Raw genomic sequence first — 53,461 nt, 5'->3', positions numbered from 1 at the left:
CATCTTCTCCTGCTGCAGCTCCTGCACCTCGCGTCCGGCGTCGCGGATCGCGGCCAGGACCAGGTCGGCGATGGTCTCCGCCGTGTCCGCCGGATCGTCGACGTCGACGGCCTTCGGGTCGATCGACAGCCCTGTGACCTCGCCCTGCCCGTTGACGGTCGCGGAGACGAGCCCGCCGCCCGCGGTCCCCGTCACCTCGGCCTCCGCGAGCTCGCGCTGCGCGCTGAAGAGCTGCTCCTGCATGGCCTGCGCCTGCTGGAGCAGTTCCTGCATGTTCAAACCACCGGGTTCCACGGTGCACCTCCTTCTTCCGGCCCAAGTGAGGACCATCTCCCTGGCGCTCCGCCAGCCACCGGACGTCCGTCCCCCGAGACTACGGGTTCGCACCAGGATGCGGTAAGAGCGCCCACCGGTGTGCCGACTCCCCCCAATCCCCCCGCACCCCCCAACCCCGCACCCGGCACAAACACATCTGGGTCGTCCTCGATCCGACAAATTCCACCTCTGGACCACGACCCAGCCCCGGGTGCCAATACTGATCGCGTGGAGCTTTCCCTAGTGCTGCCCATGCCCGCTGACCTCAGCGAGCCCATCGAGCGTTTCCGCGCACGGTATGCGGATTGGGCGAGCCGCCCCATGCGCTCATCGCCCCACCTGTCGATCAAGGGAGGCGCGGGCCTGTCCGTAGACCCCGCCTGCCTGGACCTGTTGAGGAAGATCACGGCAGGGACGCCGCCCTTCACGGCGCAGCTGGGAGACCTCGCCGTGTTCCCCGGCGAAGGCCGGGTTCTGCACCTGCAGGTGGACTCCCCAGGCTGGACGCGGTTGCACCGCACCCTCGTCGACACGATCTCCCAGCGGACGGGCGCTCAGATGCACCCGCTGGAGATCGCGGGCTGGATCCCGCACGTGACCGTCCTACGCCTAACCCCTGAAGCTCTCGAACAACGCGAGCAGATCGACGCGGCAGCCCGCCAGACGGGCCTCCCGCTGAACACGTCGTTCACGGTCAAATCCCTGCGCATGGAACGCCTGGACACCGTCGCAGACCGGTGGACCCCCATCCACACCTTCGCCCTGACCGCCCCACCCTGACCAACCTCAAACCGCTGTTAGGGCCTGACCGGCCGGGCGGAGGTGCTCCATTGGCGGTACTGGTGGGCGCGGCGGCCGGAGCGGTCGGCGTGTCATCAATCCACTGGGATGACATACGCAAGCTCGTACCGGTCGACGGGCACGACGATGTCCGCGGTTTCGAGCGGTCGGTCACCGGAATAGGTCCGCTGGATCACCATGATGATTGACCCCATCGGCTCGCCGAGGGTGTCGGCTTCATCAGCGAGGATGGTCCGCGCCGTGACGACCTCCGACGCCAGCGTCACCGTCTGCTCGATCGCGCGCATCCTCGCGACCACCCCGGCTCCCGCGTACGGACCTTCTTCCGGGAGCATGACCGGCGTCCCACGGGTCAGTTCCAGCGGCTCCCACGAGGTCGACAGCATCACCGGCTGCTCGTCGGCGAGGAAGATGTACCGCGTCCGCATGACAGGGTCGCCCATGGTCAGGTGGAGGCGGTCCGCGATGGCCGGCGGTGCCGTGGTCGTCTCCGAGGACGATCGCCATGTCCCGGTGCGGCCCTGTGCCTCCATGTCCGCGCGAAAGGGCGAGGATGCCCGGCCACGCGCCTGCCGGTACCAGGACCGGGTGAGGCGCTTCACCTGCGGGCGCTGGCGCACGTAGGTGCCGGAGCCGGAGCGGGCTTCGACATAGCCCTCGGAGACGAGGAGCCGGACGGCCTCGACGGCCACGCGGTCGGAGACGCCGTGCTCGCGGGCGAGCTGGTGGCGGGACGGGACCCGGTCGCCGGGTGCGAGGCGGCCGTCGACGATCTGCTGGCGCAGATTGTCGGCGATGCGCAGGTATGCGGGCTGGGCCACGTGCGACTCCGGGTGCGCGTAGGTGTGATTCCTGCCCCCAGCTTGACAAGCTGGGTGCTCAGCTCGCAAGCTGAGTACTCAGCTTGCGAGTCGCTCAGCGTCAAGGCTCAGTCGCTTGGAGGTGCCCCCTGTCATGGAATGGTCCCAGACCTACCCTGGTCTACCGTCCTTGGTGCCTGCCATAAGAGCGTTCGTACGAGGCTTCCTGATCGACACACCTCGCGCGTACGAGGCGGAATCCATCGCCGCCGAGTTGGCGGCCAACAGCTTGCAGCACACACCAAGCGGCGAGCCCGGCGGCGTCATCACCGTCGCTGTCTCCATACACCCCGGCTGGGCACGCATCGCCGTCTCCGATACCGGCGCCGGTGGCTGGTCCCGCCCCGCCGCCACCGAGGCACTCGGCGACTACGGGCGCGGCCTGATCCTCGTGGACGCCCTCGCGGACAAGGTCGGCCACGACGTCACCGAGGTCGGGCAGACCCTGTGGGCGGAGTTGACCTGGAGCGTCGAGCCGTGAAGCCGCCGGAAGGAGCCGGACGTATGGACGATGTTAGGGCCGATCCGCTGGAGGAGTTGGCGGAGCAGATCAAGCGGCGGGGGTATTGCGCGGCGGTGTGTGAGGGGAGGGTGGTCGCGTCGTTGGGTGTTGGTGGTGAGCGGGTGATTGTGTGTGATGGGCGGTGGTTCCGGCTGGGTGGCGTGCGCGGGCATGTGCTGGGGAAGGTCGGTGCTGAGGCGGCGTCGGCGGAGCGGGCGATTGTGGTGTTGCGGCAGATCGGGTGGCGGTCGTGATGGCCTGCGGCGGGGTGCGCGTGAACGCTGTGGCCGCGCGGCGGCTGGAGGTGATGTTCCGGGCGGCGCGGATGGTTCCGGGGCTGGTCCGGACGCTGGTGGAGGTGCGGCTGGTCGAGTGGGGGCTGTCCGGGCTCGTCGATGATGTGTCGTTGATCGTCAGTGAGCTGGTGACGAATGCGGTGCGGTATGCGTCTGGGCGGGAGGTTCGGGTGCGGTTCGCGCGCGAGCCGCATGGTGTGGTGGTGAAGGTGTGGGATGCCTCGGACGCGTTGCCGGTGCGTGGACGGGTTCTGGACACGGCGGCCGAGGTGGCGGTTCCGGATGCTGCGGTGTTGGAGGCTGGGCATCTGGAGGGGTTGGGTGGGCGGGGGTTGTCGATCGTCGAGGCGTTGGCGTACCGGTGTGGTGTGTCGCCGACTGAGCCGTGTGGGAAGTGGGTGTGGGCACGTGTGCTGGCGTGAGTGGGCTGGGGCGGGGCGGCGCGCGCGTCGGGCGGCCGGTCGTTGGCGGGTCGTGCTGGAGTGGCGGACGTTCGCGGGCCATGAGGTGGCGGTGCGGGAGCTGGAGCTGCTCAGGGTCGCGTTGTTGCCGTTGGGGTGGCGCTGCGTGGGTCTGTACGGCAAGCAGGAGTTCCGGTTTCCGGCGCCGTTGCTGTGGGTGTATGCGAGTGGTGCTGTCGACGACGTCGGGGCGGTGGTGACGGTGCGGGCGCTGCCGGGCGGGGCGTGGGGCTATTTCGAGGCGGGGGACGGGCGTGGCGGGTTCGTGGCCGCGTGCGGGGACGTGGAGGCGGCGGCTGAGGCGCTCGACCTGCTCCTGAAGCACCGGATGTTCCCCAGCAGGAGGTGGGCCTGACCATGACCGGTCGCATGACGGAACGAGGCGCTGAGAGGGCGCTGTCCCCGGTCGGACATGGTGAAGGTGCTGCTCGTGCGCGAGACCGATGGCAGCCAGCAGCCTCGTCCAAGATGCAGCCGCCCGGTTATGAGTTGTCGATCTCTCGGATGATCTGGCCGCCGAGTTCGCGCTGGAGGAGGGCCATTCCGTTCATCTCGGCTTCGGCGCCGTCGGCGTCCGCGTCGCCTTCCGGGTCGACCTCGTCGCTCTCGTCCACCGGGGGCGGCTCGGGTGGCGGCGGGGGCTCGTCCGGCGGTGGGGGCGGCGGTTCCGGGGCCTGCTCGGACCTCGGGGCGGGCGGTTGGGCGGCGGCGGACGGCTGGACGGGCGGCCGTGGTTGGGGTGCCGGGTTCGGTGTCGCCGCCGCACCGAACCCGCCGTTAGGGCCTGATCGGCCGGGCGGCGGTGCCGCGGGCGCCCCGCCGACGACGGTCTCGATTCGCCAGTCGACGCCCATCCGCTCCTTGAAGACCTCGCGGAGGACGGTGTCGCGACCGCCGTTGACGAAGCCCAGGCGGCGTCCCTCCGCGTCGAACCCGAGTGTGAGGACCTTGCCGTCGAGCGACACCGGCTGGACCCCCGCCATGATGACCATCCAGGTGGCGCGGCTCTTCTGCTTGACGGCTTCGACGACGTCCGGCCAGAGACGCTGGACGGAAGCGAAGTCTATTCCGCCTGCCGCCGAAGGCGCGTTGTGCCCGGCTGGAGCGCCAGTGGCGGGGCGAGTGGACGGGGTGCTTGCTGGAGCGGTCGGCGTGTCTGCGGGGGGAGGGGTGGGGGCGCTTTCGGAAGAACCGCCGCGGGGCTCGGAGCGGCGGTTATCCACAGATTCGTGTTCGGCCGGTGCTGTGGTGGGGCGGGGGTTGACACTAGAAGTGGGGTCGCCCCCCTGGGCGGGCGGGGGCTGCCGTCCAGACGTCTTGGGGCTTTCCACGCCTTGGGCAGGTGTGCCCGGCGCGGGGGGCTCTTGAACGGAGGGCGGAGGGGTGGCGGGTGAGGGGGCGGCGGGTGTGAACGCCTGCGTTACGTTGCCGCCTGCGAAACCGCCCTGGCCGCCTTGGCCGCTCTGGCCAGCCTGGGCGGCCTGGCGTTCCAGTCGGTCTAGGCGGGCGAACGTCGAGGCCTCGTCCTCGTAGGCTCCGGGCAGCAGGACGCGGGCGCAGATCAGTTCCAGCAGCAACCGCGGGGACGTGGCGCCGCGCATCTCGGTCAGGCCGGTGTGCAGGAGGTCGGCCGCGCGGGTCAGTTCCCCAGGCCCGAGGGAGGACGCCTGGCGCCGCATGTCCTCCAGCTCGTCCGGAGGGACGTTAAGCAGCCCCGAACCCCCCGCCTCCGGGACGTTCGACAGGATGACCAGATCGCGGAAGCGCTCCAGGAGATCGGCGGCGAAGCGGCGCGGATCCTGGCCGCTCTCGATCACGCGGTCGATCGCGGCGAAGACGGCGGCCCCGTCACGGGCCGCGAAGGCGCCGATGACCTCGTCCAGGAGCGCCGAGTCGGTGTATCCGAGCAGCGAGACGGCCCGGGCGTAGGTGATGCCCTTCTCGTCCGACCCGGCGAGGAGCTGGTCGAGGATCGAGAGAGTGTCACGGGCCGAGCCCGCGCCCGCCCGGACGGCCAGCGGCAGCGCGGACGCCTCGTACGGGACGTCCTCAGCCCGCAGAATCTCCTCGACCAGTTCCTGCAGGACACCCGGCGGGATCAGCCGGAACGGATAGTGGTGCGTCCGCGACCTGATCGTGCCGATGACCTTCTCGGGTTCGGTCGTCGCGAACACGAACTTCAGATGCGGCGGCGGCTCCTCGACGAGCTTCAGCAGCGCGTTGAAGCCCTCCCGCGTGACCATGTGCGCCTCGTCGATGATGTACACCTTGAAGCGCGCCGAAACCGGGGCGAAGAACGCCCTTTCCCGCAGGTCGCGGGCATCGTCGACACCACCGTGGGACGCGGCGTCGATCTCGATCACGTCGATGTGGCCCGTCCCCGCCGGACCGAGCGCCACGCACGAGTCGCACTCGCCGCACGGGTCGGGTGTCGGCCCCTGCTCGCAGTTCAGCGACCGGGCGAGGATCCGGGCGCTGGACGTCTTGCCGCAGCCGCGGGGGCCGCTGAACAGGTACGCGTGGTTGATCCGGCCGTTGCGCAGCGCCTGCTGCAGCGGCTCGGCGACGTGCTCCTGCCCTTTCAGCTCGGCGAACGTCGCTGGCCGGTACTTGCGGTACAGAGCCAGACTCATCGGGGGTCCGCCCTCCCTCGAGAAGCAGAGCGTCGGAAGTGCAGTGTCGCCGTCAAACCGGTCAAGCCGGTCAAACCAAGGGACCCCCCGCACACCCGCCAGAGCCTGCTTATCCTTGCTGCCTTCCGGCCCTGGGGAGGTTCACAGGGTGACGCCGTGCGAGGGGTCTGCCTCAGTCTATGGCATCCCGCGCACAGGATCGCCACGCTTCACGCGTAGTCTGCGCCGCATGCCCGTCCCGACCCACGACACGCTCCTGCACATCGCCGAACGGACCCACTGGGAGGCCGCCCGCGACACGGGAGTGTCGTACACCATGTCGACGCTTGGCAGAACGCTCGACGACGAGGGATTCATCCACTGCTCGTCCGACCTGGGGCAGGTGGACGGCGTCCTGGGCCGGTTCTACACCGCCGTTCCCCGAGCAGACCTGGTCCTCCTGGTCATCGACGTGACGCGCCTGGACGCCCCCGTCCGCTACGAGCGCGTCGGCGACGAACTCTTCCCGCACGTCTACGGCCCGATCCCGGTACCCGCCGTAATTGATGTCAGGTCACTGCCCGGGAACCGGTAGGCTTTCCCGCGGAGGATTCGCCTAGTGGCCTAGGGCGCACGCTTGGAAAGCGTGTTGCGTGCAAGCGCTCGCGAGTTCGAATCTCGCATCCTCCGCCACACCGAGGCCGGTACCTAGCACGGGTACCGGCCTTCGCATTCGCCCGTGCGCGGCCCCGCCACCCACCTTCGGTGGACGCGGGCATGCACCCGGCTCGCAATGCGCACATGACAGGCGGGGCCTGCAGCCGTCGGCACAAGCGCGGCCTGTGTCGGCACAGGCGATGCCTGTATCGGCACAAGCGGGGCCGGTAGACGTCGACGCGGTCGTCCATCGGTCGTCCATCGGTCGTCCCTGGGGAGGACGATCAGGCCGCCGAGTCCCATTCCGGACGGACCTCCATCGGTCATGCGACACCCGTAGGTAAATGGGACGTCCGCCGGACGGAACTTACTCACGAAGGCCTTGAACTGCGAGGTAACCGTTTACCGGAAGTGGCAAGAGGAGTGACTCATGTTGTTGAGTCGCCTTCTCCGGGTCATGCCAACGCCGTAGACTCGGAGGGTGATCTTCAAGGCGGTGGGCGATGGACGGCCCTATCCGGAGCACGGTTTCTCGTCCAGGGACTGGGCCAAGATCCCGCCTCGCCAGGTCCGCCTCGACCAGCTCGTGAGCACGAAGCGCGAGATGGACCTCCAGTCGCTCCTCTCAAAGGACTCCACCTTCTACGGCGACCTGTTCCCGCACGTGGTCCAATGGCACGGCGAGCTCTACCTGGAGGACGGCCTGCACCGGGCACTTCGGGCCGCGCTGCACCAGCGGCTCGTCCTGCACGCCCGCGTCCTGGACCTGGACGCCGTCGACCTGAGCTGATCAGCGGGCACGAGCAGGCTCCGGTGCGCCTCGCTCGTCCAACGCGTCCAACTCGCCCAGCGCGTCCACCCGGGCCGGACGGGCCTGACGCACCGCGGTACTCCGCCGCCCGACCGGCCCGACCGGACGGACGAACCCCGGACGCGCGGCCAGCAACCCGAACAGCACCTCGGGCACCACGAGGACGAGCAGCAGCACGAGCGGCACGTTCCAGCCACCCGTCGCCCCGTGCAGGACACCGACCGCGAGCGGCCCGAATCCGGCCAGGAGGTATCCGCCGGTCTGCGCCATCCCGGACAGGCCCGCCGCGATCGACGGGCTCGGCGCGCGCAGGTTGAGCAGCGTGTAGGCCAGCGGGAACGCGCTGCCGGTGCCGAGGCCGAGCACCAGCACCCACGCCCACCCGGCGGACGGGGCCAGCATCAGGCCGCAAAGGCCCCCGACCATGGCGACCGCGACGGCCACGACGAGGGGCCGCTGATCGCGGAGGCGGGCGGCGAACACCGGGACGAGGAAGCCCAGCGGAATGCCGACGATCATCATGGCGGACACCATCATCCCGGCGGCCGCGGGCGCGAATCCCGCGTCCCGCATGATCTCCGGCAGCCACGACATCAGGACATAGAACATCAGCGACGCGAGGCCCATGAAGACCGCGACGTACCAGGCCACCGGCGAGCGCAGCAACGAACCGTCCGCCGCCGGAGTCAGGGTCGACCCCTGCGGGGCAGCCGAGCCGTCCGGCTGAGCGACCGAGGCCTCCGAGGAGGCCGCCGGGTCGGCATGGACGGCCTGAGCGGCCGAGGCGCCGCCGCGTCTTGCCGAGGTGCGGCGGCTTCGGGTGGCGAGCGGTCCCCACACGAGCAGCGCGATCACGGACGGGACGGCCCAGACGGCGAGGGCGAGCCGCCAGCCTCCCGCCGCGTCCAGCGGCACCGCGAGCCCGGCGGCGACCGCTCCGCTCGCCGCCATGAGCATCATCGCGAGACCGGTGAGCGAACCGACCCGGGCCGGGAACGCGCGCTTGATGACGGCCGGCATGAGGACGTTGCCCATCGCGATCCCCGCACCCGCCAGGATCGTTCCAACGAACAGCGACACCGGCGACTGGACCACGCGCAGCAGAATCCCCAGCGTGATCATGACGAGGGACCCTGCGATGGCGACCTCCGCGCCGAGCCACCGTCCGACCAGCGGCGCGACGGAGGCGAACACGCCCAGGCACAGCACCGGAAGCGTGGTGAGGACGCCGACCTCGGCACCGGACAGCCCGAACACCTCGCGCAGATCCCCGAGCACCGGCGCGATCCCGGTGATGGCGGCGCGCAGGTTGATCGTCAGCAGCACCAGGCCGACGAGCGACCAGACGGCCGTGGCGCGGGAAAGGTGGGTTCTCATCTCGTCCTTCGTCATGCGCCGGCAGGCACGCGCGTCCGGAACGGCACGCGCGATCTGCCGGATACGTACGGTTTCGTTTCGAAGCAGCCCAGAGGGCTGATCGACTCCCTCTCAGAGCCCGTCGCCGACCCGCGCCTGCCGCCAGGACGCCTACCGGCAAGGACACCTACCGGCCAGGACGCCCACCGGCCAGGACGCCCACCGGCCAGGACGCCCACCGGCCAGGACGCCCACCGGCAAGGACGGTCACGGCCGGGAGGGCGACCGGTCAGTTCCGGCTAATGCGCCCCGAGCCCGCAGGGGGCCCGGCGGTTCCCCGGGGGCCGCCCGACTCAGAGGGTTCGCTGGACGGCAGGTTCCGGAGCGCGGGCGGGTGGTCGGTTCCGCTACCCGATGGGTTCGGGACGGCCGGTCGAGGCGAGGATCTGGTCCAGACACGCATGCGTCGCCCGTGTCGCCGCGTCGGCGTCGCGGGCCTCGATCGCGGCGGCGATGGGCCCGTGCGGCACGTCCGAGTGTTCGAGGAGCGTGCCGGCCGCGCCGATGCTGGCTCTGAGCGCGGCGCTGAAGTCGCGGTACAGGTCCGTCAGCACGCGATTGTGGGTGGCGTCAACCACGGCGGTGTGGAACGTGAGGTCCGCCTCGACGAACGCGGAGTGATCGCCCGCGGCCCACGCCGCGTCCCGGCGCGCCAGCGCGACCGCGATGGCGGCGACGTCGGCGTCCGTGCGGCGCGCAGCGGCCAGCCGGGCCGCCTCCACCTCAAGGCCGCGCCTCACTTCAAGGATCTCGACGAGCTCCGCCGTCTCCAACCGCCGCCGGACGGCACCGGACAGCTCGCTCGTGGCCCGCACATAAGTGCCGTCGCCCTGACGGCTCTCAAGCAGCCCCGCGTGGGTGAGCGCACGCACGGCTTCGCGGACGGTGTTACGTCCCACGCCAAGGCTCTCCGACAGCACCGGCTCCGGCGGGATCTTCGCCCCGACGGGCCACCCGCCACCGGCGATCTCGTCCCTGAGCTGGTAGATCACCTGATCGACCAGCGAAGACCGCCGCGCCGTCCGCAGAGCCACCCTTACCTCCGATGAGCCAATCATCCTATGTCTTGATGATAAGACACTCCTGGGCCCGACTTTATTCCGGCCCACCCCAGGCCAGATCTCCAACCACCGGCCGCCTGCGCCGCGCGAGGACGCGATCGCCGCCACACCCAACCCCAGACCCACGAACATCGCAACGAACGCACACCCGACGCGCGACGCGCGACGCGCCAGAATGGACGCGCGCCAACGCGGATCAGCCGGGTTACGGCTTAGCCGGGTGAGGGGCCAGACGGGTCACAGGTCAGACGGCCAGACGGATTACCGGTCAAACGGGTGACGGGTCAGACGGGTGACGGCTTAGCGGGTTACGGGTTAGACGCGGGCTCTGGCGTTGGACGTAGCGGGCGACGCGGACAGTCCGGCAGCCTCCAGAGCCTGACGGTAAGCGACCGCGGCGGCCTCGGCGTCCTGGACGAGTTCGTACAGTTCGCCCAGTTCACGGAACAGGTGAGCGGCTGGACGACCGGCAGACAGCGTCGCCAATTGTTCGGACGCGGCACCCAGGACGACCCGAGCAGCCGTCGGGTCTCCCTGCGCGACGCGTGCACGGGCCAGGACGAGCCGGGCGAGGACAGACTTCTGCGTACGAGCGGCGACATCCGTGCCGGGCGGCGGGACCAGCGCGGTGCGGCTTGGAGCAGCCAGTGCCAGGCCGGTGTCGAGGAACTGTTCCAGGGCGGCGATGGCGTCGTCCAGGTCGCCCACCAGCACGAGCGCGCGCGCTCTGGCGATGGTGCTCTCCGTCGACTCGTCTCCGTCGAGCTCGGTTGTCCCTTCCAAGAGCTCCAGCGCCTCCTGCGCGGCCTCTGGGGAACCTTCGGGACGCGGACGTTCAAACCCGTATTCACCGGCGGCGGCCGGCACCGGGTTGGACGTCGAGGGGGACGAGAACGGCATGACGCCTCTGAGCAGCGCCTTGGCGGCCGCAAGGGATAGGCGTGCGCGAGACTGCGCCGGACCGGTATCGCCACGCGCGGCCAGGGCCTGATCGGCGAAGTACAGCGAATCGCCGATCGTTCCTTCGTCCAGCGCGCGCATGCTGGCCCGCTGGTAGTGGACGCTGGTCGGCTCGTCGGCGGCGCCCTTCGGGTTCAGGAGCCGCCGTCCCAGCTCATGCGCTCGTGCCGGATCGGAGCGATCCACATAGGCCAGGAGCAGAATCCGTCCGACTTCGGTGTACTCCTCGCCGACGCCGAGCCCGAGCTGGTTCAGCCGTTCGACGGCTCGCTCGCCGAGCGCGACGGCCTGCCCCAGGTCGCCGACCGCGTGGTAGCAGCGTGCCAGCGCGATCACCGGTGGCAGCCAGCTCGCCCGTCCCGGGTCCCGCTCGGCTTGTTCGCGCAGTTCCTCGAAGTGCGCGATCGCGTCGTCGGTGCGGCCCAGCTCCTCCAGGGCACGGGCACGGCCCCAGCGCGCGCGGGACGTGAGGTCTGGATCGTCACTGCGTGCGATCACCTCGTCGAAGCCCGCCTCGGCGGTGACTGGGTCACCGCGCAGCAGCGCCAGATGAGCGTGGCGCTCCCGTACCTCAAGGTGGGCGCGCTGCTCCGGCTCCACGCCCTCGGCGAGGTACTCGGGGGTGCAGCCGAGACGCTCGGCCAGCATGCGCAGGACGGTCGGCGTCGGAGTGCGCTTACCCGATTCGATCAATGAGATGTAGCTGTCGGAAAGGTCGTGACCGGCGAGCTGTGCTTGCGACAACCGTCTGGTCAGCCGCAGGTTGCGGACACGTTCGCCGACGTTGCCTGGACCCGGCATGTGGACTCACTTAGCGGAAGTAAACAGGCGGCTGGGGTGCCGACATGATTGCACATTGCGGGTTATCGCACATCGAGAGTAATGAAGCGGCAAGAGAAGAGACCCCCTGGTCGGGCCCGTCGGGCCTCCGTTTGGACGCTGCCGCACCGCCGTGGAGCGCCGGTTCTGGCCGGTGGATGCTCCGGCGATGACGACGCCTGTCACCCTCGGACGGTATCTGACCATCCAGAAAAGATCGCCAAAACCGCCGATATTGTCCAGTCGGCCACGCTCCCCGGCTAGCACCCACCGACGAACCCGACGCCCGGCAGCCCCTGCCGACAGGCGTCCGACAGCAAGACGCCCGGCCGATAGCCGCACAACCGGCGGACACCCGACCGGCAGACGCACAACCGGCACAACCGGCACGCGCATACCGCACAGGCGTTCACTGGGCGAACGCCCGACACGCGAACACCCGACCGGCAGGCGTTCGGTGTGCGGACGTCCGACACGCGACCACCCGACCGGAGGATGCACGACGGCCATCTGCACGACTCGCAGTCGCGCGGTAGGCGGACGCCCGGCTCGCAGACGTACAACCGGCAGAGGCACGACCAATGGACGTTCGCCAGGCAGGCGCCCGATGCGCGAGCACACAGCTAGAAGGGGTAACCCGGACAGACGCGGCGCAGTCAGACGTTCGCTGGGCAGACGCTCGATGCACAGGCGCCCAACGACCAGACGCCCGACCGCCGCGCACGCGGCCAGCAAATGCCCGGCCAGTCGCTGCACAACCAACGAGCGCACAACCAGTGGATGCACAGCCATCGGGTGCACAGGCAGCGGGTGCACAGGCAGCGGGTGCACAGGCAGCGGGCGCACAAGCAGCGGGTGCACAGGCAGCGGGTGCACAGCCATCGGGTGCACAGGCAGCGGGCGCACAAGCAGTGGGTGCCCAGCCATCGGGTGCACAGGCAGCGGGTGCACAGGCAGCGGGTGCACAGGCAGCGGGCGCACAAGCAGTGGGTGCACAGCCATCGGGTGCACAAGCAGCGGGTGCACAAGCAGCGGGCGCACAGGCAGCGGGCGCGCGAGCAGTGGGTGCACAACTAGCGAGCGCGCAGCAAGCGAGTGCGCGAGCGGGGGGTGCGCGGCCGGTGGACGTACGACCGGTAGATGCGTGGCTGGCGAGTGCGCGGATAGCGGGGCCGTGGATGGGGGGTGCGTGGATGGGGGACGGGTGGCGGTTGATCGGCCGGTCGGTGGACGTTCGAATGCGGGCGCGTGGTGGCGGCGTGGGCCGCTTGAGCTCTGGGTTCGGGCCACGCCGGCGCTATGCCTGCTCGTCCGGGCCCGAGGCGGTGGGGACGTCGTCGGGCTCGATCGGCTCCCGGGGTCTGCGCGGAGGCGGGGGCGGGGGCAGCGCTCCCTCCGGCTCCGGATTCTTGTTCGGGAAGATCATTTCGCAGACTTCGAGGTAGAGCTGCTCGGGGTAGGGCAGGTAGTCCACGTTGGTGAGGGCCTGGTCCTGTCCGGCGGACTCCAGGATGAACTCTCCGTAGCCGAGCATCCGGCCCGCGATCGTCCGCTTGAAGCTCATGTCGGTGACCTTGGCCAGCGGCATCATCGCGACCTTGCGGGTGATCAGGCCCGTGGTCAGCAGCATCCGCTGGTTGGTGATCACGAAGTAGTCGACGGACCATTCCGCGACACGCCAGACGAACCAGGCCAGCAGGATCAGCCAGCCCCACCACACCCACGTGATGGCGGCGGTGACGGTGTTGCTCAGCACGCCCGCGATGATCAGGCCGCCGAGGACGAGCGCGACCGGGACCATCAGCACGGCCGGATGCCGCCGCACCGTGATCACTTGGTTCTCGTGCGGGAGCAGGTACTTGTTGACCGATGCGGGCGCGGAGTCGCCGGGGGTGACGAGCCTCATGGCGGCGGCCTCAGGCGAGCGCGTTGACGAAGGTGGCGAGGGAACCTGCGGCGGAGGCGAGACCGTTCGCCGCGTTCTCCACCGACTGCGCCGCGCCGTCCGGCTGCTTGATCACGTAGAACGCCACGAAGGCCACGGCGACCCACGTCATGTACTTCTTGGCGGGCACCGCTGCCTCCCGGAGCTCGTCCCACAGACCCCGGTTCAGTTTCGCACAGCCCGCGCGACCGGCAAAGCAAGCGCCATGGCTATGGCGCGTTGTCGAGAGACGAGCGGCGCGTCCTGCGGCGCTTCTCGGCCGCGACGGTGGCGAGCACCTCCAGGTGCCTGCGCGCGATCCGTTCCACGAGATCGGGCGGCGCCGCACCCGTGACCTCCTCGGCGCCGTGACGTGCGGCGGAAACGCACCGGTCCACCGTGTCGGCGGGGTGCACCCCTTCGAACTCCTCGACGAGCCGCTCGCCGATCGCGGCGTAGCGCGGCAGGTCGCCGTCCCCTTGGTGAGCCATCACGTGTCCTCGAGCTCGCTCGCACCGCCCGGTCCGTAACGGTCCCCTGTGCCGGGACGGCGGAGGGGAACGCGCACTGGCGTTCCGTAGCGGATTCGTACCCTCTGCCGCCGGGAACGAACATCGCGGGCCACGACCGCGCCCAGATCGTGATCAAGCTTCCCGCCACCGCCAACAGGCCGACTGACCTGCCCGGACGACCGCCACCCCACCCCCGCTCGACGGCGTTAACAGGCGATTCCGGACACCGCCGACCAGCCGCTCAAACGGCCGCCATACATCCAGTCGGATGGACGTGGTGCAGCCGGTCGGACGGCCGCCATACATCCGGTCGAGCGCACGTGGTGCAGCGGGTCGGGCGGACGTGGTGCAGGCGGTCGGGTGGGTGCGGCGCAGCAGGTCGGGCGGACGTGGGGCGCAGCCGGGTCGGGCGGACGTGGCGCAGCCGGTCGGGCGCACGTGGTGCAGCGGGTCGGATGGACGTGGTGCAGGCGGTCGGGGGATGTGGTGTGGGTGGACGTGGTGTAAGTGGTCAGACGACGCCGTACAGGCGGTCTCCGGCGTCGCCGAGGCCGGGCACTATGAAGCCCTGCTCGTTGAGGTGGGAGTCGATCGCGGCGGTCACCACCCGGATGGGCGCCGAAAGGTCGGCGAACGCCTGTTCCAGGTACTTCAGGCCCTCGGGCGCGGCGAGCAGGCAGATCGCGGTGACGTCGTCGGCGCCCCGGTCGAACAGCAGGCGGATGGCGGCGGCGAGCGTCCCGCCGGTCGCGAGCATCGGGTCGAGGACGTAGCACTGCCGCCCGGACAGGTCGTCCGGCAGCCGCGTGGCGTACGTCTGGGCCTGCAGGGTGCCCTCGTCCCGGATCATCCCGAGGAAGCCGACCTCGGCGGTGGGCAGCAGCCGCGTCATGCCGTCCAGCATCCCGAGCCCGGCGCGCAGGATCGGCACGACGAGGGGCTTCGGGCTCGCCAGCTGGACGCCCTCCGCCGGGACGAGCGGGGTCTGCACGGTCGCCGCCGCGACCCGGACGACGCGGGTGGCCTCGTAGGCTAGGAGGGCGACCAGCTCGTCCGTCAGACGGCGAAAAGTGGGGGAATCTGTGCGGACGTCCCGCAGCGTGGTGAGCTTGTGCGCGACGAGCGGATGGTCGACGGCGAGGGTCTGCATGGCGCTCACGGTAGCCCACCTCGCCCGATCGGCCGGAGGTCGCCGACCCTGGATAGGACGCGCTGAGCTGGGCAGTATGGCGGTATGAACAACGAAAGCGATCAGCGGCCGGGAGGGCAGGGGCGGGCTCGCGAGTCCGCGCCCGACCCGCCTGCGCAGGCGGCGCCTTCATCCGAGGTCACAGCGCCTCCACCCGAGACCGCGGCGCCGCCGTCCGACTCCTCGGCACTGCCACCCGAGCCCGCGGCGCCTACTCCCGGAGCCGCGGTTCCGCCTCCCGAACCCGTGGTGCCGCCCGCCGAGCCCGCCGTGGCGGCTCCCGTTCCCTCCGCTCCTGACTCCGCCTCCGACCCCACCGCCAGTGACCCCGCCGCTACCGACACCGCCGCCAGTGAGCCTGTTGGCACCGACGCCACCGTTAGTGAGCCTGCTGTCGCTGCCGCCGGTGGGACCGCTCCTGCTCCCGTGTCCGCTGCCGTCGCTGAGAGCGTGCCGGGGGCCGCGGAGTCCTCGGTGGCGGGGACCGATGTCGCAGGGGAGCAGGACGTCCGGCCGCGTCCGGGCCCGCAGGGCGACATCTCCCCCGAGCAGGTGCGCGAGCATCTGCGCCGGCGGGCGATCTTCCTGCGGGAACTGGCCGAGGCCCGGGAGCTGCGCCGTCGGGTGACGCCGCACCGGTCGCGCCGCGCGCGGATCCATGCGGCGCTCCGCCGCCGCACCTTCCGGATCAACTGACGGCGCGCCGATCGACCGGACGCCGGGGCGCCGGATTCGTGCGGCCGGGCACCGGTCCGCGGCGGCGCTGACTCCGGGTCTCACGCGCGGGCGCGCCGCCAGTTTGGCGGTCGGGCGCACGAGCGCGCGCCGCATCTGCGACCATGCCCTGGCAGGAGACGGGCCGGTGGGGTGGAAATGACGGATGTGGACGCGACGGACTTCGTCGTCGTGGTGTACCGGGAAGACGAGGGCTGGGAGGCCGAGATCCTCCCGGTGGCGTTGACCGAGGACCTCGCGGGGCTGATCCACGCCCTGCGCCAGCAGCCGAGCCTCGGCGGCACGGTCGGGCTGGTCTCGGTCGGCGACGACTTCTTCGTCGCGATCCGCCTGCTCGGCGACGACGTCATGGTCTTCCTGTCGGACGTCACCGCGTCCGTCGACTGGCCGCTCGCCGGTCAGGTCCTCGACTACCTGGACATTCCGATCCCCGAGGACGAGGAACTCGACCAGGTCCTCCCCGTCGGCGACATGTCGATCTTCGCCGACCTCGGGCTGGACGAGATGGAACTCGGCGCCATCTCCGGCGACCTGGAGCTCTACCCGGACGAGATGCTGCTCAGCATCGCCAGCCGCATCGGCTTCGCGCCCGCCTTCGAACGCGCCGTGGACGCCATCGCCTGACACCCCCGACCGCCCGCCCCCGTCAGCGATATGCGTGATCCCGCTGAGGTAAGGGGTGTGACCGGGGCAACCCCGTGGGTCACAATGACAGCGTGTCCTATTTCGCCGCCGTGTTCGCGCAGACCCCGCAGGGCTGGGTCGGCGCGGAGGCCCTGCTCGCCGAGGCCGAACACGTGGACGACATCGCCGACCTGATGCGGGAGGCGGCCGTCGAGTCGTACGGCGACCCGGTGGTGCTGCTCATCGAGCAGGACGACGACTGGTTCGCGGTCGTCCGGCTGGACGGCGAGGGCGAGCCGCGCGCCTACGTCTCCACCGTCCGCGAGGACGGGCTCGGCTCGCTGTTCCAGCAGCTGGTCGGCGAGGTCCCGGACGGCGACCCCGCCGGCGACCCGGCCCTCCTCGAAGACCTGGGGCTCGACGCCAAGCAGCTCAGCGACCTCGGCGAGCGCGCCCTGCCGGGCGACGCCCTCCTCACGGTCGCCGAGCAGGCCGGTTTCGGCGAGGAGTTCGACCGCCTCCGTGACTGACCCGGACACCCCATCCCGTCCCGCCGCGGCAGCGGCGTCCGATGACGTCGTCGACCGGTTTCTGCCGGCGATGCGGCTGGCGCTGCGGGCGGCGCGCACGGCGTTCGACGACGGGGAGATCCCGGTCGGGGCCGTCGTCCTGGACGAGTCGGGCGAGGTCGTCGGGACGGGACACAACGACCGCGAACGCAGCGCCGACCCGACCGGGCACGCGGAGATCATCGCGATGCGGGCGGCGGCGTCGTCCCTCGGGGGGTGGCGGCTGTCCGGGTGCACGCTGGTCGTCACGCTGGAACCGTGCACGATGTGCGCTGGAGCGTCCGTCCAGGCGCGGCTGGACCGGGTCGTGTACGGCGCCGTCGACCCGAAGGCGGGCGCGGTCGGATCGCTGTGGGACGTGGTCCGCGACCGCCGTCTCAACCACCGTCCGGAGGTGGTCGCCGGGGTCATGGCGGACGAGTGCGGCGCGCTGCTCACCGAGTTCTTCGCCCACCGCAGAGTCGGGTAGGCTCTCCCGCGGTGGTGTCGCCTAGTGGACGAGGGCGCACGCCTCGAAAGCGTGTGAAGTGCAAGCTTCCGTGGGTTCGAATCCCACCACCACCGCCTTCGCAAAGGCCGCCGGCCCAGGCCCCGATCCTGGACGGCGGCCTTCCTCGTTCGGCGTCAGGCGACGACGGTCGCGGTGCGCGGCACCCGGCGCCTGGTGACCATGGTCGTCCTACTTACGGAACCGCGGAGCCGGTTCAGCGGTGGGATTGCGTGTCGTTGTCGGGCAGGTCCCTTGCCCGGCTTGCCAGGTGGGCTAGGAGGGCGTCTACCGCGTCCAGCGCGGCTTCGTGGTGCTGGTCGAGGTCGGTGTCGTCACGCCGGGAGCGAGCGGCGTCCGGGTGAGCCGCGTCCGGGCGAGCGGCGGCGGCGTGGCCGGCGAGGCGGTAGATGAGCATGCCGACCTGCTGGGTCTCGATCAGGGTCGCGATCCCGTCCAGCAGCCGGTCGTCGAGGTCGAGGCCGAACTCGGCCGCCGCGTCCTCGGTGCCCTGGCGGATCAGGCGCCGCCACGGGTCGAGGACCTCGGCCAGGGCCTGGCCCGCCGCCGGGTCGCGGATGCCGATGAGCAGCGACTCCACCAGCCGCAGCGCCCATCCCGAGGCGATGTCCTCCTCCAGGTAGGTGCGGGTCGCGATCCTCCAGATGTCGGCGGCGCCGTGTTCCCGGTAGAGCCGTCGCTGCCGCTCGATACCGGCCTCGTTGGACCGGCGCAGCGTCGCCACCAGCAGGCCCTGGAGCGAGCCGAAGTGGTATCGGATCGATCCGTGCGCGAGCCCCGCCAGGTCGGTGATCTTGCGACTGGAGATCCGGGCGTACCCGACTTCGCCCAGCAGGCGGTCCGTGGCGTCCATGAGCGCCACCGCGGACGGGTGGTCGGGAATGGAGACCGGTGCGGGCGGCCGGGCCTGCCGCTCGACGCCGCTCTCGTCGCGATCTCCTGGCTGTTTGACCACTTGCGGACGCTCCATCGGCTCTCTTGACAGCGCTTCTTCTCCAGTCGGAGAATTTATCGTATCTTCTCCAAGTGGAGAAATGGCCGATGACGATGATGGGGGACGGCCATGACGCAGCACACCACCGAGATCGACGAGACCCGCGTCGAGGAACTGATGTTCCAGACGCTCGGCTACTTCACGGGGGCCGCCGTGACCGCGGGCATCGGGCTGGGAGACCGTCTCGGTCTCTACCGTGCCCTCGCCGACGGCGGAAAGGGACTGACCAGCGACGAGTTGGCCTCGGCGACCGCGACCCATCCCCGGCTGGTCCGCGAGTGGCTGGACGGGCAGGCGGCCGCAGGCCTGGTGGGCTACGACGCGGGCGGCGACCGGTACTCGCTGTCCGCGGAGGCGGCCCTCGTCCTGGCGGAGGAGGGCTCACCGGCGTTCATCATGGGCGGCGCCGAGATCTGCCGGTCCAACTACCTCGATCTAGACCGGATCGAGGCGGCCTTCCGTGCCGACGGCGCACTGTCGTGGCGCGACCACGACGAGAGACTCTTCCGGGGGACGGGACGCTTCTTCCGAACGTCCTGGCGCAACTTCGTCACCACCGCCTGGATCCCCGCCCTGGACGGCGTGCAGGAGCGTCTCGCCGCCGGTGGCAGGGTCGCCGACGTCGGCTGCGGGACCGGGTACGCCACCGTCCTCATCGCCGAATCGTTCCCCCGAGCGGAGGTCACGGGCTTCGACTTCCACGAGGGGTCGCTCGAACTGGCCCGGGCCCATGCCGCCGAGCAGGGCGTCGCCGCCGACCGGCTCGGGTTCGTGCGGGCGGACGCCGCCGGATACGAGGGAACCTACGACCTGATCACGTTCTTCGACTGCTTCCACGACCTGGGGGACCCGGTGGCCGCCGCCCGCCATGCCCGCCGGCACCTGACCGCCGGCGGCAGCGTGATGCTGGCCGAGCACTACGCCCTCGATGACCGGGCGGCCAACCATTCCGGCAACCCGCTGGCGGCCATGGCGTACCACGAGTCCGCGTTCCTGTGCGCCCCCAACGCCCTGTCGCAGCCCGTCGGACGGGCGCTGGGCGCCCAGGCGGGTGAAGCGGCGTTCCGTGAGGTGTTCGAGGAGGCGGGCTACCGGCAGTTCCGGCGGGTGGCGGAATCCGCGTTCAACATTGTCTTCGAGGCCAAGGCATAGCCGAGCCGCCGTGCCCTGCCGGCTCCGAACCCGGCGGGGCGCGATGCCTCGCCGCCGTTTCCCGTCGTCCCCCGCCGTCCCCCGTCGTCGCTCGTCGTTCGTTGGGGGCGTCAGCCGACGGTGACCAGGGCCACGCCTGCGACGGCGACGGCCATGCCCACGCGCTGGACGACGCGGAGGCGCTCGCTGTAGGCGATCCTGGCCAGCAGGACCGTGATCGCCGGATAGAGGGACGTGAGGACGGCGGCGAGGCTGAGCATCCCCTTGTGGGCGGCGAGGAAGTAGAGCGCGTTCGCGGCCGCGTCCAGGACGCCGGACAGCAGCGCCAACCCGATCAGCGTCCGTCCGGGCACTTTGGGGCCTAGGCCGTCGCCGCGCATGGCCATGACCAGCACCGCCACCACGACGATGGTGAGGGTGCCGACGCGCGCACCGACGATCGGCCAGAGCCCGGTGCCGTCCCCCGCCGCCTTCAGCAGGACGAAGAAGATCCCGAAGCAGGCACCGGACAGCCCGGCCATGAGAGGACCCGAATCAACAAGACGCCGCCACCCGTCCGCGCGGTCGGGTGCGGCTGGGGACGAGGGGGTTTCGCCGTTGCCGGTTTCCATGCTGACCAGTCCGATCGCGACGAGGCACAGCAGGACGCCGGCGACGACGGACGCGTCCAGCCGCTCGCCCCGGACGACGCCCACGGCGACCGGCAGGATCGCGGCGGCCAGTGCGGACACCGGGGCGACCACGCTCATCGGTCCGCGGGCGAGCGCCCGGTAGAAGGCGATCAGTCCCGCGCCGCCACTGAGGCCGCCCAGGAATCCCCACACCATCGGCACCGGCCCGGCGCTGCCCCCGCTGACCAGCGCGGACACCAGGACGACCAGCAGACCGGCCGGAACGCACCAGGTCAGGGCCCGCAGCGCGGTCGACTTTCGCGCGACCGCGCCGCCGAGGAAGTCGGCCACGCCGTACGCGAGGGCGGCGCCCAGCGCGAGGACCGTGACCATCACCGTCCGCCGATCAGCCTGCTCGCCACTCGCACGTCCGGCGAGATCACGCGGAGCCTGTCGGCGAGCCGGTCGCCCGCCTCCTCCAGCCTCTCGATCGGGTAAGGCTCAAGCCGTTCGAGCAGGAAGAACCCGTTCTTCGTGGTCTCGGTCAGCCGGGTCCGGACGCACTGCCGCCAGTTCCACCGGCGGCAGGTCACGCCCGCGTCGTCCCGCCAGACGACCTCGCCGGGGTCCGGATGGTCCACGGCCGGGGCGCCGTCGGCGATCACGTCGAACGGCTCGTCGCCCGTGGCGCGCACGAGCCGCGCCGTGCCCTGGTAGGCGTCGAGGTCCTCCCCGCCGATCGGCAGCGCGTACTCGACGCTCACCGCGTTGTAGGCGTCCACGACCCTGTTGATGGACGGGAGCGCGGCCGCTCGGCGGAGCAGGGCGTCCACCGATGGCCGGGTCCGCTTCGGCTTGGCGCCGAACGCCCGGTAGGCGTCGTGCCAGGCCTCCACATGGGGGTTGGCCGCGTCCGCCTTCTCGGCCGCCTCGGCCAGCCAGCCCTCCGACACGTGATCGCTGGGCCCGTTCGCCAGGCCCTCGGCGGTCAGGACGAGCACGGCGAAGTCGGGACGCAGCTCCCGTACGGCCTCGTCCACGACAACCCGATCCAACATTTCCAGGTCCCTCCGACGGTCATTTTAATGATATGTGGATACCATCATACCGACCGCACGATCCATCCTGGTTCAGTGGCGACGGACTCGCCGCTCGTCCGCCTACCCGGACATCCACACCGGACCGCCCCGCGGAAGCCGACGCCGATTCGACGGTGGCGGCGAGCGGAGATGGTTGCGGGCGAACGGTGACGGCGACGGGCGAGCGGAGCTGGTGACGGTGTCATCGGTCTTGGTGGGGCGATGGGCGGCGTGGGGGTGGACCATCCGGCGACGATGTCGCGGCCGGGACGGTCATCCGGGTGCTGATCCGGCACGTTGGTGAAATGGGATCGTTGGGTGAGGGGTTCGGTGGTTGGAGGACGAGTGAGCGAGCAGGAGGCCATCGGAGAGGCCGTGGCGCGGACCGTCCGGGCTCTCCGGGCGGGTCACGGCTGGAGCCTGGACGAGCTGGCCGGACGGGCCGGAGTGAGCAAGGGCGTGCTGGTCGGCCTCGAACAGGGGCGCGGGAACCCGAATCTCGGCACGCTCATCCGCATCTCCGACGCGCTCGGCGTCCCGTTGACCCGGCTGGTGCAGGTGGAGGAGGAACCGCCGGTGCGGCTGTTCCCGCCGGAACGGCACGTCGTGCTGTGGCAGGGCGAGCACGGCGGGGCGGGGACGCTGCTCGCCGGTAGCGACCCGCGGCCTTCGCTGGAGCTGTGGCAGTGGGAACTGCGTCCCGGGGAGACACGCGAGAGCGACCCGCATGTGCCCGGCACCAAGGAGATCGTGTACGTCCAGCAAGGAACGCTCACGCTCGGCGTGGACGGCCGGACGGATCTCGTCGAAGAAGGAACGGCCGCGGTGTTCGTCGGCGACCGTCCCCACTCGTACGGCAACGCCGACGACCGCGAGGTCCGCTTCATCCTGGCCGTCCTCGACCTCTGAACACCGCCCAACCACCAGGAGGCGAGCCGGGCGGTCAGGTGCCTAGGCGGGCGGTCAAGGGGTGAGGTGGGTGGTTGGGGTGGACGGGGTCAGGAGGTTAGGCGGACGGGCATGGCCAGGTAGCGGTAGCCGGTGTCGGTTTCTTCTTCGTTGGTTGTGTTGGTGTTTGAGGTGTCCTCGTTGTCGGGGGCCTTCTTCTTGTCGGGGATGGCGGTGAGGAGGGCGGCCTTGGTGGGGCCTGCGCATTCGAGGCGGGCGTACTCGGTGTCGATGCCGGCGAGGCCGTCTAGGAGGTACTGGGGTGCGAAGGCGATGTCGAGGTCGTCGCCGGTGAGCCGGATCGCGAGGCTCTCGTTGGCGCGGGCGGAGTCGCCGGTGGCGGCGCGGACGCGGACCTCGTCAGCGGTGAAGGCCAGCCGGACCGGGGTGCCGCGCTCGGTGACCAGGGCGGCGCGCTTGATGGTCTCGACGAACGGCGCGACGCGGATCTCGGCGACGGACGACCAGGTGCCGGTGAGGCGGGATTTGTAGTTGATGTACTGGTCGTCCAGGAGGCGGCTGGTCATGCTGCGGCCGCCGCCGGACACGCCGATGAGGGTGTCGCCGGCGCCGCCGAGGGCGATGGCGACCTCGGCGCCGCGCTTGATGGATTTGGCCGTGTCGGCGAGGGTGCGGGCGGGCACGACGACGCCGGCGGTGAAGCCGGGGTCGGTGGGCGACCAGGTCAGCTCGCGGGCGGCGATGCGGTAGCGGTCGGTGCAGGCGAGCCACATCGTGGCGCCGTCGATGTCGATCCGGACGCCGGTGAGCATCGGCAGCGTGTCGTCGCGTCCGGCGGCGGGAGTGACCTGGGCGACGGCGGCGGCGAACAGGTCGCCGGGGACGGTGCCGGCGCGGGCGGGCGGCTCGGGGAGGGTGGGGTAGTCCTCGACGGGGAGGGTGAGCAGGCCGAACTCGGCGGGGCCGCAGCGCACGACGACCTCCGAGCCCTTCGTGAAGATCTCCACGGGGTGCGGGGGGAGGTTGCGGACGATGTCGGCCAGGAGCCGTCCGGGGACGAGGACGCGGCCGGGCTCGGCGACGTCGGCGTCCTCCCTGGCGCGGGCGGACACCTCGTAGTCGAAGCCGGCCAGCGTGAGCTCGCCCTGGTCGGTGACCTCGATGAGCATGCCCGCGAGGACGGGGAGCGCGGGGCGCGCCGGCAGCGTCCGCGCCGCCCAGGCCACGGCGTCGGCGAGCGTCTGCCGGTCGACTCGGAACTCCACCTTGATCTGCCTTTCCGCGACTGCTGGACGGACGGGGCCGGGAACCGGCCGTTCGACGGGCCGGGAACCGGCCATGTCACGCACGTTATCCCCGGCCCCTGACAATTCAGAAAAGGGCGTCCTCGGTGATCTTGGTTTTGCGTTCGAAGTCGAGGAGGTAGCGCTTGCGGTCGAGGCCGCCGCCGTAGCCGGTGAGGTCGCCGGTGGAGCCGACGACGCGGTGGCAGGGGACGATGACGCTGATCGGGTTGCGTCCGTTGGCGAGGCCGACGGCACGGGACGCGGACGGTTTCCCAAGTTCGACGGCGAGCTGGCCGTAGGTGGTGGTCTCGCCGTAGGGGATTTCTTGGAGCGCCGTCCATACGCGCTTCTGGAATTCGGTTCCTTGGAGGTTGAGCGGCAGGTCGAACTCAGTCAGGTCACCGGCGAAATAGGCGGATAGCTGCTCGGCCACGGTGGCGAAGGGTTCGCTGGCGGGATCGTCTGGGGTGCCGAACGTTTCCGCCGGTGGACGGTGCCGCTGCAAATCCATGAACAGGCCGGATAGCGCGCCGTCGATGGCCACCAACGTCAATGGGCCTACGGGACTGTCCAGGATGACGTGCGTCGGTTCCATATGGGGTTCCTCCCTGGGGGTCATGATGCGGGAAGCAGGTTGATGGGGTGGTCGCCTGTGGCCCACAGGTATTGGACGGCGTAGGCGCGCCAGGGACGCCACTGGGCGGCGCGTCGCGTGAGGGCGGCGGGCGTCGAGGGAAGGTCGAGCGTCTTGGCGGCGGCGCGGATTCCGAGGTCGCTGGGGATGAACGCGTCCGGGTCTCCGAGGGCGCGCATCGCGATCGACTCGATGGTCCAGGGACCGAAGCCCGGAAGGGTAGACAAGCGCGCGCGGGCCTCACCCCAGTCGCTCCCTACACCGAGGTCGATCTCGCCGCTCGCGAGTGCGTCGACAAGGGTCATGAGGGTGGTGCGACGGGTTTTCGGGAACGCGAGGGCCTCCGGGTCGAGTTCCGCCAGGGCGGACGGGGTCGGGAAGAGGTGCGTGAGTCCGCCGCCAGGGTCGTCTATGGGGTCGCCGTAGGCGGTGACGAGCCGTCCTGCGTGGGTTCGGGCGGCGGCCGTCGAGACCTGCTGGCCCAAGACGGCGCGTACGGCGAATTCAGGGCCGTCCACGGTTCGCGGGACACGTCGTCCTGGGGCCTTGTCGACGAGCGGGGCGAGGGCGGGGTCGGTGCGGAGGAGGTCGTCGACGGCGACGGGGTCGGCGTCGAGGTCGAGCATCCAGCGGCAGCGGCTGATCGCGATGGTGAGGTCGCGTAGGTCGCTCAAGGTGAGCGTGCAGGCGATGTGGTCCGGCTGGGGTCGCAGGGTGGCGATGCCGTGGCCGTGGGGTAGGCGCATGGCGCGGCGGTACGCGCCGTCCCGCCATTCCTCCACGCCGGGGACGGCGGTGGCGGTGAGATGGCCGAAGAGGTTGTCGGGGCAGAGCGGCGCCCGGAACGGCAGCCGCAGCGAAAGCGCGCCCGAACCGGCGGGCGGGTGGCCCTTGGCGACGCGGTCGCGCAGCGCGGTCGGCGTCAGGGCGAACACGGCGCGGACGGTGTCGTTGAAGGCCCGGATACTGGCGAACCCGGCCGCGAACGCGACATCACCCATCGGGAGGGATGTCGTTTCGATGAGGAGCCTTGCCGTCTGAGCGCGCTGGGCCCGCGCTATGGCGAGTGGGCCGGCGCCCAGTTCCGCGTTGAGTTGGCGTTCGATCTGGCGCGTGCTGTAGCCGAGCCGCCGGGCGAGGCCGGGAACGCCTTCGCGGTCGACCACGCCGTCGGCGACGAGCCGCATCGCGCGGGCGACGACGTCCGCGCGGTGGTTCCACTCCGGCGAGCCGGGGGAGGTGTCGGGGCGGCAGCGTTTGCAGGCCCGGAATCCGGCCTGCTGTGCCGCGGCGGCGCTCGGGTAGAAGCGCATGTTCTCGGGCTTGGGGGCGACGACCGGGCAGCTCGGGCGGCAGTAGATCCCGGTGGTGACGACCCCGATGAAGAACCATCCGTCGAATCGGGCGTCTTTCGCTTGGACGGCCCGTAGGCACCTTTCCGCGTCCTCGTGCATGCCCTCCAGCATCACCGATGGTCATGGCGTTTCACTAGCGAGAATCCGACATCAACGTCCGGCGTGCGGAGGCTGCTCGCGCCGATCATGACGTCCCAGGTAATCGATCTCGGGCCCCGGGGTTGGCAGCGTAGGGGACGTCGCCGGGACGTAACCGGCGGAACCGAGCCGATCAGATGGAGTCATGAAATGAGCGATGTTCAGCAGCGGGTGGCACGTTACCTGGCGATCTGGAACGAGACCGACCCGGCCGCGCGCCGCGCCGCGATCGACGACCTGTGGACCGACAGCCCCGTCTACATCGATCCGCTCGGCGTCGCCGAGGGACGCGACGCGATCGACGCCTTCGTCGGCGCGGCGCAGCAGCAGTTCCCGGGGATGGTCTTCCGCGCGGCCGGCGCGGTGGACGCCCACCACAACGTGGCCCGTTTCACCTGGGAGCTCGGGCCCGAGGACGGCGAGGCGATCGTCGTCGGGTTCGACGTGGCGGTCTTCGCCGACGACGGTCGCATCGACCGCGTCCACGGGTTCCTCGACAAGGTCCCCGCCTAGCCAGGCCCAGCCAGGCCCAGCCCGGCCTGGCAGGCCCAGGGCGGTTCAGAGTTGGCGTAGGGCGCCGCCGTCCACCGTCCATTCGGCGCCGGTGACCTGGAGGGCCAGTGGGGACAGCAGGTAGGCGATGGGTCGCGCGACGTCCTCCGGTGTGCCGAGCCGTCCGGCCGGGAGGCGTCGCTCCTCGTGGACGAACCGCTCTATGGCCTCCTCCACCGGGAGACCGAATTGGGCGGCGAGCTGGTCGGCGAACCCACCGGGCTGGTCCCACAACCGGGTCCGTGTGGGGCCGGGCGTGACGACGTTGGAGCGGATGCCACAGCGGCCGAACTCCCCCGCAAGCGTCTTCGATACGGAGAGCAACGCCGTCTTGGACGCCGCATAGTCGACCAGTGGCGTGTCGGGGAACCGTCCGGCCTCGCTGGACACGTGCACGATGCTCCCGGCGCCCTGGTCGATCAGTGCGGGCAGCGCGGCCCGCGCCATCCGGACGGCGCCGTGGAAGTTCAGCTCGAACGTGGCGTGCCACTGGTCTTCGGTCACGTCGAGGAAGCCGATGCGGGATTCGAGGGCGCCGGCGTTGTTGACCAGGCCGTCCAGCCGCCCGTGCCGTTCCAGCGCGGCGTCCACGACGCGCTGGGCGGCGGCGGGGTCGGTCAGGTCGGCGGCGACGCCGCCGCTGCCGTCCGGGGGCCTGCGGGCGACGCCGACGACGTGCGCGCCCTCGTCCGCGAGGAGCGCCGCCGTCGCCGCGCCGATCCCGGCGGACGCGCCGGTGACGATGAAGACCTTGCCGTCAAGCTGCAGATCCATGATCAGACCCTTTCAGGAGCGCGGAGGAACGACCGGACGAGGGCCGCCCCCACGAGGACGACCGCGACGTTCACCGCCGTAGCGACGTGCACGCCGCCGAGGACGGAGGCGTTCGCCGTGGCCACGGCGCTCATCACGGGGATCCCGAGCGTGATCGCGACCTGCTGCGTCATGGTGGCGAGCCCGGTCGCGAGGCCCTGTTCGCCGTCCGGCAGCCCGGACGTCGCCGTCCCCATGAACGCGACGATCGCGACAAGGTTCCCGAATCCGCCGACGGCGGTCGCGACGAGCAGCAGCGCGAGCCCGCCGCGCGACTCCCCGAGCCCGAGCAGTGCCGCCGTCGCCGCCGCCTGGAGGACGAGCCCGGCGACGAGGGTGGTCCGGCCGCCGAGCCGTCCCATGATCCGGGGCGCGGCGACGCCGCCGGCGAACGTCCCGGCGCCGAGGACGCCGAGCGCGAGCCCGGTGGCCAGCGGCGCGAAGCCCAGCACCTTCTGCAGGTAGAGCGTCATCAGGAACACCAGCGACGTCTCGGTCGCGAACGCCACGAATCCGCCCACGTTGCCCCAGGTGACGGTCCGGCGGGTGAGGACGCCCAGCGGCGCGAGCGGAGCCGGTGAACGCCGCTCCACCAGCACGAACGCGGCGAGCAGCGCGGCCGCCGCGGCCAGCGCGCCGAGCGCCCGCGCAGAGGCCCAGCCGTGCTCGCCCGCGGACGTGATCCCGTACACCAGGGCGAGGAGGCCGCCGGTCACGGTCACCGCGCCGGGAACGTCCAGCTTCGCCCCGTCCCGGGACCGGCTCTCGGCGACCACCGCCGGGGTCACGGCGAGGATCACCGCCGCGACCGGCACGTTGATCAGGAAGGCCCAGCGCCAGCTCAGCAGGTCGGTGAGCACGCCGCCGAGGATCGCGCCGACGGTGAACCCGGCGGACATCAGCGCGCCGCTGAGCCCGAGCGCCCGCGTCCGCAGCGGGCCTTCCGGGAAGGACGTGGTGAGCAGCGACAGTGCGGCCGGTGTGGCGATCGCAGTGGCGAGCCCTTGGAGAACCCGTCCGGTCAGGAGCATCGCCGGTGACGCGGCGAGCCCGCCAACGAGCGACCCCGCGGCCAAGAGGGCCATGCCTGCGAGCAGCATCCGGCGCCGTCCGAACAAATCGGCAACGCGACCGAACAGGAGCGTGAATCCGGCGGCGGGAAGTGCGAACGCGGTGGCGATCCATTGCAATTCGTCCAGGCCGAAGCCCAGTCCCCGGCCGACGACCGGCAGCGCCACATTCAGGATGGAGAAATCAATGGCGAGCATGAACTGCGCGCCGAGCAGGAGGGTCAATACCAGCTTGTGCCGCGAGGACATCCGCCCGGACGACGCGGACACCGCGGCGGTGGTTAGTGCTCTCATGCCACAGACGATCGCCGCACCGGACGCGGCCACCCAGCCACCGCTCTGTCGTACTACCGGCAGTAGCAGGCTAAGGACCGGCCCTAGGCACCTGGAGCCAGGACGAACCTCGCTCCCTGGCGTGACGGCCGTTCGGCCCACGCCTTTCTAGGCTCAACAGCGTTCAAGCCAAGGGCCAAGGGGTAACGGCCAACGGCCAACGGGAGGAATCCGTGCGTCGCCAACTTTCAGTCATCGTCCTAGCCGCGGTCGGTGCGACCGCTCTGAGCGCGTGCGGAATGGCCTTCGCGTCGACCTTCGAGGACGACGCCACACTCAACGGACGAATCAAAGCGGTGCACATCGACGACATCGATGGCAGCGTGACCTTGCGCGGCGGGGCGTCCAAGGCGTCCCTGAGCCGTACGGTCGAGTACCGCGGGGACAAGCCGTCCCGGCAGACGCACCGCGTCGAGGACGGTGTCCTGAAGCTCCGCGGCTGCGGCGACAACTGCTCGGTGGATTACACGATCGACCTCCCGGCGGGCCTTCCCGTGACCGGCGCCACCGACAGCGGCTCGATCAAACTGTCCAGGGTGGGTGCGGTGGACGTGACGACCGATTCGGGCTCCATCCGCCTGGACGACGTCGCAGGCCCGGTCAAGGCGAAGACCGACAACGGGAAGATCGAAGGGCGCGGCCTCAAGGGCGACGGCGTCGAGGCGCGCACCGACAACGGGAAAATCACCCTGACGGCGGTGAAGCCGCAGAACATCCGCGCGGTGACGTCCAACGGCGGCGTGACCGTGACCGTCCCGCCGGGGCGCTACCGGGTGTCCGCGCGCGCCGACAGCGGCGACCGGACGATCGGGATCCGGGACGACGCGTCCGCCCCGCACCGCCTCGACCTGACCACCGACAACGGCGACATCACGCTCAAGTCCGCCGCCTAGGCTCGGCTAGCCTCGGCGGCATGGCGCGGAACCCTGAGCTCGGCGAGTTCCTCAAGTCGCGGCGGGCGCGGCTCCGGCCCGAGGACGCGGGCGTCCCCTCCTACGGGACGCGGCGGCGCGTGCCCGGCCTGCGGCGGGAGGAGCTGGCGCAGCTCGCCGGCGTCAGCGTCGCGTACTACATCCGGCTCGAACAGGGCACGGCCGACGGCGTGTCCGCCGAGGTCCTGGACGCGATCGCGCGGGCGCTGCGCCTGGACGGCGACGAGCACGCCCACCTCCACCGGCTCGCCCACCCGCCGCGCCGGACGCCCGCCCCCGAGCCGCCCCGCCTGCGCGCCCCGCTCCAGCACCTGCTCGACTCGATCACCCACGCGCCCGCCTACGTCGTCGGTCACCACACCAACGTCGTCGCGTGGAACCGGCTCACGGCGGCCGTGTTCGTCGACCTCGCCGCCGTCCCGCCGGACGAGCGGACGTGGTCGCACCAGATCCACCTGAACGACGACTACAGGGCGAGGCTCGGCGACAACTGGCGGGCCGTGGCCCAGCGCAACGTCGCCTACCTGCGGTTCCGCTCCGGACAGGACCCGGACGACCCGCGGCTCCGCGCCCTCATCGACGCCCTCCACCACCGCAGCCCCGAGTTCGCGTCGCTCTGGTCAGAGCACCACGTGACCGACCTGACGCACGGTGAGGCCCGCATCGACCATCCACAGGCCGGACGGCTCGTCCTGCCATTCGAGACCCTGCACCTGCCCGGCGACCCCGACCTCAGCCGGCTCATGCTGTACGCGGCGGAGCCGGGCTCGGCCTCGGAGCGGGCGCTGCGGAGGCTCGCGGAGACGTCCACGCACCTCTCCAGCGCCGACCTCACCGCCAATGACCCGGCCGCCGCCGACCCCGCCGGCACCGACCTAGCCGCCGACGACCCCGCCGCCGCACCGATACCGTGACCTCCGTGGACGAGATCTCCTGGCGGGAGGACGGCCGGGACCAGCACGTCCGCTGGCGGTCGGAGAGCGGCGCCCCGCCGCCCCGGCGCGTGACCGTCGCCGACGACGAGACCCGTGCGGACGACGCGTACCGGCTGGCCTGTGAAGGCACCGCGCTGCTGTGGCGCGGCGACTTCCAGAACGCGCGGCAGCTCCTCAACGCGATGGCGCGCCGTATCGACCGTCCACCAACGCGGCGACGTAAACGCAAGGCGGAACCGTCCCAGGTCCAGGCGTTCCACCTCTACCGCCAGGCCCGTGCCCAGCGCGCGCGGACGCTCGCCATGCTGCTCATCCCCTTCGACCCAGGACACACGATCCCGCTACGCCGCGCCCCCGACGTGCAAGACGCCTGCACCGAGGCGTACGGCCCGGACGACCAGCCGTACGTGACGTCCTTGCGCGAGCTGCTCGGGCTGATCGGCGCCCACGAATGGCGTACGAAGGGCGTCCCCATCCCCGCGCTGGCCAACGACCGGATACACCCGCACTACGGAGTCTTCTCACCCGTCAGGGGCGAATACGTAGACCTGGTCGGCGAGGCACCACTCCCCCCAGCGGCGAGAACAGCCTTCGACATCGGAACAGGCACAGGCGTGCTCGCGGCCGTCCTCGCCCGCCGCGGCCTTGAACGAGTCGTCGCCACAGACCACGACCCGCGCGCGCTTGCCTGCGCCCAGGAGAACCTCAACCGGTTGGACGTGGCGAAACAGGTCGACGTCGTCCAGGCCGACCTGTTCCCCGAGGGACGCGCCGGGCTCATCGTCTGCAACCCGCCCTGGATCCCGGCGAAGCCCGGCTCGCCCCTCGAACACGCCGTCTACGACCCGGGCGGCCGGATGCTCCGCGGCTTCCTCGACGGCTTGGCCGAACACCTGGAACCGGAAGGCGAAGGCTGGCTGATCCTCTCCGACCTGGCCGAACTCCTCGGGCTCCGCACCCGGGACGAACTCCTCGCGATGATCGAATCGTCCGGCCTGGAGGTCGTCGGCAGGCTCGACACCAAGCCGACGCATCCCCGCGCCGCCGACCCCGACGACCCCCTCCACTCCGCCCGCGCCGCTGAGACGACCACCCTCTGGCGCCTGAAGCACGCCCGCTCCTCTGGCGTCTGAAGCACGCCGGTTCGCCTGACCTTAGGCGTGGCTGCGGTGGGCGGTCTCGGGGCCGATGACCTGGAGGAGTTCGAGGGCCTCGATCGTGGGGCTCCCGGGCGGCGGTGTGAAGACGACGAGCCGCTGGTCTTCGGCCGGGGTGAGTAGGGTCTCCGCGTCGAACTCGATCGCCCCGACCTCCGGGTGCAGGACCCGCATGCGGCTGGTGCGGCGCACGGCCACCTCGTGCCGCTTCCAGAGCGCCGCGAACTCGTCGCTGGCGCCGTGCAGGCGCCGGACGAGCGCGGACGCGGCCGCGTCGTCGCCGCGCCGGGCCACGCTGGCGCGCAGGTCGGCGACGTGCAGGCGGCTGTAGTGGTCGTGCTCGTCCGGCGGGTACGCCTCCCGGACGAACGGGTCGGTGAACCAGCGCCACACGATGTTCCGGTCGCCCCGCTCAACCGTGCACACGCACCCGAAAAGCGATTCGGACAGGCTGTTCTGCGCCAGGACGTCCCCAAGGTCCCCGACGATCTGCGCGGGCGTCTCCGCCAGCCGATCGAGCAGGTACAGCAGCCCCGGCCGGACGTGCTCGCCCGCGAACGGCCCGGCGGGCGGACGATGCCCGGCCAGGACGTACAGATGGTCGCGCTCGTCCTCCGTCAGCCGCAGCGCGCGGGCCAGCGCGCCGAGCAGCTGGATCGAAGGCTGCGGGCTCCGTGCCTGCTCAAGCCGCATGTAGTAGTCGGCGGACATGCCGGCGAGCTGCGACACCTCCTCGCGCCGCAGCCCCGGCGTGCGGCGCCTCGGCCCGGCCGCCAGGCCGACCTCCTGCGGACGCAGCCGCTCCCGGGAGCGGCGGAGGAAGTCGGCGAGCTCGCGGCGATCCATGTCCATACCGTCCATGTTCCGTGATCGCGGGGCGCTCAGCCTGGGATCGTTTGTCCTAGCCAAAGCGGTCCGCTCCTCAGCGGCGTCCTACGCGGGCAGCGTTGGGGGCATGACGAAACTCACCGTTGGAAACGCCCGCATCGCCTACCGCACGGAGGGCTCCGGGCCCGCCGTCGTCCTGGTCCACGGCGTGGGCCCCGGCTCGGCCATGTGGGACGCCTGGTCGAGCGCCCTGTCCGCCGACCACACCGTGATCCTCCCCGACCTCGCGGGCTCCGACGTCGCCGAGGACGACGGCTCCCCGCTGGCCGTCGAGGACCTCGCCGCCCAGGTCAACGCCGTGATCGAAGACTCCGGCACCGGGCCCGCCGACCTCGTCGGCTTCTCGCTGGGCGCCCCGACGGCCGCCACGGCCGCCGCGCTGCGCCCCGATCTCGTCCGCCGGTTGATCCCCGTCGCGGGGCTGACGCACGCGGGCGACGAGTACGTCCGGCAACTGATGACCACCTGGCTGGGCCTCGCCGACGACCCGGCCGCCTTCGGACGCCTCGGGACGCTGACCGCCAGCAGCCCCCAGTTCCTCAACGTGATCGGGCACGAAGGCGCCGAGCAGCTGCACGGTTTCATGCGCCCGACGGACGCCCGGCTGCGCCAGCTCGACCTCGTCCTCCGGCTCGACGTCCGGGACCTGCTCCCGCGCGTCGAGGCGCCCACGCTCGTCATCGGCTGCACGCGCGACCAGACCGTCCCCGTCGAGAACCACCGCGAGTTCCTCAAGCTCATCACGGGCAGCGAGTACGCCGAACTCGACACCGGCCACGTGGCGATGATGGAACGGCCAGACGAGTTCACGAAGCTCGTCCGCGACTTCCTGGACAGGCCGTAGCCACCGGGTGCCAGGGTGCGCGCCGGGCCGGGCAGGATGGAGAACATGCGTCCCATCGATCAGCAGACCATCCTCATCACCGGCGCGACCGACGGACTGGGTCGCGCGCTGGCCGCCGAACTCGCCGCCCAAGGCGCGACGGTCCTCGTCCACGGACGGGACGACCAGCGCGGTAAGGCGACCTTGCAGGAGATCGGCGGCCGCGCGTCCTGGTACCGCGCGGACTTGTCGTCGCTGGCCGAGACCCGTGCGCTGGCCGAGGCCGTCCGCGCCGACCATCCCCGCCTGGACGCGCTGGTCAACAACGCCGGAATCGGCTTCGACGGGCCGCGCCGCGAGAGCGCCGATGGGCACGAGCTGACGTTCCAGGTGAACTACCTGTCCGGATACCTGCTCACCCGGCTGCTGCTCCCGACCCTCGTCGCGTCGGCGCCCGCGCGGATCGTCAACGTCAGCAGCCTCGGCCAGCAGGCCATCGACTTCGACGACGTCATGATCACCCGCGGGTACGGCGGGGCGCGGGCGTACCGCCAGAGCAAGCTCGCCCAGGTCCTGTTCACCGTCGACCTGGCCGAAGAGCTGGCCGGGACGGGCGTCACCGCGAACGCCCTGCACCCGGCCACCTACATGCCGACGAAGATGGTGACCGTGTCCCCGCTCAGCACCCTCGAAGAGGGCGTGCGCGCGACGCACCGCCTCGTCACCGACCCCGCCCTGGACGACGTCTCAGGACGCTTCTTCAACGGCCTCCAGGAAGCCCGCGCGGACGCCCAGGCCTACGACCCCGACGCCCGCGCCCGCCTCCGCACCCTCTCCGAATCCCTCACCACCCCGTAACCAATGGCCACCCCCCAAGGCGTGGGTTACCTGCTAGGCGTGGGTGACTTCCCAGATCGGACGGGCCTGGACGCGGGAGATCCGCCAGCCGTCCGGTGTCCGGGCGGCGTCCAGTTCGTAGCGCTCGCCCAGCAGGCGCGGTCCGGCCTCGTGCGCGAAGACGACGAGGAGGTTCGCGCCGATCGTCGCGCTGTCGCCGCTGATCTCGACGAGCGGGTCGGTGATGAAATGCTGGGTCGGCACGGTGTGGTTCCGCCGGGCCTGCTCGAACAGCGCGTCGACGCCTTTCGCGACGCCGCCGAGCGTGTGCGCTTCGGCGTCCTCGGTGAACAGGGCGCGCCCTTGGTCGGGGCTCTTCGCGTCCAGCCACGCGCCCAGTCGGCTGACCAGGAGGGACAGTTCCTGCCGATCGTCCATGACTCCTCCAGAAAGTTGGCTCCGCCAACATTGGTATCACCAACATAAACGATCGTTGGCGCGGCCAACAACCCCTAGACTGTCCACATGATGACGGCCGACGCGCAGACGCCCACCCGACTCCGGAGCGCCCCGAGCTGGCTGATCAACCTGATCTCCGCGCACAGCCACCGGCTGATCAGCGACGCGTTCGCCGCCGCGGGCGCCCGCGGCTACCACTACCGGCTGCTCGCCGCCCTCGCCGAGTACGGGCCGTCCAGCCAGGCCGCGCTCGGCCGCCGCACGGGCATCGACCGCAGCGACGTCGTCGCCGCGCTGAACGAACTGGTCGCCAAGAAGCTGATCGAACGCACGCCCGACCCGTCCGACCGCCGCCGCAACGTCATCACGATCACTCCGGACGGCTCACGCCACCTCGAAGAGCTCGACGGCGTCCTGGCCGCCATCCAGGACGATCTGCTCGCACCGCTCACCCCGTCCGAGCGCGCCCAGCTCACCGCGCTGCTGACCCGGGTCGCCGACCACCACGCGAAGAGCCGCCACCCGTGATCGACGCTTTCACCTGGGCGGAAAGCGGTCGATCTCCCTCTCCCAATACGAGTTGAAAACGTCGTTGATGACCGTGGACATCTCTGCGAGTTCCCACCCGTCCAGCTTCACGACGAGGATTTTGAACGTCAGGGACGGGCCTTCGAGGACGAGCCAGGGTTCGATCTCGCGCCCCCAGCCCTGACCGAGGCGGCGATCCAGTTCCGCCACCGCCGGGGACATGACCCTGTCGCACAGATCTTCGACGAACTCCGGCGAGCATTTGTGCTTGCGCCCCTCGTCGGACAGGTTGATGTACACGTCCGCTTCATTGGCCGACGAGCCCGCGCCCGCACGCGCGCCATTCCGGCCCGCACGCCGCTCACTGCGGCTAAACCGTTTCCACACCACAAGAGCACTATTGCTCATCTCCCACGGCACCGGTCCCGGCCCACATCACCTACGCCCCGCGGCAGCGAAGCAGCCCGGCCCGGCTCGGCCCGGTGGGTGCGGCGTCGGTGAGGGCTTCGGGCAGTCGGCGTCGCCGTTCCCGAGCTGGACGAGGCCGAGCGGGCGCGGGCCACCTGATTCGGCGGGTTGGCCGGAGGCGGCCGAGGGGGTGGACGCGGGCGGCCCCGCGGCCTCGGAGTGTGGGGAAAGCACCGGCCCCGGCGACCTAGGATCGGGTAAGTCCGCAGGTCAGAGCCATGTTGTGCAATGCAAAATCATGTGTTGCAAATCTGGCGCGGGGTTGGCGGTGCGCCTAGCCTCCACGACAACCGGCGGGATGGTCCGGTAAGTGGGCGTCTGGGGCGAATGAGGTTCGATGCACGATCGGCTGCGCGTCCACCCAGATCGCCGGAGCCCGCCCGGGTTCCGGACAGGCACGAGGAGAACCCCCATGATCGGTAGATTCACGCGCGCCGTCGTGACCGTCGCGGCGTTCGGCACGCTGGCCGCGACCGCCGCCTGCGGCGTCGACTCCGGCGACGGCGAGTCCGGCGACGGCGGCGGCAAGGCCGGCGGCAAGGCCAAGGCGCTGAAGGTCGGCTGGTCGACCATCTACCTGACGCCGTCGTGGATGCAGCAGACCGACAAGATGATCAAGGACGATGTCGCGAAGCTGAAGGGCGAGGGCAAGATCGCCGACTACAAGGTGTTCAACGCCAACGGCGACACGTCCCAGCAGATCGCCCAGATCCGCGCGATGATCCAGCAGAGGTTCGACGTGATCCTGGTGGACGCGGGATCGTCCACGGCGCTGAACCCCGTGGTCGAGCAGGCCGTCACCGCGGGCATCACGGTCGCCAACTTCGACAGCCTGGTCACCTCCGGCAAGGTCGTGCGCGTCGGCACCGACCAGAAGGAGTGGGGCCGGATGATGGGCCAGTGGCTCGGCGACAAGCTCGGCGGCAAGGGCAAGATCATCGCGTTCAACGGCCCTGCGGGCGTGGCGGTCAGCGAGGAGCGCTGGCAGGGCGCCCAGGAGGCGCTGAAGAAGTACCCCGGCATCAAGGTCGCCGCGAACGTGCACAGCGAGTACAACCTGGCCCCGGCCGCGCAGGCGTTCGCGTCGGCGTACTCCGCGAACCCCGACATCGACGGCGTCTTCTCGCAGGGCGGCGCGCTGTCGGCCGCGGCGCTGCAGACCCTCATCAAGCAGAAGAAGAAGCTCGTCCCGATCACCGGTGAGAACTACAACGGCTTCCTGAAGCTGTGGCAGCAGAACACGAAGGCCGGGTTCTCGTCGCTGTCGACGGCGCAGCCCAACTACCTGGGCGTGATCGCGCTCCGCGCGGCGGTGGCCAAGGCGGGCGGCGCGTCGGTGCCGAACCAGATCATGGTCCCGCTGCCCAAGATCACTGACGAGACCCTGGGCCAGTACGTCAAGGCGGACCAGCCGGACGACTCCTACCCGATCCAGGAGCTGCCCCAGCCCGAGATCGACAAGCTGATCGGGAAGTAGCGGTGGCGCTGCTGGCCGTCGAGAAGGTCTCGAAGTCGTTCGCGGGCAACCGGGTGCTCGACCAGGTGAGCTTCGACGTCCGCGCAGGCGAGGTGCTCGCGCTGGTCGGCGAGAACGGCGCCGGGAAGAGCACGGTCCTGTCGCTGGTCACCGGGCTGCTGGCGCCCGACTCCGGGCGGATGGTGTACGACGGCGAGCCGCTGCGGTCCTGGTCGCCGCACCGGGCCCGCGAGGTCGGCATCGGCTCGGTGCACCAGGAGCTCAGCCTCAACCCGCACCAGACCGTCGCGGAGAACGTGTTCCTCGGCCAGTGGCCGTCGCGGCGCGGCCTGGTCATGCGCCGCGACCTCGCCCGGCGGGCGCGGCCGCTGCTCGACCGCGTCGGGCTGGACGCCGACCCGCTCACCCGGGCCGGGCGGCTGCCGCTCGGACAGCAGCAGCTCGTCGAGCTGGCCAAGGCGCTCGCGTCCGGGCCCCGGCTCCTGATCCTGGACGAGGCCACGTCCGCACTGGACGACGACCAGGTCAGAAGCGTGTTCACGGTCGTGGACGAGCTGCGCGCCGCCGGCTCATCCGTGATCATCGTCAGCCACCGGATGGGCGAGCTGCTCGCCGTCGCCGACCGGCTGACCGTGCTGAAGGACGGCGAGGTCATGGCGACCCGCGACCGCGCGGAGACCGACCACGACGACATCGTCCGGCTGATGATCGGGCGGGAGCTGTCCGACCTGTTCCCGCCCAGGGCCGGGACGTCCGTTCCCGGCGGGAAGCCGGTGCTGCGGGTTCGGGAGTTGAGCGTCCACGGTGCCTGCGCCGGGGTCGATCTCGATCTGGAGCCCGGGCGGATCATCGGGCTCGGCGGGCTCCAGGGGCAAGGGCAGCGGGCCGTGCTGCGGGCGCTGTTCGGGCTCGTCCGGCATTCCGGGCGGATCGAGCTGGACGGACGTCCCGTCCGCCTGGCCTCCCCGCGCGAGGCCATCCGCCACCGGATCGCGTACGTCCCCGAGGACCGCAAGGTCGAGGGGCTGCACGTGGCGCAGACCGTCCGCGCCAACCTGGCCCTCACCAACCTCGACGTGGTGACGCCCGGGCGGCGCCTGCTCACCGTCGACCGGGACGCGGAGGCGAGGCTCGTCGACGACCTCGTCGAGCGGATGCGGATCAGGGTGACGGGACCGGAGCAGGAGGCCCGGCGGCTGTCGGGCGGCAACCAGCAGAAGGTCGCGCTGGCCCGCTGGCTGCCGTCCAGCCCGCGGGTCCTGCTGCTGGCGGAGCCGACCCGCGGCATCGACGTCGGCACGAAACGCGAGATCTACCATCTGCTCCGCCGGCTCGCCGACAGCGGCGTGGCGGTGCTGATCACTTCTGGGGACACGATGGAACTGGTCGGCCTGTGCGACGAGGTCGCCGTGATGTACGAGGGCGCCGTCGTCGATCGGCTGACGGGCGCAGGACTCACCGAGGAACGGCTGGTCCGCACCTCCGTCACCGGGACGGTGGCCGGTGACTGAGCAGTCCGTGCCCGCGGGACGCGCGATGCCGGGCCGGGGCCCCGGGGCCGGGCGGCTCGGCGGGTTCCTGCGCCGCAACCTCGACGTGGCCGGGCTGTGCGTGCTGCTGGTGATCCTGCTGGCCGCGTACCGGCACTACGACTCGGAGCTGTTCACCCCGGCGTCGATCACGATCCTGTCGGCGCAGTTCCTGCCGCTGATCCTGGCGGCGATGGGGCAGAGCACGGTGATGCTCGCCGGCGGCATCGACCTGTCGCTGGGGTCGGTGCTGGCGCTCGCGATGGCGGTGTTCGCCGTCCGCGCGCAGGACGGCGTCGCGATCGCCGCCGTGCTGGCACTGGCGGCGGCCGCCTCGACGGGCGCGGCGAACGGCGTGCTCGTCGCGTACGCGGGGCTGCCGCCGATCATCGTGACGCTGGCGGCGTCGTTCCTGTGGGGCGGCGTCACGCTCGTGGTGCTGCCGCAGCCGGGCGGGAGCGTCCCGGCCGGGCTGGTCGACGCCTACAACAACGGATGGAACGGGATCGCGCTGCCGTTCGTCGTGGTCGGGGCCGTCCTGCTGCTGTGGAAGACGGTGCGGACGACGCGCTTCGGACTGTCCCTGTACGCCGTCGGCGGCAACGAGCACGGCGCGTACGCCAGCGGCATCGGCACCCGCAAGGTGAAGATCGGCGCCTACGGTCTGGCGGGCGTGTTCGTCGGCCTCGCCGGAATCGGACTCGCGATCCAGACGGGGTCGGGCGATGCGACGATCGGCGCCCCTTACACGTTGAACTCCATAGCCGCCTCGGTGCTCGCCGGGGTCAGCTTCTTCGGCGGCGTGGGGCAGATGCGCGCCACCGTGCTGGCCGCGCTGCTCATCGGGCTGCTGACGAACCTGCTCCTGTTCACCGGACTGTCGCCCTTCTACCAACTGATCATGCAGGGGGCGGTGCTGATCGTGGCGATCGCCGTGAAGACGTTCGCGACCCGCGAGAGGACGGACTGATGACCGCGCTACCACGCACCGCGGCCACGGTGCCGAGAACACTGCGGGAGAATCGGGCCGTTTGGGCGTTCGGGGTGCTGATCGTGACGTGGATCGCCGCGATCCTGTTCGCGAAGGGGTTCGACAGCGTCTCCAGCGTCCGCTACCTGGTGCAGACGGCCGCGTTCCTCGGCATCGTCGGGGTAGGGCAGACCCTTGTGGTCATGATGAGCGGCATCGACCTGTCGGTGTCGGGGGTCGTCGCGCTGTCGGCGGTGGTGTGCGCGCAGGTCGCGTCCGGGTCGGGCGGGACGACGGGCATCGCCGTCGCGCTGGCGGCGAGCGTCCTGGTCGGGCTGGCCAACGCGGCCGGGGTGACCTGGCTGCGGGTGCCGCCGATGGTGATGACGCTGGCCACCGGCACGATCGTCGCCGGGGCGCTGCTCGTCTACACCGACGGGTCGCCGAAGTCGGCGAAGGTGGCGCTGCTGGGGTCGCTCGCCAACGACCGCGTCGCCGGGGTGCCGCTCGCGTTCGTCCTGTGGATCGGCATCACCGCAGCCGCCGCGTGGCTGCTGCACGCGTCCCGGATCGGACGGTACGTGTTCGCGCTCGGCAACGGCGAGCGGGCGTCCCGCGCGTCCGGGGTGCCGTTGGCCCGGACCGCGTTCATCGCCTACGGGACGTGCGCGCTGCTCGCCGGTGTGTCGGGTCTTGTGCTGCTCGGGTTCACGTCCACCAGCTCGCTCACCATGGGCAACCCGTACCAGCTGCTGTCGATCGCGTCGGTCGTGCTGGGCGGGACGTCCATCCTCGGCGGGCGCGGGCACGTGCTCGGGACCGTCGCGGGGGCGCTGCTGCTGACGTTGCTGACGGCGCTGCTGGCGTCGTGGAACATGTCCGAGGGCGTCCGGCAGATCGTCCTCGGGCTGCTCATCATCGGTCTGCTGCTCGCCTACGCGCGGGAACGGCGGTCGTAATGACGCGCTCGGGGGAGCTGCTCAAGGATCTGGTCGGAATCGCCAGCGTCAATCCGCGCGGCGGGCCGGTCGTTGGGCGCGGACTGGGGGAGGCGGCGGTCGCCGCGTACGTCGGCGACTGGCTGGCGGCGCGGGGTGTGCGGGCCGAGCTGCGGGAGGTCCTGCCGGGACGGCCCAACGTCGTCGCGACCGTGCCGGGACGCGACCCGCGCATCGTCCTCCTGGAATCGCATCTCGACACCGTGGAGACCGGCGGCATGACCGTCGACCCGTTCGCCGGGACGATCAGGGACGGCCGCCTGTACGGGCGCGGCGCGTGCGACGCGAAGGGGCCGCTGGCCGCGTTCATGCTGGCCACGGCCGAGCTCGCGGAGGCCTCGGCGGCCGGGGAACCGCCGCCGTTCGGGGTCGTCCTCGCCGGGGTCATGGACGAGGAGCACGCCTACCAAGGCGTCCTCGGCCTGCTCTCCGACCTCGACGGCGAGTCCGTGGCGGGCGCCGTCGTGGGGGAGCCGACCGATCTCGTGGCCGCCGTCGCGCACAAGGGGTGCGTGCGGTACACCGTCCGGACGCTCGGGACGGCCGGGCACAGCTCGCGCCCGGACGAGGCCGTCAACGCGGTCACCCTCATGTCCCGCGTCATCGACCATCTCGACCGGGCCTCGCCGGACGTTCCCGCGCATCCGCTGCTCGGGCCCGCGACCCGGTGCGTCACGCGCGTGCGCGGCGGTGAGGGGCCGAACACCGTCCCGGGCCGCTGCGAGATCGACGTCGACCGCCGCACCCTCCCCGGCGAGGAGCCCCTCGACGTGTGGCGCAAGGACAAGGAGGAGCTGACCGCGCTGATCCCCGGGCGGGTCGAGGTGGACGAGCCCTTCACCGTCGACTACGCGCTCGACACCCCGGCGGCCAGCCCGGTTCCGGCGGCGCTGTGCGGGGCGCTCGCGGCGGCGGGACGGGACGCGTCCGTCCACGGGATGCCGTTCGGCACCGACGCCAGCAAGCTCGCCCGCGCCGGAATCCCGTCGGTCGTGTTCGGGCCCGGCTCGGTGGCGGACGCGCACGCGGCCGACGAGTCGGTGGCGCTGGCCGACGTCGACCTGGCGGCGCGGCTGATCGTCGAGACCGTCCGCTCGATGAGCATCGGCGGGGGGCGCGGGTGAGGCTGACGCAGCACATCGACCTGGTCGCCAGCGGCGCGGCCGGGTTCGACCTCACCGGCCCGCTGGACTGCCACGTCTACCTGGTGCGAGGGCCCCGGGGCACGGCGCTGGTCGACGCGGGCGCCGGGCCGTCCGCCGGGCTGATCGCGCGGCGGATGAACACGGCGGCCGGGCCGGAGGGCGAACGCCACCTGCTGCTGACGCACGGGCACGCCGACCACGCGGGCGGCGCCGCGGAACTGGCCGAGCGGGTGCCGGACCTCGCCGTCCGCGCCGGGCCCCCGGCGGACGAGTGGATCGCCTCCGGCGCGGAGGAACTGCTCAGCGTCGACCGCGGTAAGGCGTCCGGCGTGTATCCGGTTCGGTCCCGGGACCTCAATTGGCCCGGGTGGTCGCCATACGGCGACCACCCGCGACCTCCTCAACAGCGTGCTGCTTCCGGAGAGCACGACTTGACTTCTTCCCCCGCCGTGGCAGGGGAATTCAACTCTCGCGAGTTGACCTTTCTGCTTCCCAGACAGCAGCCGACCCGAATGAACGGCAAGGGACAGAGTGCTGCCCATCGGTCTTACGCCAGCTCCACAGACCTGACATTCCGCCAGCCCGGCGGTAGGTCTAGCCGGCTTGGGTCTCGCCGACCAGACGCCATCGAACATATCATTATTCTAGGCAGTCGGATGCAAAATGGCGTCACGTCGTTGCTGCCTACCGCGTCTTCCTGTCCCTTTTTTGGGAAATGTATTACTTTTTCATCCCTGCACGACAGGGTATTCACGGGGAAATATGATGGCTTCCGGAGATAACCACGCGCGGAACCAGTCGTCGTCGTTGCGGCGTGCGCTCGCCGTGCTCGACCATGTCCGCGACCACGCCGACGCCCGCGGCGTGTCCCTCACCCGGATCGCCGCCGACCTCGGCATCAGCAAGAGCACCGTGCTGCGGCTCGCCGCGCCGCTCGTCGACGGCGACCTGCTCACCCGCGACCGCGAGACCGGCTGGTTCCGGCTCGGGCACGGCGCGCTGCGGCTCGGCCAGGCGTACCTGTCGTCGCTCGACATGCGCTCCGTCGCCGCCGACCCGCTGCGCCGGTTGCAGCACGTCGTGGGCGAGACGTGCCACCTCGTCGTGTACGACGCGCCGGACGTCGTCTACATCGACAAGGTGGAGAACGAGCACAACGTCCGGATGGCGTCCCGCGTCGGGATGCGGATGCCCGCCTACCGCACCGCCGTGGGGAAGGCCATCCTCGCCTGGCTCGGGGAGGACGACGTCCAGGACGTCGTCGACGCGGGCCTGGCGCCGCGCACCGAGCGGACCATCACCGACCCGTCCCGGCTGTCCGCCGAGCTGGAACGGGTGCGTCTCTCCGGTTACGCCGTGGACGACCGGGAGAACGAGCCCGAGGTCCGCTGCGTCGCCGCGCCGATCTTCGACCACACCGACCGGGCCGTCGGAGCGCTGAGCGTGTCGGGGCTGACGTCCCGGATGACGCCGGCGCGGGTCCGGGAGGTGGGGCCGATGGTGGAGCGGGCGGGCCTGGACATCTCCCGCGTGCTCGGCTCGTCCCGTCCCCGCCGCCGGGCGAGCCGCTGGGAGAACCGTTCCGAAAGCCGTTTGGAAAGCCGTTGGGAGAACCGTTCGGAAAGCCGTTGGGAGGGCCGTTCCGAGAGCCGTTTCGAAAGTCGAGCCGATCGCGGTACCGAGAACCATGGAGGAGGGAATCTGCCGTGACCAAACTGAGCATCCCCGCCGAGTACGTCGACTGGCGGACGAAGGGATTCTGGCAGCCGGGCGCGCCGGTCGCGTTCGAGGAGTTCGCCGCCGCCCGCTACCAACTGTTCGGCGGCCCGTTCACCTGGCCCGTGATGGTCGCGCGCCGGTCGGCGCTGAGGCACAACATCGCCGCGCTGGCCTCGTTCTGCGCCGCCCACGACCTGGCGTTCGCGCCGCATGGCAAGACGTCCATGGCCCCGTCGCTCTTCCAGGAGCAGCTCGACGCGGGCGCCTGGGGGATCACCGCCGCGACCGCCAACCAGGTGCTCGCGTACCGGTCGTTCGACGTCCCCCGGATCCTGCTGGCCAACGAGCTGCTGGACCCGACCGCGCTGCGCTGGATCGGCGGCGAGGTCGACCGCGGCATGGAGTTCCTGCTGTACGCCGACTCCGCCGAGGGCGTCGCCGCGATCTCCGCCGCGGCCGGGGAGCGGCCCTTCCGGGTGCTCGTCGAACTCGGCCACCGGGCCGGCCGGGCGGGCTGCCGCACCGTCGAGGAGCTGACCGCGGTCGCCCGCGCCGTCACCGCCGCGCCCGGCACCGAGCTCGCCGGAGTCGCCGGATACGAGGGCGCGTTGCCGGACGTGCCCGCCGCCGGCGCCTACCTCAGCCTGCTCCGCGACGCCACCATCGAGCTGTCCAAGGCCGGGCTGCTGCCCCGCGACGTCATCGTCACCGCGGGCGGCAGCTCCTACTTCGACCAGGTCGCGGAGCGGCTTTCCGGGGCCTGGCTGCCGGGACACGAACTGACCGTCATCCTGCGCAGCGGCGCCTACGTGTCCCACGACGACGGGATCTACACGCAGCGGACGCCGTTCACCCGCATCCCCGGGTCGCTGGACGCGGCGCTGGAGATCTGGGCGCAGATCACGTCCGTCCCCGAGCCGGGCCTCGCGATCGTCGGTATGGGCAAGCGGGAGGCGCCGTACGATGCGGGGCTGCCTGTGCCGCTGCGGCTCCGGCGGCGGGACGGGTCCGTCCACCCGGCGGGCGGGTTGCGCGTCACGGACACCAACGACCACCACGCCTATGTGGCGATCGACGGGCCTCCGCCGCGTCCCGGCGACCTGCTGTGCTTCGGCATCTCCCACCCCTGCACAGCCTTCGAGAAATGGCAGGTCATCCCGGTCGTCGACGACGACGAGACGGTCACCGACCTGATCCGCACCTATTTCTGACCATGTGAGAGGACCACCAATGATCCCCCGCTTGGCGCCGGGCAGCGCGCTGACGGCGACCGGAGTCGTCGCGGTCGTGCGCGGCACCCGCGCCGATCGCGTCGCCGGCGTCCTGGACACCCTCGTCGCCGCCGGCGTCCGCTGCCTGGAGATCACCCTCAACACGCCGGGCGCGCTCGCCGAGCTGCGCGCGGCGCGGCGCCGGCTGCCGGGGGAGGTCGAACTCGGCGCCGGGACGGTCCGCACCGCCGCGGACGCGTCCGGCGCCGTCGACGCGGGGGCGTCCTTCCTCGTCGCGCCCGACACCAGCGCGGAGGTCGCGGCGGCAGCCGACGACCACGGCGTCGCCTATTTCCCGGGCGCGCTGACACCCGGCGAGGTCGCCCGCGCCTGGGATCTCGGCGCCACCGCCGTCAAGGTGTTCCCGGCCAGCGCGCTGGGCCCGCGCTACCTGCGCGACCTGGCCGAACCCTTCCGCGACATCCCGCTGCTGCCGACGGGCGGGATCGGCCCGGACACGGCCGCCGACTACATCGCGGCGGGCGCCGTCGCCGTCGGCGCGGGCGGCTCCCTCATGGGCGACGCCCTCGACGGCGGCTCCCTCACGGAACTGGCGGACCGCGCCGAACGGCTCCTCACCGCCGTGGAGGCCGCCCGATGACCGGAGCGGAGTGCGGCATGCCGTCCGCCGGAGGTGACGGCGCGGTGACCGCGGCGGACCGAGCGCCGACGGACGGGACGCCGCCGTCGGAAGATCCGGCGGCGCCTTCGAGCGGGCGCCCCCCGGTGCCGGAGCCGGGCCTAGACCTCGTCACGTTCGGGGAGACGATGGCGCGGCTGGAGAACCCCGTCGTCGGGCCGATGCGGCACGCCCGCACCCTCGACCTCGGCGTCGGCGGCGCCGAGTCGAACACCGCGATCGGGCTGTGCCGGCTCGGCGGGACGGCCGCGTGGTTCGGCCGCGTCGGCGACGACGAGTTCGGCCGCCTGATCACGACCGTCCTGGCTGGGGAGGGCGTCCGGCTCGGCCATACCGTGGTGGATCGGTCCGCTCCGACCGCGCTGCTGTTCAAGGAGCGCCGGTCCGGGACGCTCACCCGCGTCCAGTACTACCGGACGGGCAGCGCCGGTTCGCGGCTGCGTCCGTCCGACGTCCCGCACGACCTGATCCGGTCGGCGCGCGTCCTGCACGTCAGCGGCATCACCGCCGCGATCAGCGGCACCGCCAGGCAGGCCCTCGACGACGCCGTCGGGACCGCGCGGGACGCGGGCGTCCCCGTCTCGCTGGACCTCAACTACCGGCAGGCCCTGTGGACGCCCGCCGAGGCCGGCGCATGCCTGCGCGACCTCGCCGAACGCGCCGACCTCGTCTTCGCCACCGAGGACGAGGCCCGCCTCGTCGTACCCGCCGCCAAGTCGGACGGAGGCGGTGAGCTGGCCGGGCTCGCCGCGTCGCTGGCCGCCCTCGGCCCGCGGGAAGTCCTCATCAAGCGCGGCGCCGCGGGCGTCGTCGCGCTGTGCGAGGGCCGCCTGCACATCGTGCCCGCGCACACCGTGCCGGTCATCGACCCGGTCGGCGCAGGCGACGCGTTCGCCGCCGGGTACCTCGCCGAGTTCGTCCGCGGACGTCCGGTCGCCGAGCGCCTCGCCACGGCCACCGCCGCCGGCGCGTACGCCGTCACCGTCCGCGGCGACTGGGAGGGCCTCCCCAGCCGCGCCGACCTCGATCTGCTGAAATCAGCCGAAGACACCGTCACCCGCTAATCACCCTCCAAGGAGACAGACATTGAGCAAGCGTGAGATCCGGAGTTCCGCGGCGCCCGCGCCGCTCGGTACGTACTCGCAGGGCCTGGTGGCCGGCGACTTCGTCTACACGTCCGGGATGGGCCCGATCGACCCGAAGACCGGCGAGATCGTCGGCTCGGACGTCGCCGAGCAGACCAAGCAGGTCCTCGCGAACCTGTCCGCGATCCTCGCCGAGCACGGCCTGACCCTGGACGACGTCGTGAAGTCGACCGTCCACCTCCAGGACCTGCACCGCGACTTCGCCGCCTACGACGAGGTGTACCGGTCGCAGTTCAACGAGCCGTACCCGGTGCGGACCACCGTCGGCTCCGACCTGATGAACATCCTCGTGGAGATCGACTTCGTGGCCTACAAGAAGAGCTGATGGATTCGTCCCTCTACGTTCTGGTCGAGGATCTGCGCGGCGATGTGGACGCCGCGCGGATCCTCTCCCACGGCGTCTCGTCCATCACCATCGGCGCCGCCTACCATCGCGCCCGCGACGTGACGCCCCATGGACGCACCCGAGTGACCTTCCGGCACGACGGGATCCATTTCCCTCCCGGCGACCATTTCGACGGGCTGCGGCTCGTCCCGCCCGTCCAGCGGGACGCCGACCAGGAGCCTCTGCGCGCCCTCCGCGAACAGACCCGTGAGCTGGGCGTTCCCCTGCACGGCTGGGGTGTTTTCCTGCACAACACCACCCTCGGTCTTGCCTTTCCTGACGTGACGCAGCAGAACTGCTTCGGCGATCGTGCCGCGCCCGCCGATCTGTGCCCGTCCAATCCGGACGTTCGCGCCTATGCGGTCGCGCTTGGCCGCGCCATCGCCCGCCAGGGAATGGACTCGGTCGTCACCGAGTCTCTCCATTTCGGGACGTTCGGGCACGGCTACCACCACGAACGCTCTTTCGTCGACCTCGGCCCGGCCGCCGAATTCGCGCTCGGCCTGTGCTTCTGCCCGCATTGCGAGGCCCGCGTTCCCGCCGCCGGAGAGGCGCGGGCGGCGGCATCCGGCCTGGTGGCGTCCGTCCTGGACGGCGGCCCGCCCGCCGTCGCGCTTCCCGCAGTCCTTGAGGACTATGCCCGTGCCCGCACGCCGATCGTCACGTCGCTGGCCGCCGACGTCGCCGGAGCCGTCGCGGCCGAGGGTTCCCGCCTGACGTTCCTCGACCTGACCGGCGCCGTGAAGGGCTACGCCGACGGACGTCCCACCGGCGCCCCGGCCGCCGATTCCGCCTGGCAGATCGGCGTGGACCCGGCGGCGGTCAGCGATGTCGTCCCGTCCTACGCCGTCCTTTGCTACGCGCGCGACGAGGCCCGTGTCGCCGAGGACGTCGCCGCCTACCGGGCCGCGCTGGGTCCCGAGACCACGCTCCGGGCGCTCCTGCGTCCCGGCATTCCGGACACCGAGTCGGCCGAGCAACTCGCCGCCAAGGTCAAGGCCGCCCGCACGTCCGGGGCCGACACCGTCGACTACTACCAGTACGGCCTCGTCCCGCTACCGGCCCTCGCCCGCATCCCCCGCTGACCGCGCGCGCCGCGCGGGCGGCCGATCTTGGACAGGGCGCCCCCGCCCGCCGGACGCGAAGCTACGGTGAGCCCCGGACCAGGACACCTTCTCCTTCCAGGGCGCGCAGCGTGACCCACGACGACATCCCGGACGGCATCCCGACCTCCGCGCGGGTCTACGGCTGGTATCTCGGCGGCAAGGACAACTACGAGATCGACCGGCGGTTCGCCATGGCGACCCTGCCCGACTTCCCCGAGGGCCTGGACATCACGAGGGCGAACCGGCTGTTCCTCTACCGCGCCGTTCGCCACCTCGTCCGGGAGGCCGGGATCCGGCAGTTCGTGGACATGGGCTGCGGCATGCCGGCCGACGCCAACGTCCACGAGGTCGCGCAGCGGTTCGCGCCGGACGCCCGCGTCGTCTACGTCGACGTCGACCCGATCGTCCTCGTCCATGCCCGCGCGCTGCTGGTCATGGACAGCTCCACGACCGCCGTCATCACCGCCGACATGCGCGACCAGGACGCGATCCTGAACCACGACGAGACGCGCCGCCTCATCGACTTCGGCGAGCCGGTGGCGGTGCTGTTCCTGTCCGTCGGCCACCACCTGCACGACCGCGACGACCCCCGCCGGATCCTGCGCGCCATCATCGACCGGGCCGTCCCGGGAAGCCATCTGGCGTTCTCCCAGGTCGTCACCGATGACGCCGCCCGCGGCGCCGACCTCCAGGCCCGCATGACGGACGCCGGAATCCCCTGGCAGACCCGCACCCGCGCCGAGGTCGACGCCCTCCTGGACGGTCTCGTCCCCGTCCCCCCGGGGCTGGTCGACGTCGCCGACTGGCGCCCCGACCCCGACCAGCCGCCCCTGCCGCGCGCCCCCGCCGAGGTCGAACGCTTCCTCGGCGCGTCCGAGCGCAACCGCGACTTCCGCGAGTACGGCGGCCTCCTCCACAAGCCATGACCCCGGCGGGCTCCTCCACAAGCCGTGACCCCGCCGGGCTTAGCGCCGTCCGGACGACGGGCCTCCCGCGCCCGGCTGGACGGACGGCAGCCCGAACCTGGCGACCAGCCCCGGGCCGTCGCCGAAGACGAGGATGCGGGCGATGCCCGAGTCCGTCACGGTGAGGACGCCGAGCCCGAACGCGCGGTACGTCCCGTCGCCGTCGCGCCGGTACGCGGCCGCGGCGGGCTGCCCGTTGGCGACGGTCGGGATCATCCGCCAGTCCCCGGGTGAGCCGAGCACGTTTCCGAGGAAGCGCAGGCAGGTCGCGCGTCCGGCGAACCAGGTGCGGGTGCCGACCAGCTCGATCGCGGCGTCGGTGCGCAGCGCCCGCTCCAGCGCCGCCGTGTCGGCGTTCTCGAAACCGGCGATGTACTGGTCGAGCAGCGCGCGGGCGTGCGGCTCGGTGGGCTCGCTGATCCGTTCCCTTTCCGGCGCGACCTCGTCGAGGCGGGCTCGGGCCCGCTGCAGCGCGCTCTTGACCGCCGCGTCGCTGGTGTCGAGCATCGTCGCGACCTCGGCGGCCGGGAAGGACAGCACCTCGCGCAGGATGAACACGGCCCGCTGCCGCGCGGGCAGATATTGCAGGCTGGCGATGAGCGCGAGCCGCAGACCCTCGCGCGCCGCGACGATCGACGCCGGGTCCTGCGACTCCGAGGCGACCAGCGCGTCCGGGATCGGCTGGAGCCATGCCGCGCCGGGCTCGGCCGGTGCCGGCGGGGCGTCCGCGTCGTCGGCGGGACCGCCCAGCCCGGACGGCAATGCCCGCCGCCCGCGGTTCTTCAACGCGGTCAGGCAGGCGTTGGTGGCGATCCGGTACAGCCAGACCCGCAGCGTCGACCGTCCCTCGAAGTCGCCGTAGGACCGCCACGCCCGCAGATAGGTCTCCTGGACGAGGTCCTCCGCCTCGTCCGCCGAGCCGAGCAGCCGGTAGCAGTGCGCCAGCAACTCGCGCCGGAACGGCTCGGCAAGCTGCGCGAACTCACCGGCACTCGCCTCGTCCACCATCACCGGACCTCCCCCCATCACGCTCAACCCCCCACCCCGGCCTTGGCCCCTGTCAGGCCGAGTATTGGACGTACCCATTCGGCCATTCTGCGGATCGCGTCGTCGGCCTCCGGCGCACGCCCGGCGGCCATCTGGAAGGTGTGCTGCATGTCGGGAAAGACGTCGAGCCGGACGTCGACCCCGGCCTTGCGGGCGTGCTCGTCCAGCTGCCGCGCGTCGTCCAGCAGCACCTCGTCCCCGGCCACCTGGATGTAGATCGGGCCGAGACCGGTCAGGTCGGCGTACAGCGGATTGGCCAGCGGATCGCGCGGGTCGCCGCCCTCGCCCAGGACGATGCCCGCCAGCTCGCGCACGACGTCCCTGGAGAAGAAGGCGTCCTTGTCCCGGTTGGTCTCGTACGACTCGCCGACGGCCTCCATGTCCACCCAGGGCGAGAACGGCAGCGCGGCCGCGGGCAGCGGCAGCCCCCGCTCCCGGACCCGCAGCTGCGTGGTGATCGTCAGCCCGCCGCCGCTGGAATCGCCGGCGAACGCCACACGCCCGGCGTCGAACCCCTGGTCGAGCAGCCACCGGTAGACGTCGGACGCGTCGTCGACCTGCGCCGGATGCGTGTGCCCAGGGGCGAGGCGGTAGTCGAAGATCAACGCACGCGCGCCGGTCGCCTTGGCCAGATGGCCGAACAGCTTGCGGTGCGAGTACATCGAGCCGCCCACGAACCCGCCACCGTGCATGCACAGCAGCACATGATCCCCGCTGCTTCCCTTCGGCGCCGCCCACATGGCGCGCAGGCCACCGGCGTCGGTCTCGATGTAGTCGACGTTTCGGGGTTCGGCCGTCAGACCGCCCCAGGCGTCGTCGGCGGCCTCCCTGTCCGACTGCGGGTCGGCCTCACGGGCGGCCGCCCAATGCCGCCTGACCGCCTCGGACTGCACACTCGGCATGATCGCTCCTCTTGTCGTCGCAATGGTTCGACAATGCAGACCACCGCCGCTCCAAAAGGAATCGCTGAACGCCATCGCAGACCACCGCCGACGCCTCGCCGCGCGATCACGCACATCACCCCGCGGGGGCGGGCTAGGGGCCGACCCAGCGGTGGTAGTCGTCCAGGTTGACGTTGCTGCCGCAGATGATGGTGGCGATGCGGCGGCCCGCGAACCGGTCGGGGTCCTCCAGGACGGCGGCCACCCCGAGGGCCGCCGAGGGTTCGACGACCAGGCCCGCATGCCGCAGGAGCAGCCGCATGCCCGCGATGATCGACGCCTCCTGGACCAGGACGGCGTCGTCCGCCACGGCCAGCAGGTCGTCCAGCACGGCGGGGATGGGGTGCCGTCCGGCGACGCCGTCCGCGATGGTGTCGGTGGACTCGGTCGTGACGACCCGGCGCCGGTGCCAGGAGCGCGTCATCGCGGGCGCGCCGTGGGGCTGCACGCAGATCACCTCGACGCCGGGCGCGAGCGCCTTGAGGACGTGGCCGACGCCGGTGGCCAGCGCGCCGCCGCCCAAGGCGATCAGGACGGTGTCGATCCCGGACGCCCGCTGCACCAGTTCCAGGCCGATGGTGGCCGCGCCTTCGCAGGTCTCGACGTCCAGGCTGTCCTCGACGAGCCGGATGCCGCGCCGCCGGGCGATGTCCACCGCCCGCTGGCGGGCGCTGTCGAAATCCCCGTCGACCAGTTCCAGCTCGGCGCCCTGGGCACGGATCCGGTCGAGCTTGGCGGCCGGTGCGTGGCGTGACGCCACGACGGTCACGGCCAGGCCGCGGCGGCGCCCCGACCACGCGAGCGCCCAGCCGAGGTTTCCGGCGCTGGCGCAGACGGCGGCGTCCCGGCCCTGGTCGCGCAGCTGGCCGGTGACCAGTTCGGTCCCTCGGCCTTTGAAGCTGCGGACCGGGTTCGCGGTTTCCAGCTTGACGCTCGCCGTGCAGCCGAGCGCGTCTCCGAGGGCGTCGCAGGGGAACAGTGGAGTGTCCAGGAACACCGGGTCGATCGCGCGGCGGGCCGCGCGGATCCGGTCGAGATCCAGTCGCGTCTTGAGCACGATGCGCCAACGTACCCCATGGCCGCGCCGTCCTCGCGGGCGGTCAGAACGTGATGGCGACCTTGCCGCGTGCGTGGCCGCGTTCGATGTAGCGGAGCGCCTCGGGGATCTGGTCGAAGGGGTAGGTCCGGTCGATGACGGGTGTGAGCTGGTCCTTGTCCATGAGCTCGGCCAGGAACCGCAGGTCGGCGGAATTGGGCTTCCAGCGGACGGTCCCGACGCGCTGCCTGACGAAGGGGGACGCCAGAGCCCCGCGCAGCACCTGCGCCGCCGGACCGAGCAGCCTGCCGCGGCCCGAGGCGATGCCGCCCACGATGACGAGCGTCCCGCGGGACGTCAGGGGCCGCCGCAGCCGTGCCAGCGACCGGTCGCCGACGATGTCCATGAGCAGGTCGTATCGTCCCTTCCGCTCGGTGAAGTCTTCGCGGGTGTAGTCCATTGCGTCGTCCGCGCCCAGGGATCGGACCAGTTCGATGTTCCGGGTGCTGCACACGCCGGTGACCTCGGTCCCGAACGACTTGGCGAGCTGGACGGCGAACGTCCCGACCCCGCCGGACGCCCCGTTGACGAGGACCCGCTGCCCGGCGGAGACCTGCCCCACGTCCCGTAGCCCTTGGAGCGCGGTGTGCGCGGCCATCGACACCGACGCCGCCTGCTCGAAGGTGGCGCGAACGGGCTTGATGGCGAGCCTGTCCTGCGGGACGGCGACCGTCTCGGCGAACGAGCCCAACCGGACCTCCCCGAAGACCTCGTCGCCGACGCGCAGCCCGGTCACGTCGCCGCCCACCCGCTCGACCACCCCGGCGAGGTCGGCGCCGGGGATCAGCCCGGGTCTGGGTCGCCGCAGGCCGATGCTGAGCCGGACCAGCTTGGGGTCGGCCCCCACGTGGCGCCAGTCGTAGGGGTTGACGGACGCCGCCCGCACCCGGACGAGCACTTCGTCCGGGGCGATGCCGGGTTCGTCGACGTCTTTGAGGGTCAGCACGTCGGGCGGGCCGTAGCGGTCCCAGCTCCAGGCCTTCATGTCCGCGTCCTTTCGGCGAGCCCTCCGGCCGTCGTACGGCGTAAGGCTGTCATACGCCGTAAGGTAATCGTACGGCGTAAGGGAGTCAAGGCCTGCTGGGGAAGCAACCGGGCTACAGGACCGCGTCCGGCAAGGGGGTCACGCGTCGGCGGCGCGGCGCCGCTCCAGCCCTTCGAGGATCAGGTCGAGTGCGAACTCGAACTCGAACTGGTCGTCGCAGAAGCCCAGGATCCCGTCCGGATTGTCGTGGACGGCCGCCGCCAGCATCCCGACGAGATGGGGATACCGATCGGCCATCTGATCCATGATCGCCGCAGCCGCGATCTCGTCGGCCTTGTCGTCCTCGGCCCCGGCGGGCTGGAACAGTTCCTGGGTGAAGCCCAGGGCGCGGCTGCCCAGGACGTGCAGCGCCCGATGAGCGAGATCGTAAGAGAAGCCGCCCGCCCGGAGCACCGCG

The 53,461-nt window shown here is 71.4% G+C and carries 59 protein-coding genes, 2 tRNA genes, 1 other RNA gene and 1 pseudogene (2 of these 63 cut by a window edge); 36 read left to right on the top strand and 27 right to left on the bottom strand.

The features are described from left to right. On the bottom strand, positions 1-273 hold the 5' portion of the coding sequence (locus ACH34T_RS08130; protein WP_395991395.1) for a YbaB/EbfC family nucleoid-associated protein. Its footprint begins 156 nt before the window's first position; 273 of the gene's 429 nt are visible here — the first part of the coding sequence; the start codon lies at positions 271-273; its stop codon lies beyond the left edge, outside the window. A gap of 294 nt (positions 274-567) precedes the next feature. Between ACH34T_RS08130 and ACH34T_RS08125 the strand changes: the two genes are divergently transcribed. Beyond that, complete coding sequence (locus ACH34T_RS08125; protein ID WP_395991394.1) at positions 568-1,095, top strand: 2'-5' RNA ligase family protein; 528 nt, start codon at positions 568-570, stop codon at positions 1,093-1,095. A gap of 95 nt (positions 1,096-1,190) precedes the next feature. Here the strand turns inward: ACH34T_RS08125 and ACH34T_RS08120 are convergent, their stop codons facing one another. After that, positions 1,191-1,937: a GntR family transcriptional regulator gene (locus ACH34T_RS08120; protein ID WP_395991354.1), complete on the bottom strand. Its 747-nt coding sequence runs from the start codon at positions 1,935-1,937 to the stop codon at positions 1,191-1,193. Positions 1,938-2,109: 172 nt separating this feature from the next. Here ACH34T_RS08120 and ACH34T_RS08115 point away from each other — a divergent pair, with 172 nt between their 5' ends. The 4 genes from ACH34T_RS08115 to ACH34T_RS08100 are packed head-to-tail and all read left to right on the top strand — an operon-like array spanning position 2,110 to position 3,590. Continuing rightward, entirely contained in the window at positions 2,110-2,457 is a 348-nt protein-coding gene (locus ACH34T_RS08115; protein ID WP_395991353.1) for an ATP-binding protein, read from the top strand. 23 nt (positions 2,458-2,480) lie between these two features. Next, positions 2,481-2,732: a hypothetical protein gene (locus ACH34T_RS08110; RefSeq protein ID WP_395991352.1), complete on the top strand. Its 252-nt coding sequence runs from the start codon at positions 2,481-2,483 to the stop codon at positions 2,730-2,732. After that, complete coding sequence (locus ACH34T_RS08105) at positions 2,720-3,196, top strand: ATP-binding protein (RefSeq protein WP_395991351.1); 477 nt, start codon at positions 2,720-2,722, stop codon at positions 3,194-3,196. The genes ACH34T_RS08110 and ACH34T_RS08105 overlap by 13 nt, the downstream gene beginning before the upstream one ends. A gap of 52 nt (positions 3,197-3,248) precedes the next feature. Continuing rightward, the gene (locus ACH34T_RS08100) at positions 3,249-3,590 is read left to right on the top strand and encodes a hypothetical protein (RefSeq protein ID WP_395991350.1); all 342 of its coding nucleotides are present in this window, start codon (positions 3,249-3,251) and stop codon (positions 3,588-3,590) included. Between the two features lie 127 nt (positions 3,591-3,717). Here ACH34T_RS08100 and ACH34T_RS08095 read toward each other — a convergent pair whose 3' ends face one another. Beyond that, the gene (locus ACH34T_RS08095; protein ID WP_395991349.1) at positions 3,718-5,868 is read right to left on the bottom strand and encodes a DNA polymerase III subunit gamma and tau; all 2,151 of its coding nucleotides are present in this window, start codon (positions 5,866-5,868) and stop codon (positions 3,718-3,720) included. 75 nt (positions 5,869-5,943) lie between these two features. Continuing rightward, positions 5,944-6,039, bottom strand: an RNA gene (ffs, locus tag ACH34T_RS08090) — signal recognition particle sRNA small type. Between the two features lie 58 nt (positions 6,040-6,097). Between ffs and ACH34T_RS08085 the strand changes: the two genes are divergently transcribed. The 3 genes from ACH34T_RS08085 (at position 6,098) to ACH34T_RS08075 (ending at position 7,294) form a co-directional block, all read left to right on the top strand. Further along, positions 6,098-6,442 (top strand): DUF952 domain-containing protein, encoded by a 345-nt coding sequence (locus ACH34T_RS08085; protein ID WP_395991348.1) that lies wholly within the window; start codon positions 6,098-6,100, stop codon positions 6,440-6,442. A gap of 10 nt (positions 6,443-6,452) precedes the next feature. Then, positions 6,453-6,540: transfer RNA gene (locus ACH34T_RS08080), tRNA-Ser, on the top strand. Between the two features lie 445 nt (positions 6,541-6,985). Continuing rightward, positions 6,986-7,294, top strand: coding sequence for a type II toxin-antitoxin system VapB family antitoxin (locus ACH34T_RS08075; protein ID WP_395973132.1), 309 nt, complete (start codon positions 6,986-6,988; stop codon positions 7,292-7,294). Here ACH34T_RS08075 and ACH34T_RS08070 read toward each other — a convergent pair whose 3' ends face one another. The 3 genes from ACH34T_RS08070 to ACH34T_RS08060 form a co-directional block, all read right to left on the bottom strand. Beyond that, positions 7,295-8,692 (bottom strand): CynX/NimT family MFS transporter, encoded by a 1,398-nt coding sequence (locus tag ACH34T_RS08070; protein ID WP_395991347.1) that lies wholly within the window; start codon positions 8,690-8,692, stop codon positions 7,295-7,297. A 386-nt stretch (positions 8,693-9,078) separates the two neighbouring features. Then, positions 9,079-9,765 (bottom strand): FadR/GntR family transcriptional regulator, encoded by a 687-nt coding sequence (locus ACH34T_RS08065; protein ID WP_395991346.1) that lies wholly within the window; start codon positions 9,763-9,765, stop codon positions 9,079-9,081. A 342-nt stretch (positions 9,766-10,107) separates the two neighbouring features. Then, the gene (locus ACH34T_RS08060; RefSeq protein ID WP_395991345.1) at positions 10,108-11,553 is read right to left on the bottom strand and encodes a helix-turn-helix domain-containing protein; all 1,446 of its coding nucleotides are present in this window, start codon (positions 11,551-11,553) and stop codon (positions 10,108-10,110) included. Between the two features lie 798 nt (positions 11,554-12,351). Here ACH34T_RS08060 and ACH34T_RS08055 point away from each other — a divergent pair. Further along, a complete protein-coding gene (locus tag ACH34T_RS08055) occupies positions 12,352-12,648 on the top strand; it encodes a hypothetical protein (protein ID WP_395991344.1) in 297 nt (98 codons plus the stop codon). 331 nt (positions 12,649-12,979) lie between these two features. Here the strand turns inward: ACH34T_RS08055 and ACH34T_RS08050 are convergent. From ACH34T_RS08050 to upp, 4 genes and pseudogenes are all read right to left on the bottom strand, one after another. Continuing rightward, a pseudogene (locus ACH34T_RS08050) lies at positions 12,980-13,477 on the bottom strand (PH domain-containing protein); the annotation flags it as partial. Between the two features lie 10 nt (positions 13,478-13,487). Continuing rightward, complete coding sequence (locus ACH34T_RS08045) at positions 13,488-13,646, bottom strand: hypothetical protein (protein ID WP_170180436.1); 159 nt, start codon at positions 13,644-13,646, stop codon at positions 13,488-13,490. Between the two features lie 79 nt (positions 13,647-13,725). Further along, complete coding sequence (locus ACH34T_RS08040) at positions 13,726-13,986, bottom strand: hypothetical protein (RefSeq protein WP_395991343.1); 261 nt, start codon at positions 13,984-13,986, stop codon at positions 13,726-13,728. 532 nt (positions 13,987-14,518) lie between these two features. Next, positions 14,519-15,157, bottom strand: a complete 639-nt coding sequence (gene upp, locus ACH34T_RS08035) for a uracil phosphoribosyltransferase (protein ID WP_395991393.1) — start codon at positions 15,155-15,157, stop codon at positions 14,519-14,521. A gap of 513 nt (positions 15,158-15,670) precedes the next feature. Here upp and ACH34T_RS08030 point away from each other — a divergent pair. The 5 genes from ACH34T_RS08030 (at position 15,671) to ACH34T_RS08010 (ending at position 17,688) form a co-directional block, all read left to right on the top strand. Further along, complete coding sequence (locus ACH34T_RS08030; protein WP_395991342.1) at positions 15,671-15,892, top strand: hypothetical protein; 222 nt, start codon at positions 15,671-15,673, stop codon at positions 15,890-15,892. Positions 15,893-16,069: 177 nt separating this feature from the next. Then, complete coding sequence (locus ACH34T_RS08025; protein WP_395991341.1) at positions 16,070-16,555, top strand: tRNA adenosine deaminase-associated protein; 486 nt, start codon at positions 16,070-16,072, stop codon at positions 16,553-16,555. A 92-nt stretch (positions 16,556-16,647) separates the two neighbouring features. Beyond that, positions 16,648-17,085 (top strand): tRNA adenosine deaminase-associated protein, encoded by a 438-nt coding sequence (locus tag ACH34T_RS08020; RefSeq protein ID WP_395991340.1) that lies wholly within the window; start codon positions 16,648-16,650, stop codon positions 17,083-17,085. Positions 17,086-17,155: 70 nt separating this feature from the next. Next, positions 17,156-17,593, top strand: a complete 438-nt coding sequence (gene tadA / locus ACH34T_RS08015) for a tRNA adenosine(34) deaminase TadA (protein ID WP_395991392.1) — start codon at positions 17,156-17,158, stop codon at positions 17,591-17,593. A gap of 10 nt (positions 17,594-17,603) precedes the next feature. Continuing rightward, a tRNA-Ser gene (locus ACH34T_RS08010) sits at positions 17,604-17,688 on the top strand. Positions 17,689-17,828: 140 nt separating this feature from the next. On the opposite strand, the gene ACH34T_RS08005 is transcribed toward ACH34T_RS08010, so the two are convergent. After that, positions 17,829-18,602: a TetR/AcrR family transcriptional regulator gene (locus tag ACH34T_RS08005; protein ID WP_395991339.1), complete on the bottom strand. Its 774-nt coding sequence runs from the start codon at positions 18,600-18,602 to the stop codon at positions 17,829-17,831. A gap of 93 nt (positions 18,603-18,695) precedes the next feature. On the opposite strand from ACH34T_RS08005, the gene ACH34T_RS08000 reads away from it, so the two are divergent. Then, positions 18,696-19,778: a class I SAM-dependent methyltransferase gene (locus ACH34T_RS08000; protein ID WP_395991338.1), complete on the top strand. Its 1,083-nt coding sequence runs from the start codon at positions 18,696-18,698 to the stop codon at positions 19,776-19,778. A gap of 110 nt (positions 19,779-19,888) precedes the next feature. Here the strand turns inward: ACH34T_RS08000 and ACH34T_RS07995 are convergent, their stop codons facing one another. After that, a complete protein-coding gene (locus tag ACH34T_RS07995) occupies positions 19,889-20,782 on the bottom strand; it encodes an EamA family transporter (RefSeq protein ID WP_395991337.1) in 894 nt (297 codons plus the stop codon). Continuing rightward, entirely contained in the window at positions 20,782-21,447 is a 666-nt protein-coding gene (locus tag ACH34T_RS07990; protein ID WP_395991336.1) for a B3/4 domain-containing protein, read from the bottom strand. The genes ACH34T_RS07995 and ACH34T_RS07990 overlap by 1 nt, the downstream gene beginning before the upstream one ends. A gap of 366 nt (positions 21,448-21,813) precedes the next feature. Between ACH34T_RS07990 and ACH34T_RS07985 the strand changes: the two genes are divergently transcribed. Further along, on the top strand, positions 21,814-22,377 hold the full coding sequence (locus tag ACH34T_RS07985) for a helix-turn-helix domain-containing protein (RefSeq protein WP_395991335.1): 564 nt from the start codon (positions 21,814-21,816) through the stop codon (positions 22,375-22,377). 89 nt (positions 22,378-22,466) lie between these two features. On the opposite strand, the gene dnaN is transcribed toward ACH34T_RS07985, so the two are convergent. The 3 genes from dnaN to ACH34T_RS07970 form a co-directional block, all read right to left on the bottom strand. Continuing rightward, entirely contained in the window at positions 22,467-23,642 is a 1,176-nt protein-coding gene (gene dnaN, locus ACH34T_RS07980) for a DNA polymerase III subunit beta (RefSeq protein ID WP_395991391.1), read from the bottom strand. 106 nt (positions 23,643-23,748) lie between these two features. Further along, on the bottom strand, positions 23,749-24,258 hold the full coding sequence (locus tag ACH34T_RS07975) for a methylated-DNA--[protein]-cysteine S-methyltransferase (protein WP_395991334.1): 510 nt from the start codon (positions 24,256-24,258) through the stop codon (positions 23,749-23,751). A gap of 20 nt (positions 24,259-24,278) precedes the next feature. Next, positions 24,279-25,751, bottom strand: coding sequence for an AlkA N-terminal domain-containing protein (locus tag ACH34T_RS07970; RefSeq protein ID WP_395991333.1), 1,473 nt, complete (start codon positions 25,749-25,751; stop codon positions 24,279-24,281). 189 nt (positions 25,752-25,940) lie between these two features. Between ACH34T_RS07970 and ACH34T_RS07965 the strand changes: the two genes are divergently transcribed. Further along, entirely contained in the window at positions 25,941-26,303 is a 363-nt protein-coding gene (locus ACH34T_RS07965; protein ID WP_395991332.1) for a nuclear transport factor 2 family protein, read from the top strand. Positions 26,304-26,348: 45 nt separating this feature from the next. Here ACH34T_RS07965 and ACH34T_RS07960 read toward each other — a convergent pair whose 3' ends face one another. Together ACH34T_RS07960 and ACH34T_RS07955 are read right to left on the bottom strand one after the other, a co-directional pair. Next, the gene (locus ACH34T_RS07960; RefSeq protein WP_395991331.1) at positions 26,349-27,116 is read right to left on the bottom strand and encodes an SDR family NAD(P)-dependent oxidoreductase; all 768 of its coding nucleotides are present in this window, start codon (positions 27,114-27,116) and stop codon (positions 26,349-26,351) included. A gap of 2 nt (positions 27,117-27,118) precedes the next feature. Next, entirely contained in the window at positions 27,119-28,519 is a 1,401-nt protein-coding gene (locus tag ACH34T_RS07955; protein WP_395991330.1) for an MFS transporter, read from the bottom strand. Positions 28,520-28,797: 278 nt separating this feature from the next. Between ACH34T_RS07955 and ACH34T_RS07950 the strand changes: the two genes are divergently transcribed. Genes ACH34T_RS07950 through ACH34T_RS07940 form a run of 3 tightly spaced genes read left to right on the top strand, consistent with a single transcriptional unit; the run spans position 28,798 to position 31,558 of the window. Continuing rightward, positions 28,798-29,451, top strand: coding sequence for a DUF4097 family beta strand repeat-containing protein (locus ACH34T_RS07950; RefSeq protein WP_395991329.1), 654 nt, complete (start codon positions 28,798-28,800; stop codon positions 29,449-29,451). Between the two features lie 20 nt (positions 29,452-29,471). After that, positions 29,472-30,404 carry a helix-turn-helix domain-containing protein gene (locus tag ACH34T_RS07945; protein ID WP_395991328.1) on the top strand — a complete coding sequence of 311 codons (933 nt, stop codon included), beginning with the start codon at positions 29,472-29,474 and terminating at the stop codon, positions 30,402-30,404. A gap of 5 nt (positions 30,405-30,409) precedes the next feature. Then, complete coding sequence (locus ACH34T_RS07940) at positions 30,410-31,558, top strand: methyltransferase (RefSeq protein WP_395991327.1); 1,149 nt, start codon at positions 30,410-30,412, stop codon at positions 31,556-31,558. 21 nt (positions 31,559-31,579) lie between these two features. Here the strand turns inward: ACH34T_RS07940 and ACH34T_RS07935 are convergent, their stop codons facing one another. Further along, positions 31,580-32,434 (bottom strand): helix-turn-helix transcriptional regulator, encoded by an 855-nt coding sequence (locus tag ACH34T_RS07935; RefSeq protein ID WP_395991326.1) that lies wholly within the window; start codon positions 32,432-32,434, stop codon positions 31,580-31,582. Positions 32,435-32,537: 103 nt separating this feature from the next. On the opposite strand from ACH34T_RS07935, the gene ACH34T_RS07930 reads away from it, so the two are divergent. Further along, positions 32,538-33,314 carry an alpha/beta fold hydrolase gene (locus tag ACH34T_RS07930; protein WP_395991325.1) on the top strand — a complete coding sequence of 259 codons (777 nt, stop codon included), beginning with the start codon at positions 32,538-32,540 and terminating at the stop codon, positions 33,312-33,314. A gap of 45 nt (positions 33,315-33,359) precedes the next feature. Next, positions 33,360-34,151, top strand: a complete 792-nt coding sequence (locus ACH34T_RS07925) for an SDR family NAD(P)-dependent oxidoreductase (protein WP_395991324.1) — start codon at positions 33,360-33,362, stop codon at positions 34,149-34,151. A 33-nt stretch (positions 34,152-34,184) separates the two neighbouring features. Here ACH34T_RS07925 and ACH34T_RS07920 read toward each other — a convergent pair whose 3' ends face one another. Further along, entirely contained in the window at positions 34,185-34,568 is a 384-nt protein-coding gene (locus ACH34T_RS07920) for a nuclear transport factor 2 family protein (protein WP_395991323.1), read from the bottom strand. 87 nt (positions 34,569-34,655) lie between these two features. Here ACH34T_RS07920 and ACH34T_RS07915 point away from each other — a divergent pair, with 87 nt between their 5' ends. Continuing rightward, positions 34,656-35,117, top strand: coding sequence for a MarR family winged helix-turn-helix transcriptional regulator (locus ACH34T_RS07915; protein ID WP_395991322.1), 462 nt, complete (start codon positions 34,656-34,658; stop codon positions 35,115-35,117). Between the two features lie 9 nt (positions 35,118-35,126). Here ACH34T_RS07915 and ACH34T_RS07910 read toward each other — a convergent pair whose 3' ends face one another. Continuing rightward, a complete protein-coding gene (locus ACH34T_RS07910) occupies positions 35,127-35,507 on the bottom strand; it encodes a hypothetical protein (RefSeq protein ID WP_395991321.1) in 381 nt (126 codons plus the stop codon). Between the two features lie 490 nt (positions 35,508-35,997). Between ACH34T_RS07910 and ACH34T_RS07905 the strand changes: the two genes are divergently transcribed. The 13 genes from ACH34T_RS07905 (at position 35,998) to ACH34T_RS07845 (ending at position 48,896) form a co-directional block, all read left to right on the top strand. Next, complete coding sequence (locus tag ACH34T_RS07905) at positions 35,998-37,062, top strand: ABC transporter substrate-binding protein (protein WP_395991320.1); 1,065 nt, start codon at positions 35,998-36,000, stop codon at positions 37,060-37,062. Between the two features lie 2 nt (positions 37,063-37,064). Next, positions 37,065-38,573, top strand: coding sequence for a sugar ABC transporter ATP-binding protein (locus tag ACH34T_RS07900; protein WP_395991319.1), 1,509 nt, complete (start codon positions 37,065-37,067; stop codon positions 38,571-38,573). After that, positions 38,566-39,561, top strand: coding sequence for an ABC transporter permease (locus ACH34T_RS07895; RefSeq protein ID WP_395991318.1), 996 nt, complete (start codon positions 38,566-38,568; stop codon positions 39,559-39,561). Before ACH34T_RS07900 ends, ACH34T_RS07895 begins: the two co-directional genes overlap by 8 nt. Further along, positions 39,561-40,520, top strand: coding sequence for an ABC transporter permease (locus ACH34T_RS07890; protein ID WP_395991317.1), 960 nt, complete (start codon positions 39,561-39,563; stop codon positions 40,518-40,520). The genes ACH34T_RS07895 and ACH34T_RS07890 overlap by 1 nt, the downstream gene beginning before the upstream one ends. Further along, positions 40,520-41,683, top strand: coding sequence for a M20/M25/M40 family metallo-hydrolase (locus ACH34T_RS07885; RefSeq protein ID WP_395991316.1), 1,164 nt, complete (start codon positions 40,520-40,522; stop codon positions 41,681-41,683). The genes ACH34T_RS07890 and ACH34T_RS07885 overlap by 1 nt, the downstream gene beginning before the upstream one ends. Next, complete coding sequence (locus tag ACH34T_RS07880) at positions 41,680-42,486, top strand: MBL fold metallo-hydrolase (protein WP_395991315.1); 807 nt, start codon at positions 41,680-41,682, stop codon at positions 42,484-42,486. The genes ACH34T_RS07885 and ACH34T_RS07880 overlap by 4 nt, the downstream gene beginning before the upstream one ends. Continuing rightward, positions 42,470-43,414 (top strand): IclR family transcriptional regulator, encoded by a 945-nt coding sequence (locus ACH34T_RS07875; protein ID WP_395991314.1) that lies wholly within the window; start codon positions 42,470-42,472, stop codon positions 43,412-43,414. Before ACH34T_RS07880 ends, ACH34T_RS07875 begins: the two co-directional genes overlap by 17 nt. After that, complete coding sequence (locus ACH34T_RS07870; RefSeq protein WP_395991313.1) at positions 43,411-44,634, top strand: alanine racemase; 1,224 nt, start codon at positions 43,411-43,413, stop codon at positions 44,632-44,634. The genes ACH34T_RS07875 and ACH34T_RS07870 overlap by 4 nt, the downstream gene beginning before the upstream one ends. A gap of 19 nt (positions 44,635-44,653) precedes the next feature. Then, the gene (locus tag ACH34T_RS07865; protein WP_395991312.1) at positions 44,654-45,295 is read left to right on the top strand and encodes a bifunctional 4-hydroxy-2-oxoglutarate aldolase/2-dehydro-3-deoxy-phosphogluconate aldolase; all 642 of its coding nucleotides are present in this window, start codon (positions 44,654-44,656) and stop codon (positions 45,293-45,295) included. Further along, positions 45,292-46,398: a sugar kinase gene (locus ACH34T_RS07860; RefSeq protein ID WP_395991311.1), complete on the top strand. Its 1,107-nt coding sequence runs from the start codon at positions 45,292-45,294 to the stop codon at positions 46,396-46,398. Before ACH34T_RS07865 ends, ACH34T_RS07860 begins: the two co-directional genes overlap by 4 nt. A gap of 22 nt (positions 46,399-46,420) precedes the next feature. Then, positions 46,421-46,804, top strand: a complete 384-nt coding sequence (locus ACH34T_RS07855; RefSeq protein WP_395991310.1) for a RidA family protein — start codon at positions 46,421-46,423, stop codon at positions 46,802-46,804. Continuing rightward, positions 46,804-47,949, top strand: a complete 1,146-nt coding sequence (locus ACH34T_RS07850) for a hypothetical protein (RefSeq protein WP_395991309.1) — start codon at positions 46,804-46,806, stop codon at positions 47,947-47,949. Before ACH34T_RS07855 ends, ACH34T_RS07850 begins: the two co-directional genes overlap by 1 nt. 110 nt (positions 47,950-48,059) lie before the next feature. Further along, on the top strand, positions 48,060-48,896 hold the full coding sequence (locus ACH34T_RS07845; RefSeq protein ID WP_395991308.1) for an SAM-dependent methyltransferase: 837 nt from the start codon (positions 48,060-48,062) through the stop codon (positions 48,894-48,896). Between the two features lie 39 nt (positions 48,897-48,935). Here ACH34T_RS07845 and ACH34T_RS07840 read toward each other — a convergent pair whose 3' ends face one another. The 5 genes from ACH34T_RS07840 to ACH34T_RS07820 all read right to left on the bottom strand — a co-directional run. Further along, positions 48,936-49,943, bottom strand: coding sequence for an RNA polymerase subunit sigma-70 (locus ACH34T_RS07840; protein WP_395991307.1), 1,008 nt, complete (start codon positions 49,941-49,943; stop codon positions 48,936-48,938). A gap of 23 nt (positions 49,944-49,966) precedes the next feature. Further along, a complete protein-coding gene (locus ACH34T_RS07835; RefSeq protein WP_395991306.1) occupies positions 49,967-50,884 on the bottom strand; it encodes an alpha/beta hydrolase in 918 nt (305 codons plus the stop codon). Between the two features lie 133 nt (positions 50,885-51,017). Then, a complete protein-coding gene (locus ACH34T_RS07830; protein ID WP_395991305.1) occupies positions 51,018-51,980 on the bottom strand; it encodes a threonine/serine dehydratase in 963 nt (320 codons plus the stop codon). Between the two features lie 43 nt (positions 51,981-52,023). Then, positions 52,024-53,004: an NAD(P)-dependent alcohol dehydrogenase gene (locus tag ACH34T_RS07825; RefSeq protein ID WP_395991304.1), complete on the bottom strand. Its 981-nt coding sequence runs from the start codon at positions 53,002-53,004 to the stop codon at positions 52,024-52,026. 138 nt (positions 53,005-53,142) lie between these two features. After that, on the bottom strand, positions 53,143-53,461 hold the 3' portion of the coding sequence (locus ACH34T_RS07820; protein WP_395991303.1) for a TetR/AcrR family transcriptional regulator C-terminal domain-containing protein. It continues 407 nt past the right edge of the window; only the last 319 of its 726 coding nucleotides appear in the window; its start codon lies beyond the right edge, outside the window; its stop codon occupies positions 53,143-53,145.

Source organism: Actinomadura sp. 9N215, assembly GCF_044326345.1.
GTDB lineage: Bacteria > Actinomycetota > Actinomycetes > Streptosporangiales > Streptosporangiaceae > Spirillospora.
The sequence above is the reverse complement of the archived record's forward strand: the minus strand, read 5'-3'. Positions and strand labels throughout refer to the sequence as shown.

Excerpts from the sequence above, each read along its gene's own strand:
- ACH34T_RS08125 (WP_395991394.1), top strand. The coding sequence starts at position 568 with ATGCCCGCTGACCTCAGCGAGCCCATCGAGCGTTTCCGCGCACGGTAT.
- ACH34T_RS08110 (WP_395991352.1), top strand. The coding sequence starts at position 2,481 with ATGGACGATGTTAGGGCCGATCCGCTGGAGGAGTTGGCGGAGCAGATC.
- ACH34T_RS08095 (WP_395991349.1), bottom strand. The coding sequence starts at position 5,868 with ATGAGTCTGGCTCTGTACCGCAAGTACCGGCCAGCGACGTTCGCCGAG.
- ACH34T_RS08085 (WP_395991348.1), top strand. The coding sequence starts at position 6,098 with ATGCCCGTCCCGACCCACGACACGCTCCTGCACATCGCCGAACGGACC.
- ACH34T_RS08070 (WP_395991347.1), bottom strand. The coding sequence starts at position 8,692 with ATGAGAACCCACCTTTCCCGCGCCACGGCCGTCTGGTCGCTCGTCGGC.
- ACH34T_RS08060 (WP_395991345.1), bottom strand. The coding sequence starts at position 11,553 with ATGCCGGGTCCAGGCAACGTCGGCGAACGTGTCCGCAACCTGCGGCTG.
- ACH34T_RS08055 (WP_395991344.1), top strand. The coding sequence starts at position 12,352 with ATGCACAGCCATCGGGTGCACAGGCAGCGGGTGCACAGGCAGCGGGTG.
- ACH34T_RS08040 (WP_395991343.1), bottom strand. The coding sequence starts at position 13,986 with ATGGCTCACCAAGGGGACGGCGACCTGCCGCGCTACGCCGCGATCGGC.
- upp (WP_395991393.1), bottom strand. The coding sequence starts at position 15,157 with ATGCAGACCCTCGCCGTCGACCATCCGCTCGTCGCGCACAAGCTCACC.
- ACH34T_RS08025 (WP_395991341.1), top strand. The coding sequence starts at position 16,070 with ATGACGGATGTGGACGCGACGGACTTCGTCGTCGTGGTGTACCGGGAA.
- tadA (WP_395991392.1), top strand. The coding sequence starts at position 17,156 with ATGCGGCTGGCGCTGCGGGCGGCGCGCACGGCGTTCGACGACGGGGAG.
- ACH34T_RS08005 (WP_395991339.1), bottom strand. The coding sequence starts at position 18,602 with ATGGAGCGTCCGCAAGTGGTCAAACAGCCAGGAGATCGCGACGAGAGC.
- ACH34T_RS08000 (WP_395991338.1), top strand. The coding sequence starts at position 18,696 with ATGACGCAGCACACCACCGAGATCGACGAGACCCGCGTCGAGGAACTG.
- ACH34T_RS07995 (WP_395991337.1), bottom strand. The coding sequence starts at position 20,782 with ATGGTCACGGTCCTCGCGCTGGGCGCCGCCCTCGCGTACGGCGTGGCC.
- ACH34T_RS07990 (WP_395991336.1), bottom strand. The coding sequence starts at position 21,447 with ATGTTGGATCGGGTTGTCGTGGACGAGGCCGTACGGGAGCTGCGTCCC.
- ACH34T_RS07975 (WP_395991334.1), bottom strand. The coding sequence starts at position 24,258 with ATGGAACCGACGCACGTCATCCTGGACAGTCCCGTAGGCCCATTGACG.
- ACH34T_RS07970 (WP_395991333.1), bottom strand. The coding sequence starts at position 25,751 with ATGCACGAGGACGCGGAAAGGTGCCTACGGGCCGTCCAAGCGAAAGAC.
- ACH34T_RS07965 (WP_395991332.1), top strand. The coding sequence starts at position 25,941 with ATGAGCGATGTTCAGCAGCGGGTGGCACGTTACCTGGCGATCTGGAAC.
- ACH34T_RS07960 (WP_395991331.1), bottom strand. The coding sequence starts at position 27,116 with ATGGATCTGCAGCTTGACGGCAAGGTCTTCATCGTCACCGGCGCGTCC.
- ACH34T_RS07955 (WP_395991330.1), bottom strand. The coding sequence starts at position 28,519 with ATGAGAGCACTAACCACCGCCGCGGTGTCCGCGTCGTCCGGGCGGATG.
- ACH34T_RS07950 (WP_395991329.1), top strand. The coding sequence starts at position 28,798 with ATGGCCTTCGCGTCGACCTTCGAGGACGACGCCACACTCAACGGACGA.
- ACH34T_RS07945 (WP_395991328.1), top strand. The coding sequence starts at position 29,472 with ATGGCGCGGAACCCTGAGCTCGGCGAGTTCCTCAAGTCGCGGCGGGCG.
- ACH34T_RS07935 (WP_395991326.1), bottom strand. The coding sequence starts at position 32,434 with ATGGACATGGATCGCCGCGAGCTCGCCGACTTCCTCCGCCGCTCCCGG.
- ACH34T_RS07930 (WP_395991325.1), top strand. The coding sequence starts at position 32,538 with ATGACGAAACTCACCGTTGGAAACGCCCGCATCGCCTACCGCACGGAG.
- ACH34T_RS07925 (WP_395991324.1), top strand. The coding sequence starts at position 33,360 with ATGCGTCCCATCGATCAGCAGACCATCCTCATCACCGGCGCGACCGAC.
- ACH34T_RS07920 (WP_395991323.1), bottom strand. The coding sequence starts at position 34,568 with ATGGACGATCGGCAGGAACTGTCCCTCCTGGTCAGCCGACTGGGCGCG.
- ACH34T_RS07915 (WP_395991322.1), top strand. The coding sequence starts at position 34,656 with ATGATGACGGCCGACGCGCAGACGCCCACCCGACTCCGGAGCGCCCCG.
- ACH34T_RS07905 (WP_395991320.1), top strand. The coding sequence starts at position 35,998 with ATGATCGGTAGATTCACGCGCGCCGTCGTGACCGTCGCGGCGTTCGGC.
- ACH34T_RS07890 (WP_395991317.1), top strand. The coding sequence starts at position 39,561 with ATGACCGCGCTACCACGCACCGCGGCCACGGTGCCGAGAACACTGCGG.
- ACH34T_RS07885 (WP_395991316.1), top strand. The coding sequence starts at position 40,520 with ATGACGCGCTCGGGGGAGCTGCTCAAGGATCTGGTCGGAATCGCCAGC.
- ACH34T_RS07875 (WP_395991314.1), top strand. The coding sequence starts at position 42,470 with ATGGCTTCCGGAGATAACCACGCGCGGAACCAGTCGTCGTCGTTGCGG.
- ACH34T_RS07865 (WP_395991312.1), top strand. The coding sequence starts at position 44,654 with ATGATCCCCCGCTTGGCGCCGGGCAGCGCGCTGACGGCGACCGGAGTC.
- ACH34T_RS07860 (WP_395991311.1), top strand. The coding sequence starts at position 45,292 with ATGACCGGAGCGGAGTGCGGCATGCCGTCCGCCGGAGGTGACGGCGCG.
- ACH34T_RS07850 (WP_395991309.1), top strand. The coding sequence starts at position 46,804 with ATGGATTCGTCCCTCTACGTTCTGGTCGAGGATCTGCGCGGCGATGTG.
- ACH34T_RS07840 (WP_395991307.1), bottom strand. The coding sequence starts at position 49,943 with ATGGTGGACGAGGCGAGTGCCGGTGAGTTCGCGCAGCTTGCCGAGCCG.
- ACH34T_RS07835 (WP_395991306.1), bottom strand. The coding sequence starts at position 50,884 with ATGCCGAGTGTGCAGTCCGAGGCGGTCAGGCGGCATTGGGCGGCCGCC.
- ACH34T_RS07825 (WP_395991304.1), bottom strand. The coding sequence starts at position 53,004 with ATGAAGGCCTGGAGCTGGGACCGCTACGGCCCGCCCGACGTGCTGACC.